Origin of the sequence: Micromonospora sp. NPDC005324, assembly GCF_040607155.1 — a bacterium.
Taxonomy (GTDB): domain Bacteria; phylum Actinomycetota; class Actinomycetes; order Mycobacteriales; family Micromonosporaceae; genus Micromonospora; species Micromonospora trifolii.
In genome coordinates, this window is the sequence record NZ_JBEXGE010000045.1 from 1 (window position 1) to 56571 (window position 56571).

The window sequence follows — 56571 nt, forward strand, 5'->3', positions numbered from 1 at the left end:
CCGACTGGATCGCCACCCGCGGCTACGCCACCAGCTGACCCGCACCCACACACGACCGAAGGGCCGGACCCCACCACGGGGCCCGGCCCTTCGTCACGTCCAGGTCAGGTGTCGGCGAGGACGGCCAGGATCTGCTCGCCGTACTTGGCGAGTTTGTTCTCGCCGACGCCGCTGGCGCCAGACAGTTCGGCAAGCGAGCCCGGCGCGTCGCTGGCGATCTGTCGCAGCGTGGCGTCGTGGAAGATGACGTACGCCGGGACGCCCTGCTCCTTGGCGGTGGTCGCGCGCCAGGCTCGCAGCCGTTCGAAGAGCGACGCGGCGGCCGGGGTCAGCTCGGCCACGACGGTGGCCGAGCCGCGCGGCTTCGATGAGCGGCTCGATGCCGGCTTCTCCGGCTCGCGGCGCATGGTGACGGTGCGGCGGCGACCGAGCACGTCGGCGCTCGCCTCGGTCAGCGCCAGCGTGCCGTAGTCGCCCTCCACGGCGAGGAGCCCTTCGGCGAGCAGTTGCCGGACCACGCCCCGCCACTCGGCCTCGCTGTGCTCGGCGCCGATGCCGAAGACGGTCAGCGAGTCGTGACCGTACTGGCTGATCTTGTCGGTCTGCTTGCCGAGCAGGATGTCGATGCAGTGCCCGGCGCCGAAGCGCTGGTTGCGTTCGCGGTCGAGGCGGAAGACCGCGGAGAGCAACTTCTGGGCGGCGACGGTGCCGTCCCAGGACTCCGGTGGGGTGAGGCAGGTGTCGCAGTTGCCGCAGGCGGCCGTCGACGTCTCGCCGAAGTATTCGAGCAGCTGCACCCGCCGGCAGCGCACCGTCTCGCAGAGGGCGAGCATCGCGTCCAGGTGCGAGGCCAGGTTGCGGCGGTGGGCGAGGTCACCGTCGGACGTCTCGATCATTTTGCGTTGCTGGACCACGTCCTGGAGCCCGTACGCCAGCCAGGCGGTGGACGGCAGGCCGTCCCGGCCGGCGCGGCCGGTCTCCTGGTAGTAGCCTTCGACGGACTTGGGCAGGTCGAGGTGGGCGACGAACCGGACGTCGGGCTTGTCGATGCCCATGCCGAAGGCGATGGTGGCCACCATGATCAGGCCGTCTTCCCGCAGGAAGCGTTGCTGGTTACGAGCGCGGGTGCCCGCGTCCAACCCCGCGTGGTAGGGCAGCGCGGCGACCCCGTTGGCGGTGAGGAACTCCGCCGTCTTGTCGACCGAGGCCCGGGACAGGCAGTAGACGATGCCGGCGTCGCCGGGGTGCTCGTCGCGCAGCAGGGTCAGCAACTGTTTGCGGGGCTCCCGCTTGGGCACGATCCGGTACTGGATGTTGGGCCGGTCGAAGCTGGCCACGAAGTGCCGGGCGTCGTCGAGGTTGAGCCGGGTCGCGATCTCGGTGCGGGTGGCGCTGGTCGCGGTGGCGGTCAGGGCGATGCGGGGCACCTGCGGCCAGCGTTCGTGCAGCATCGACAGCGCGAGATAGTCGGGGCGGAAGTCGTGCCCCCACTGGGACACGCAGTGCGCCTCGTCGATGGCGAACAGGGAGATGCGCCCCCGGTCGAGCAGGGCGAGGGTGGACCGGACGCCGAGTGCCTCCGGGGCCAGGTAGAGCAGGTCCAGCTCGCCGGCGACGAAGGCGGCCGCCACCCGCCGCCGGGCGTCCAGGGTCTGGGTCGAGTTGAGGAACCCGGCGCGTACGCCGACCGCGGTGAGGGCGTCCACCTGGTCCTGCATGAGCGCGATCAGCGGGGACACGACGACGGCGACCCCGTCGCGGACCAGGGCCGGGATCTGGTAGCACAGGGACTTGCCCCCACCGGTCGGCATCAACACCAGCGCGTCGCCGCCGGCGACCACATGGTCGATCACGTCCTGCTGGAAACCACGGAACGCGTCGTAGCCGAAGACCCGGCCCAGCACGGCCAGGGCGTCGGAGGCGGTACGCAGGTCGGTGGGAGAAGCCATCCAGGGAGTCTACGAGTCGACCCCGACACCGCCCGTCCGGCGCACCCGGGGCGGGTGGGCCGGACGGGCGACGCGGTCAGCCGGGCTGGCTGGACTGGTTGGCCAGGCCGCGCGGCGGGGCCTTCATCCCGACCACGATGTCGACGATCTCGATGTAGCGGGCCTTGTTACCCGTGCGGAAGGCGGTGGCCGCCGCGTTGATCTCCTCCAGGGTGTCGGCCTCGACCATGGTGACCTGGTCGTACGTGCCGTTCACCCCGGTGCAGACGACGTGGGTGAGCTGCTTGGCGAAGCGGCCCAGGTCGCGGGCGTGCTCGGCGGAGATCTCGTGAATGCCCTCGCGGCCGAGGGCGAAGTACTCGGGGCTGATTCGCATGAACAGGAAGCCGACGTACTTGTTCTTGTCCGCCAGGTCGTGCATCGCACCCTCCAGATGTCGGTCTGACCTGCGACGATCACGTTGAGCGTATTGACAACTACTGATCGTCATCAAGTGCGCTCGGTGTCGGGAGGGCGACCGTCGAAACGGTCCGCGGGCGCCGTCCGGCCACGGGTGCCGGGCCGCGACCCGGTGGCGGGATAGAGTCGCTGATTGACCAATCGCGGCCGAGGGCGGCCGCGGCGCCACGGCTTGGGGGTACGGGTGAGCGAGGCGCGCACAACCGGTGACCGGATCGACGGCCCGGATGCCGATGACGAGCAGGTAGCGGCCGAGTCGGAGACCACCCTCGTGGTGGTCACCGGCGTCTCCGGGGGTGGCCGCAGCACTGTGGCCCGGGCGTTGGAGAACGTCGGCTACTACGTCGTGGACAACCTGCCGCAGGCACTGATGCTGGACATGGCCGAGCTGGCGTTCAAGGCGGGCGGCGCGGCCCGGCGTACCGCAATGGTGCTGGACGTGCGGTCGCGGGCCTTCTCCACCGACCTGGCCGGGGCGATCCGGGAGCTCAAGGAGCGCGGGTTCTCGCCCCGGGTGGTCTTCGTCGACGCCGACGACGAGGTGCTGATCCGGCGGTTCGAGAGTGTTCGGCGTTCGCACCCGTTGCAGGGTGACGGGCGGCTGGCCGACGGCATCGCGGTGGAGCGCGGTCTGCTGGAGGAGGCCCGTGACCAGGCCGACGTGATCATCGACACCAGCCACCTGAACGTCAACCAGCTCCGGCGGCGCATCGAGGAGCTGTTCGGCGGCGAGGACGCCCGCCGGCTGCGGGTCACCGTGCTGTCGTTCGGCTTCAAGTACGGCCTGCCGCCGGACGCCGACTTCGTGTTGGACGCCCGCTTCCTGCCGAATCCGTACTGGGTGCCGGAGTTGCGGGAGCACACCGGGCGGGAGGAGGCGGTCAGCGCGTACGTGCTGGGCCAGGAGGGTGCGGACGCCTTCGTCGCCTCGTACGCCGACCTGGTCAACGCCACCACGACCGGCTTCGAGCGGGAGGGCAAGCGGTACCTCACTGTCGCCGTGGGTTGCACCGGCGGCAAGCACCGCAGCGTGGCCATCGCCGAGGAGTTGGCCAGCCGACTGCGTCACTCCGGGTTGGCGGCGAACGCCCAGCACCGCGACCTGGGGCGGGAATGACGGCCCGGCGGGTGGTGGCGTTCGGCGGCGGGCACGGGCTGTCCGCCTCGTTGCGGGCGCTGCGCCACTGCGCTCCCGAACTCGACCTCGACATCACAGCGGTGGTCACGGTGGGTGACGACGGTGGTTCCAGTGGTCGGCTGCGGGCCGAGCGGGGTGGCCTGCCGCCGGGAGATCTGCGCCAGGCGCTGGTGGCGTTGGCCGGGGACCACCCGGCCACCCGGCGCAGCGCCGGGCTGTTCCAGCACCGCTTCGCCGCCGTACCGGTGGGCGTACCCGGATCCGGAGCGACCGACCCGGGCCCGGCGGCGGGCGACGACCCGGACCGGGACGCCGCGGCCCGCCGTGGCACCGGAGCGGCCCCGCGCGGCACGGACACGGCCCCGCGCGGCACCGGCGCGGCGTCGGCCGGGACCGACGGTCTGGCCGGGCACGCGGTGGGCAACCTGGTGCTCTGCGGCCTCATGGAGCTGCTCGGCGACCCGGTGGCCGCGCTGGAGCACGCCGGCGCGATGCTCGGCGCTGTGGGCCGGGTGTTGCCGATGTCCCGCCAACCGGTCGGCATCGAGGCGCGGGTACGCGGTGCCGACCCGGCCGCCCCGGACGAGGTGCGCACGGTCAGTGGCCAGCACCAGGTGGCCGTCACCACCGGGCGGGTCGAGTCGCTGCGCCTCACCCCGAGCGCCCCGCCGGCCTGCGCCGAGGCCATCGAGGCGATCCGGGCGGCCGATTGGTTGATCTTCGGGCCGGGCAGCTGGTACACGAGTGTGCTTCCGCACCTGCTGGTGCCGCAGTTGGCCGACGCGATCGTGTCCACCTCGGCCCGGCGGCTGGTCACGCTGAACCTCGCCGCGGAGAAGGAGACCCTCGGGCTCTCCGTCGCCGATCATCTCGCGGCGCTGCACTGGTACCTGCCCGAGCTCAAGGTGGATCTTGTGCTTGCCGATGCCAAGGCGGTGGGTGACCCCGAACCGGTCGAACGTGCGGCAGAATCGCTGGGTGCCCGCCTGGTCCTCGCCCCCGTCGCCGTTGTCGACGGGACTCCCCGCCATGATCCGGCTGCCCTGGGCGCCGCGCTGGTGCCTGTCCTGGGTGCCGATCGTTAGACACGTACGTAATCTCCGGCGACACGCCGGAACAGGTCCGTGAGGGGACGCACAATGGCGATGACGGCCGCGGTCAAGGACGAGCTGAGTCGGGTCGACGTGCCCAAGCCCTGCTGTCGGCGGGCGGAGATGGCCGCGCTGCTGCGCTTCGCCGGCGGGCTGCACATCGTCTCCGGCCGCGTGGTGGTGGAGGCTGAACTGGACACCGGGGCGGTGGCCCGGCGGCTGCGCCGGGAGGTCGCCGAGGTCTACGGCTACCCCAGTGAGATCCACGTGCTGGCCTCCGGTGGGCTGCGCAAGGGCAGCCACTTCATCGTGCGGGTGGTCAAGGACGGCGAGGCCCTCGCGCGGCAGACCGGCCTGCTCGACGTACGGGGTCGCCCGGTGCGCGGGCTGCCCCCGCACGTGGTGGCGGCCAACGTCTGCTGCGCGGTCTCCGCGTGGCGGGGCGCGTTCATGGCCCACGGCTCGCTCACCGAGCCGGGTCGCTCCAGCGCTCTGGAGATCACCTGCCCGGGGCCGGAGTCGGCGCTGGCGCTGGTCGGCGCGGCCCGCCGCATCGGCATCACCGCGAAGAACCGCGAGGTACGCGGGGTGGACCGGGTGGTCGTCAAGGACGGCGACGCGATCGCCGCGCTGCTCACCCGGATCGGCGCGCACTCCAGCGTGCTGGCCTGGGAGGAGCGCCGGGTACGCCGCGAGGTGCGGGCCACCGCCAACCGGCTCGCCAACTTCGACGACGCCAACCTGCGCCGTTCGGCGCGGGCGGCGGTCGCCGCGGCCGCCCGGGTCACCCGTGCGCTGGAGATCCTCGCCGACGAGGCGCCCAACCACCTGACCGACGCCGGTCGACTGCGTCTGGAGCACCGGCAGGCGTCGCTGGAGGAGTTGGGAGCCCTGGCCGACCCCCCGCTGACCAAGGACGCCATCGCGGGGCGGATCCGAAGGCTCCTGGCGCTGGCCGACAAGCGGGCCCGCGACCTTGGCATCCCGGATACGGAAGCAGCCGTCACGCCCGACATGCTCGTGGTCTGATAGGACGGTGGGGCCACGCGGTGCGCCCGGGTGCACGACCCGGCGCGGCGTGGTCTCGCACGCTCGGATAGGGTCGCTGCGTACGGCAAGGGGGCCGACACCGGCACTTCTCGTCGTGCCCACCGCCTCGGGGCGGTCAGGTCCGCAGACCGCGCGGCGGGGTGGCCGAGATGAACCGTCGACGGCCGGCTCCAACGGTCGGCGCACACCATTCCCGCCGGACCGTTGTCTGAAGCCGGCGGACCAGAACGCGAGGAGATGGAACCTGTGACCACCCGGGTTGGCATCAACGGCTTTGGCCGAATCGGCCGTAACTTCTTCCGGGCAGTGCTGGCGTCTGACGCCGACATCGAGATCGTGGCGGTGAACGACCTGACCGACAACGCCACGCTCGCCCACCTGCTCAAGTACGACAGCATCCTCGGTCGCCTGCCGTACGAGGTCAAGGCCACCGCCGACGAGATCACCGTCGGTGGCAAGACCATCAAGGCGTACGCCGAGAAGGACCCGTCGAAGCTGCCGTGGGGCGAGGTCGGCGCCGACGTCGTCATCGAGTCGACCGGCTTCTTCACCGACGCCACCAAGGCGAAGGCGCACGTCGACGGCGGGGCCAAGAAGGTCATCATCTCCGCCCCGGCGAAGAACGAGGACGTCACCGTCGTCATGGGTGTCAACCACGACACCTACGACCCGGCGAAGCACACCATCATCTCCAACGCCTCGTGCACCACCAACTGCCTCGCCCCGATGGCGAAGGTCCTGCACGACACGTTCGGCATCCAGCACGGTCTGATGACGACGATCCACGCGTACACCCAGGACCAGAACCTCCAGGACGCGCCGCACTCGGACCTGCGTCGGGCCCGGGCCGCCGCGCTGAACATCGTGCCGACCTCGACCGGCGCCGCCAAGGCGATCGGCCTGGTCCTGCCGGACCTCAAGGGCAAGCTCGACGGGTACGCCCTGCGCGTGCCGATCCCGACCGGCTCGGTCACCGACCTCACCGTCAACGTGGGTCGCGAGACCACCGTGGACGAGGTCAACGCCGCGCTGAAGGCCGCCGCGGACGGCCCGCTCAAGGGCATCCTGGTCTACAACGAGGACCCGATCGTCTCCACCGATATCGTGACCGACCCGGCGTCGTGCATCTTCGACGCGCCGCTGACCAAGGTCGTCGGCAACCAGGTCAAGGTCGTCGGCTGGTACGACAACGAGTGGGGCTACTCCAACCGCCTGGTCGACCTGGTCAAGCTGGTCGGTAGCTCGCTGTGAGTATCCGGACCCTCGACGACCTGCTCGCCGAGGGGGTGTCGGGTCGGCGCGTGCTGGTGCGCGCCGACCTGAACGTCCCGCTCGACAAGCAGACCGGCGCGATCAGCGATGATGGCCGGATCCGCGCTGTGCTGCCGACTCTCGGCGCGCTGGTCGAGGCCGGCGCGAAGGTGGTCGTCTGCTCGCACCTGGGCCGCCCGAAGGGCGCTCCGGATCCGCAGTTCAGCCTGGGTCCGGTCGCCGGGCGGCTCGGTGAGCTGCTCGGCGCGCCGGTGCACTTCGCCAGCGACACTGTCGGTGACTCCGCCCGTTCCACCGTCGCGGACCTGGCCGACGGCCAGGTCGCCCTGCTGGAGAACCTGCGTTTCAACGCCGGTGAGACCAGCAAGGACGAGGCCGAGCGGGGCGCGTTCGCCGACCAGCTCGCCGCGTTCGGCGACGCGTACGTGGACGACGCGTTCGGTGCCGTGCACCGCAAGCACGCCAGTGTCTTCGACGTGCCGGCCCGGTTGCCGCACGTCGCGGGCCGGCTGGTGCTGCGTGAGGTCGAGGTGCTCTCCAAGCTCACCGGTGACCCGGAGCGCCCGTACGTGGTGGTGCTCGGTGGGTCGAAGGTGTCCGACAAGCTCGCCGTGATCGAGGCTCTGCTGCCGACTGTCGACCGGCTGCTCATCGGTGGCGGGATGTGCTTCACCTTCCTCAAGGCCCAGGGCCTGGAGGTGGGCACCTCGCTGCTGGAGAAGGACATGGTCGAGACCTGCCGCAACCTGCTGGAGCGGTCCGGTGGCAAGATCATGCTTCCGGTCGACGTGGTGGTCGCGGACGCGTTCGCTCCGGACGCGGCGCACGACACGGTGCGGGTCGACGGCATCCCGAGCCACCGGCTCGGCCTGGATGTCGGCCCGGAGACGGTGGCCGGCTTCAGTGCCACGCTGTCCCAGGCGAAGACAATCTTCTGGAACGGCCCGATGGGCGTGTTCGAGATGCCGGCCTTCGCGGCGGGCACCCGGGGGATCGCCGAGGCGATCACCAAGGCCGACGCGTTCAGCGTCGTCGGCGGCGGTGACTCCGCAGCGGCCGTCCGCGCCCTCAGGCTGGACGAGACTGATTTCAATCACATCTCCACCGGTGGCGGCGCCTCCCTGGAATACCTCGAGGGCAAGACCCTCCCCGGCATCGCGGCCCTGGAGAACTGAATGTCGAGCACCACCCGCCGGCCGCTGATGGCCGGCAACTGGAAGATGAACCTCAACCACCTCGAGGCCAACCTGCTGGTGCAGAAGCTGGCGGCGAGCCTCACCGAGAAGCAGCTCACCGCCGTCGAGACGGTAGTGCTGCCGCCCTTCACCGACCTGCGCACCGTGCAGACCGCCGTGGACGGGGACAAGCTGCTGATCGGCTACGGCGGGCAGGACCTCTCCCCGCACGCGTCCGGCGCGTACACCGGGGACATCTCCGGGCCGCTGCTGGCGAAGCTCGGCTGCACGTACGTGGTGGTCGGGCACTCCGAGCGGCGGGCCTACCACAACGAGGACGACGCGCTGGTCAACGCCAAGGTCAAGGCGGCGCTGACGCACGGCCTGACGCCGATCCTGTGCGTGGGGGAGGGGCTGGACGTCCGCGAGCAGGGCACCCACGTGGCGCACTGCTCCGACCAGCTCGACGGTGGCCTCGCCGGGCTCACCCCCGAGCAGGTGCGGCAGGTCGTGATCGCGTACGAGCCGGTCTGGGCGATCGGCACGGGCAAGACCGCGACCCCGGACGACGCCCAGGAGGTCTGCGGGGCGGTGCGTCAGCGACTGGCGGAGCGCTTCGACCAGGAGACCGCCGACCAGGTTCGTGTCCTCTACGGCGGCTCGGTCAAGGCGTCCAACATCGCCTCGATCATGGCCCAACCGGACGTGGACGGGGGCCTGGTGGGGGGCGCCAGCCTGGACGCGGAGGAATTCGCTCAGATCTGCCGGTTCCCGGAGCACCTCGCCCGCTGATCGCTCGGTATCCTTGACACCGCCCGTCCGCCGGTCGGTGCCGCCGTGCCCGATCAGACCGGGCGAGGATCGCTACGAGAGGAACTGACCCCAGCCATGCCGATCTGGTTCGCATACACGTTGATCGTGTTGCTGGTCATCACGAGCATTCTGCTCACCCTGCTGATCCTGCTGCACCGCGGCAAGGGTGGCGGTCTGTCGAGCATGTTCGGCGGTGGCGTCAGCTCCAGCCTCGCCGGCTCCTCGGTCGCGGAGAAAAACCTGGACCGCTACACCGTTCTGGTGAGCGTCGTCTGGTTTGCCGCGATCATCGGGCTCGGGCTCTGGCTGCGCCTCCAAATGAACAGCGGCGCCTGAGCAGGCTCAGTAAGTCGTACAATCTGCGCGCGGTTCGTCACTCGACGGGCCGCGCGCAGGCTTTTCTCCGCTGCACCGCGTCGCCCGCCGCTCCACCCCCGAAGACGGCGGGTCCCCTCCGACGACAGGAGCGAGCAGCCGTGCCGAATGGCAACGTTATCCGGGGAGCCCGGGTCGGGTCCGCACCCATGCGCCCGGACGAGCGGCACCAACCTGCCCCCCGACAGGACGTCAGCTACTGGTGCCGTAACGACCACCGGGTCGACATCCGGATCGCCGCGGACGTCGAACCGCCACCCCTGTGGGACTGCCCCCGCTGTGGTTTACCCGCCGGCCGGGACGCCCAGAACCCGCCAGGTCGGGTCCGCGCCGAACCGTACAAGAGCCACCTGGCGTACGTGAAGGAGCGGCGCACCGCCGAGGAGGGGGAGGCCCTGCTCGCCGAGGCGCTCGCCGCACTACGTCGTCGACGCGGCGAGTAGCGGGCTCCTCCCCGCGCTCAGCGCAGGCTGCGCAGTCGGACGGGTACGTCGGCTGCGGCAGCCCGGTCCAGCAGCCAGCGGGTGCGGTTCACCCCGTGCACGCCGGCGGCCGGCAACTGCACCGGCCCGGCACCGGCCAACGCCATACCCACCGCGCGAGCCTTGTCGGCTCCGGCGGCCACCAGCCAGACCTCCTCGGCGGTGTTGATCGCCGGCAGGGTGAGGGTGGTCCGCGTCGGCGGCGGCTTGGGGCTGCCCCGCACCGCGCTGACCGGCCGGGTCTCGTAGCCCACCGGGTGCTCGGGGAAGACCGAGGCCACGTGGCCGTCCTCGCCGACGCCCAGCATCAGCACGTCGAAGTGCGGCACTGTGGCGTGCCCGGGCCGGGCGGCGCGGGCCAGCTCGTCCGCGTACGCGGCAGCCGCCGCCTCGGGGTCGTTGCCGGCCGGGCCGTCCGACGCCGGCATCGCGTGCACCCGGGCCGGATCCAGCGGCACCACGTCCAGCAGGGCGGCGCGGGCCTGCGTCTCGTTGCGGTCCGGATCACCGGCGGGCAGGAACCGTTCGTCGCCCCACCACACGTCGACCCGGGACCAGTCCACCGCGTCGCGGGCCGGCAGCGTCGCCACCGCCCGGTACACGGCCGCGGCGACCCGACCTCCGGTGAGCACCACCGAGGCTTCGCCCCGGTCGGCCTGGGCGTCGAGCAGCTTCACCAGCAACCGGGCCGCCACGGCCTGCGCCAGCAGGTCGGCGTCGGCGTGGACGGCGACACTCGCCTCACTCATGGTTGCGCCTTCGTTTCCCGACCGCGAGGCGGTCGCTGTCGTGCCCGGGGCGGGGTGCCCGGGGTGGTGGGGCAGAAACCCCGGAGATTGCGGGGCAGGGCCGGCGCGTACCGGCCCTGCCCGACGTCGTGGCCCCGGCTGGGCTCAGCCCTCGCCGCTCGTACCGACGTGCGCGGTGACCCCGGCCTCGGCGCGCTGCGCGGTGGCCGGATCCTTCCAGACGTGGACCCGCTGCGGGGGCCGCTGCTCCAGCCCTCGCAGCCCGACCGTCGCGCCCAGCGCCTCCGCGTACACCTGATCGGCGTCCAGCCGGCGCAGCTCCTCGGCCAGTTCGTCGCCGAGCGGGCGGCGCACCAGCGGCAGGGCCCGGTCGTCCTGGCCCGTCCGCTTGAACACGGCCATGCTGTCCTCGCGGGTCAGCGTCAGCTGGTCGCCGTTGGCGCAGCTGAGCTGCACCTCCCGCATCCGGGGGAACTCGTTGCTGTCCACCCGGTGTGGGGTGATGCCGAGCCGGCTGGACAGCCAACCGGCCATCAGCGCCGCCGTCGGGTCGGTGGACGGCGCGACGATGGTCGCCTCGGTGACCTGGGCGCTGGTGGTGTCGAACGCCCCGGCGACCAGGGTGCGCCACGGGGTGATCCGGGTCCACGCCAGGTCGGTGTCGCCCGGCGCGTAGTCCCGGGCACGCTGCCGCAGCGCCTCCACCGGGTCAACGGCCTGCGCGGAGTCGGTGATCCTCCGGTCGGCCACCACCCCGAGGAAGTCGGTGGCGATCTCCGCCGGTGGCTCGCCGTGCCACCAGGTGACCACCGGCACGTCGGGAACGAGCAGCGGCATCACCACCGACTCGGCGTGCAGGGACAACCGGCCGTACATCCGGGTGACCACCGCCTCGCACGGGCCGAGCCGGCCACCGACCACGATTTCCGCGTCCAGTCGGTTGCGGTCCCGCTCGATCTCCGAGCGGACCACCACCACGAGGCGGCACGGGTGTGCGGCGGCGGCGATCGTCGCCGCGGCCTCCGCCTCCCGGACCCGCTTCTCGTCCACGACCACGATGAGGGTGAGCGCCATGCCGCTGGCCACCCCGCCGGCGCTACGCCGCTCGGCGGCGAGCGCCTTGACCACCTCGTTGCCGGTGGTGTCCCACAGCCCGATCATGCTCGTCTCCAGGCGCGGCCCTCGCGGGCCAGCATCTCGTCGGAGGCCCGGGGGCCCCACTCGCCGGCCCGGTACGGCTCCGGGGTGGTGCCCTCCCAGGCGTGCTCCAGGGGGTCGATCACCTGCCAGCTCTGCTCGACCTCGGCCGCGTCCGGGAACAGGGTGCGGTCGCCGATCAGCACGTCCAGCACCAGACGCTCGTACGCCTCGGGGCTGGACTCGGTGAACGCCTCGCCGTACTGGAAGTCCATCGCGATGTCGCGGACCTCCATGGTCGTGCCCGGCACCTTCGAGCCGAACTTGAGCACCACGCCCTCGTCCGGCTGCACCCGGATGACCAGTTGGTTGTTGCCCAGCGACTCCATGTCGGCGTCGTTGAACGGCAGGTGCGGCGCCTTCTTGAACATGATGGCGACCTCGGTGACCCGCCGGGGCAGCCGCTTGCCGGCCCGGATGTAGAACGGCACCTCCGCCCAGCGGCGGTTCTGGATGCCCAACCGCACCGCCACGTACGTCTCAGTGGTGGACTCGGCGGGGACGTCCCGCTCGTCCAGGTAACCGACAGCGCGTTCGCCGCCGACCCAGCCGGGCAGGTACTGACCACGGACGGTGTCCCGGGCGACGTCCTTGGGCAGGGTGATGGCCTTGAGCACCTTCAGCTTCTCGGCCCGGATCTCGTCGGCGTCGAAGCTGGTCGGCTCCTCCATCGCCACCAGGGCGAGAAGCTGGAGGAGGTGGTTCTGCAACACGTCGCGGGCGGTGCCGACGGTGTCGTAGAAGCCGGCACGGGTGCCGATGCCGACGTCCTCCGCCATGGTGATCTGCACCGAGTCGACGTACTTGGAGTTCCACAGCGGCTCGAACAGGTTGTTGGCGAATCGCAGGGCGAGGATGTTCTGAACCGTCTCCTTGCCCAGGTAGTGGTCGATCCGGAAGACGTCCTGCCGGGTGAACACGTCGTCGACGAGGTCGTTGAGCGCCTTCGCCGAGGGCAGGTCGTTGCCGAACGGCTTCTCCACCACGACCCGGCGCCAACCGCCGGACTTGTCGTTGTCGGCCATTCCGGTGCGGGCCAACTGCTTGAGCACGACCGGGAACGCGGCCGGCGGGATGGAGAAGTAGAACGCCGCGTTGCCGGTGATGCCGTGGGTCTGACGCAGATCGTCCAGCGTCGAGGCGAGAGTGTCGAAGGCGGCGTCGTCGTCGAACGACCCGCCGACGAACTTGATGTTGCCGGCCAGCCGCGCCCACACCTCGTCCCGCCACGGGGTGCGGGCGTGCTTGCGGGCAGCCTCGCACGCCAACGTCTCGAAGTCGCCGTCACCCCAGTCGCGGCGCGCGAAACCGAGCACCACGAAGCCCGGCGGCAGCAGCCCCCGGTTGGCCAGGTCGTAGACCGCGGGGAGCAGCTTCTTGCGGGCCAGGTCGCCGGTCACCCCGAAGATCACCAGAGCGCAGGGCTCCGGGATCCGGGGCAACCGGCGGTCCTGCGGGTCGCGCAGCGGGTTCACCGAGCCACCTTCAGTTCGCGACTGCGGGGCTCGCAACCCCGGCTCACTCCTCGCGCTCACCGAGCCACCTTCAGTTCGCGACTGCGGGGCTCGCAACCCCGGCTCACTCCTCGCGCTCACCGAGCCACCTCCTCGCTCCGCTTCAGTCACGTCGTCCATCCTCACGCCCGCAGATCACCGGCCGCGTCAAGCAGTTGGGCGACACCGGCGGCCCGGTCGGTCAGGTGCAACCGCAGCAGCGGCCGCTCCCGACCGGCGAGAGCCTGCCGGTCCCCGGCGGCCTGCGCCGCCTGCAACTCACCGAAGGTGTACGGCTTGCCCGGCACCGCAAGGTCCTCGGCGACCGCGCCGGTCACCTGGAGGTAGCTGCCCACCTGCGGGCCGCCCTTGTGGTACTGGCCCGTCGAGTGCAGGAACCGCGGACCCCAACCGAAGGTGACCGGCCGGCCGCCGGCCTGAGCCAGCAGCGACCGCAGCCGGGCCGCGTCGGCGTCGGCGAACCGGTCGAGGTACGCCATGACCGCGAGGTAACCGTCGTCGCCCAGCCCGTCGAGCAGCCAGCGCAGCACACCGGCCAGGTCCCCGGGGGCGCCCTGCGGGGCGTACACCTCGATCGCGCCCTCGGTGAACGACGGCGTCTCCGCCGGCAGGCCCGAGGCCAGGATCTTGTTGGTGTTCTCCTTGGACTCGGTCACGTTCGGCTGGTTGAACGGGTCGATGCCGAGCACCACGCCGGCCACCGCGGTGGCGTACTCCCAGGCCAGGAACTGCGCGCCGAGCGGGCCGTTGACGGCCACGTCCGGGGTGGCGCCGCCGCCCGGCACGTCACCGGGGGCCAGCGCGCCGCCGTAGCTGACCGTCAGCACGTCCGCGCCGGTGGCGCCGGGGCTCTGCGGAGACTCCACGACCACCGGCAGGATGCCCACCCCGGCCTTGCCCGTCGACTCGGCGATCAGCTGCTCGGCCCAGTCGCCGAGCCCGTCGATGCCGGTGCCGTCGGAGACCAGGGCGACCTTGTCCCGGGCCAGCGTGGCCGCGGCGCCCAGGGCGGCGCCCAGCGCGAGCGCCGGGTTGTTCTGGTCCGCGCCGAGCGACGTGGCCAGCGCGTCGGCCTGGTCGAGCAGCTCCGCGACCTCGACCCCGGCCAGCGCCGAGGGCACCAGACCGAATGCGGTGAGCGCCGAGTAGCGGCCGCCGACGTTCGGGTCGGCGAGCACTGTGAACGCGCCCATCTCGGCCGCGGTGGTCTCCAGCGGCGAACCCGGGTCGGTGACGACGACGAAGTGCCGGCCGGCCTCCGCCTCGGTCATCCCGGCGTCCAGGAACGCCTGCCAGTACGCACGCCGGTGGCTGTCGGTCTCCACCGTCGACCCGGACTTGCTGGCCACCACCACGACGGTGCGCTCCAGTCGGTCACCGAGCGCCGCCCGGACCTGGCCCGGGTCGGTGGTGTCCAGCACTGTCAACGGGCGACCCAGCGTCCGGGTGATCACCTCGGGCGCGAGCGACGAGCCGCCCATGCCGGCGAGCACCACATGATCCAGGTCGGCCAGCTCCGCGGTCAGCTCGGCCAACTGGACGAGCAGCTCACGGCTGCGCCGGTGGGTGTCCACCCAGCCCAGCCGGACCTTCGCCTCGGCCTCGGCGTCCGGACCCCACAGGCTCGCGTCCTTGCCCGCCAGCTTGCCCGGGACGCCGGCCTTGACCAGCGCGTCCCGGGTCGAGGCCGGCGCGGACTTGTCGACCGCGTCCGCGCCGTACACGGCGAGCCCGGCCGCTGCCTCCACCGGCCCCGCAAGAGGATCGGTCATGAGTTACCACCGACCTTGGCGGCCGTCTTGGCGTTGCCCTTGGCGGCCTTGTTCGGAGCACCCTTGCCCTTGGCGGCGGCGTCCAGCGACTTGCGCACCCCGTCGAGCAGCTCCTGCCAGCTGACCTCGAACTTCTCGACGCCCTCGCGCTCCAGGGTGGCGATCACGTCGTCCATGTCCACCCCGACCGACTCCAGGTCCGCGAAGACCTTCCGGGCCGCGTCGTAGGCGCCGGTGACGGTGTCACCGCGGGTCTCGCCATGATCGGCGTACGCGTCGACGACCGACTCCGGCATCGTGTTGACAGTGCCGGGGGCGATCAGCTCCTCGACGTAGATGGTGTCCCGGTAGTCCGGGTTCTTCGTCGAGGTGGACGCCCACAGCGGCCGCTGCGGGTGCGCGCCGGCCTTGGCGAGCGCCTTCCAGCGGTCCGAGGCGAACACCTTGCTGTAACGCTCGTACGCCAGCTGGGCGTTGGCGACGGCGGCCTTGCCACGGAGCGACTTGGCCTGTTCGGAGCCGATCTTCTCCAGCCTCTTGTCGACCTCGGCGTCGACCCGGGAGACGAAGAACGACGCCACCGAACCGATCTTCGACAGGTCGTGGCCGTTGGCCTTGGCCTGCTCCAGACCCGCGAGGAACGCCTCCATGACCGCCGAGTAACGATCCAGACCGAAGATCAGCGTGACGTTGACGCTGATCCCCTCGGCAAGCGTGTCGGTGATCGCCGACAGGCCCTCCTCGGTGGCCGGAATCTTGATGTAGAGGTTGGGCCGGTCGACAAGCCACCACAGCGCCTTGGCCTCGGCGACCGTCTTGTCCGCGTCGTGCGCGCTGCGCGGGTCCACCTCGATCGAGACCCGGCCGTCCACGCCGTCGCTGCCGTCGTACGACGGGCGCATCACGTCGCACGCCCATCGCACGTCGTACGTGGTGAGCATGCGCACTGCCTCTTCCACGTCCACGTCACGGATGGCGAGGTCGCGCAGCTGCCAGTTGTACTCGTCGGCGTCGCTCAGCGCCTTGGCGAAGATGGTCGGGTTGGTGGTGACACCCGCCACGTGCTTCTCGCGGCGGAGCTGGTCCAGCCCGCCGGAGCTCAGACGTACCCGGGAAAGATCGTCTAGCCAGACCGCCACGCCCGCGGCGGTCAGCTCATTCAGCTTGTCGGTCATGCCGTCCACGCTCCCTCAGTTGCCGGTCGTGAAACCGGTGATGTCGCCCACCCGGGCCAGCGAGGCGTGTGCCGCCGCCACGATCCGGTCACCGGTGAACCCGAACTGCTCGAAGAGCACGGTGTACGGGGCGCTCGCGCCGAAGTGCTCGATGCTGACGCTCTCGCCCAGGTCACCGACGATGCCGCGCCAGGACATCGCGATGCCCGCTTCCACGCTCACCCGTGCCTTTACCCCGCGGGGGAGCACCGATTCCCGGTACGCCTCATCCTGCTCGTAGAACCACTCCTGGCACGGCATCGAGACGACCCGGGTCGGGGTGCCGTCGGCCTCCAGCCGCTCCCGGGCGGTCAGGCAGAGCTGCACCTCGGAACCGGTGCCGACGATGATCACCTGAGGCTTGCCGTTGGACGCCTCGGCCAGCACGTAACCGCCCTTGGCCACACCCGCCACGTCGCCCAGGACGCTCCGGTCCAGGGTCGGGAGGGCCTGGCGGCTCAGCGCCATGGCCGTCGGCCGGTCGGTGTGCTCCAGCGCCTGCCGCCACGCCCAGGCGGTCTCGTTGGCGTCCGCCGGACGGACCACGTCCAGACCCGGGATGGCGCGCAGCGCGGTCAGGTGCTCCACCGGCTGGTGGGTCGGCCCGTCCTCGCCGAGACCGATCGAGTCGTGCGTCCAGACGTAGGTCACCGGCAGCTTCATCAGCGCGGCCAGCCGCACCGACGGACGCATGTAGTCGCTGAACACCAGGAACGTGCCGCCGTAGGGGCGGGTGCCGCCGTGCAGGGCGATGCCGTTGAGGATCGCGCCCATGGCGTGCTCACGGATGCCGAAGTGCAGCGTGCGGCCGTACTCGTGACCGGGGAAGTCCTTGGTGGCGTGCGCCGCCGGGATGAACGACGGCTCACCCTTCATCGTGGTGTTGTTGCTCTCGGCCAGGTCGGCCGAGCCGCCCCACAGCTCCGGGAGCACCGGCGCCAGGGCCTCCAGCACCTTGCCGGAGGCGGCCCGGGTGGCGACGCCCTTGGCGTCCGCCGGGAAGACCGGCAACGCGTTGGTCCAGCCATCCGGGAGTACGCGGCCGGCCAACCGCTCGTAGAGCGCGGTGCGCTCCGGGTTGGCCTTCTTCCAGGCGTCGAACGCTGTGGTCCACTCCTGCTCGGCGGCGTCGCCGCGCCCCATCACCGTGCGGGCGTGGCTGAGCACCTCCTCGTCGACCTGGAAGGTCTGCTCCGGGTCGAAGTCGAGGATCCGCTTGGTGGCCTTCACCTCGTCGGCGCCCAGCGCCGAACCGTGGATCTTGCCGGTGTTCTGCTTGTTGGGCGCGGGCCAGCCGATGATGGTGCGCAGCGCGATGAAGGAGGGGCGGGCGGTCTCCGCCTTGGCGGCCACCAGCGCCGCGTACAGCGCCTCGGCGTCCTCGTGATAGTCGCCCTGGTCAGCGTCGCCGCTGCGCCAGTCGACGGTCTGCACGTGCCAGCCGTACGCCTCGTAGCGGGCGGCGACGTCCTCGCTCTTGGCGATGCGGGTGTCGTCCTCGATGGAGATCTCGTTGTCGTCGTAGATCACCGTGAGGTTGCCCAGCTGCTGGTGCCCGGCGAGGGAGCTGACCTCGTGGCTGATGCCCTCCTCGATGTCACCGTCGGAGACGATGCACCAGATGTTGTGGTCGAAGACCGACGCGCCGGGCTCGGCCTCGGGGTCGAACAGGCCGCGCTCGCGGCGGGCCGCCATGGCCATGCCGACAGCGTTGCCCAGACCCTGCCCGAGCGGGCCGGTGGTGGTCTCCACGCCCGGCGTGTGCCCGTGCTCGGGGTGCCCCGGCGTCTGCGAGCCCCACTGCCGCAGCGACTTGAGGTCTTCCAGGCTCAGCGGGTAACCGGAGAGGAACAGCTGGATGTAGAGCGTCAGGCTGGAGTGCCCGGCGGAGAGGACGAACCGGTCACGGCCGGGCCAGTTCGGGTCGGCCGGGTTGTGCCGCATGACGCGGTTGAAGAGGAGGTACGCCGCGGGCGCGAGGCTCATCGCGGTGCCCGGGTGACCGTTGCCGGATTTCTCCACGGCGTCCATGGCCAGCACGCGGACGGTGTCGACGGCCCGGCGATCGAGGTCGGACCAGTTCAGTGCGGAGTGCTCGGGTCGTTTAACAGCCACGATGGTTGTGCTCCTCGGCAGATGGGCGGAACCCTCACCGATGACCTTATCGAGCGTCCCTAAACGTGCGCCCGGGGATCTGCGCATGGTGTGCGCTACGTGACCATCCGAATGCTCGGTTCAACCCGGTGGTGTGACGGCCCGCACCGTTGTCGGGTCGGCCGGGCAGCCAAAACGACGACGCGTAGTGTGTGGGGCGGTATGCGGACCCGAGCGGTCCCGACCAAATCCGATCTCCCCGTGCCCGATGCCGGAAGGTGGCAATCCGTGAGCATGATCACCGAGCGCCCCGCGAGCAACCCGGCCGGGCAACACCCGGCGCGGGCGGCCGAGGGCCCGGTGGCCCGGCGGGACGTACGCGCTGTCCTCTCGGCGTACGTGGCGCTCACCAAGCCGCGGATCGTCGAGTTGCTGCTGGTCACCACCATCCCGGCGATGATGCTCGCCGAGGGCGGGCTGCCGTCGCTGTGGCTGATGGCCATCGTGCTGATCGGCGGCTCGCTCGCCGCCGGCGCGGCCAGCGTTCTCAACTGCTACATCGACCGCGACATCGACCAGTTGATGCGGCGTACCAAGCGGCGGCCGCTGCCGGCGCACACGGTGACGCCGCGAAGCGCGTTGATCTTCGGTCTGGTGCTGGCGGCGGTGTCGGTGGCCCTGATGGCGGCGTTCACCAACCTGCTGGCCGCCGGGCTGACCCTCGCCGCGATCGCCTACTACGACCTCGTCTACACCCTGTGGCTCAAGCGCTCCACCCCGACGAACACCTTCTGGGGCGGCGCCTGCGGGGCGGCACCGGTGCTGATCGGGTGGGCGGCGGTGACCGGCTCGCTGGCGCCGGCCGCCTGGGGGCTCTTCGCGGTGGTCTTCTTCTGGCAGATGCCGCACTTCTACCCGCTCGCCATGAAGTACAAGGACGACTACGCCCGGGCCGGCATCCCGATGCTGCCGGTGGTGGCCTCGATCCGCCGGGTGAACGCCGAGATCCTGATCTTCGCGTGGCTCACAGTGCTCACCTCGCTGGCCGTCTGGCCGCTGGGGCTCAGCGCGATCTACGGGGTGCCGACCCTGGTGGTGGGGGCCATCTTCGTGGTCGAGGCACACCGGCTCTGCCGGCGCGCGACGCGCGGCGAGGCGGTCAAGCCGATGCGGCTGTTCCACTGGTCGACGACGTACCTGACGATCGTCTTCGTGGCCGTCGCGCTCGACGCGCTGATCTGACCCGTTCCGCACGGCCCTGCCCTGCTCTTGGCGCCCATGCGATGGCCTCGGCCCGTCGGCTGCTCCATTCGTCGGCCCTCGCGCTGTCCGTCGGTCCTCGTCTCGTGGTTCGGCCCGACGACGAACGCCGCCGATGATCTACGGACTAATCATGGACGTGGATGAGTTGTCCGGGTTTAACGTCACATCAGAGTAACTTTCGGCATGAGTCGGATCGGCTCAACCCGGGGCGGTTCGAGGGTGGTTTGCCGACGTGCTTTGAGCGTAAAAGTCGGTAAATAAACGGACGGCGAATCTGTGGTCATCCTTAAACCTGTAGGTAATTGGCATCACAAAAGGTTCATGGTTCTCGCACGACGGGGTGCAACTCTGCTTAGGCTTCGCGTCATGGCAGATGGTTCCGATACGACGCTGACGGCCGAGCAGACCGCCGGCGAGCAGACGCCCCAAGGCCTGGTCGCGGGTCTCAAGGCGTTCGCGGCCGGACACGGCGGCGCGAAGGCGGTCATCGAGTACGTCGGCAAGCGCGGCGCGCGGATCGTCCTGGTGGGTTCCGACGGTGAGTGGGGCGACCAGTTCGCCGACGACACCGTCACCGCCCGGGAGGCGTGCGCCAAGGCGGGAGTCACCGTCGAGAACGCCTGGGAGCGTGAACTGATGGACCAGATGCGTCCGAGCAACGACCTCTGGCGGTCGATGGCTCGCCGCACGATGGCCCGCTGAATAGACAGCTGAATTGACCACATATCACCAGTCGACCCGGGGGGAACCCCGGGTCGCTCTCGTCACCTGCGCCGACCTGGCCGACCTCGACCCGGACGACCGGCTGGTCCTCGCCCCGCTCGCCGCCCGTGGCGTCGCCGTCCAGACCGTCATCTGGGACGACCCTGACGTCGACTGGTCGTCCTACGACCTGGTCGTGCTCCGCTCACCCTGGGACTACGCGCTACGCCGCGACGAGTTCGTGTCCTGGGCGGCCACAGTGCCGACGCTGGTCAACCCGGCCGACGTGGTCCGCTGGAACACCGACAAGCGCTACCTCGCCGAGCTGAGCGCCGCCGGGGTGCCGACCGTGCCGACGTCGTGGATCGGGCCGGGGGAGAGCTGGCAGCTGCCCGCCGAGACCGGCGAGTACGTGCTCAAGCCCGCGGTCAGCGCCGGCAGCCAGGACACCGGCCGGTACGACCTGGCCGACCCGGAACACCGGGACCTGGCCGCCGCACACGTTCGTCGGCTCTCCGAGGCCGGCCGGGTCACCATGGTCCAGCCGTACCTGCGTGCCGTCGACACCGAGGGCGAGACCGCTCTGCTCTTCCTGGCCGGCCCGGAGGGGCTCGCGTTCAGCCACGCGATCCGCAAGGGCCCGATGCTGTCCGGGCCGGACCTTGGCCCGGACGGGCTCTACAAGGCCGAAGAGATCACCGCCCGCACCGCCCGCCCCGAACAGCTGGCGGTCGCCGAGCAGACCCTCGCGACGGTTCCCGGCGGCACCCGACAGCTGCTCTACGCCCGGGTCGACCTGATCCCCGGCCCGGACGGCGAACCGGTCCTGGTCGAGCTGGAGCTGACCGAGCCGTCGCTCTTCATCGGGTACGCGGACGGCGCCCCCGACCGCCTCGCCACCGCGATCACCACCTACCTGGCCCGCAACGCCTGACGCCCTCACCCCGCAGCGCCTGACGCCCTCCCAACGAGCGCCACCGCCAACGGCCGCCCGCGCGTTCCGCGCCAGAGGCAAGATCGCGCAACATCCTGGTGGTGGTGGCTTCCCGGCGTCTCGTGGCCACTACATCCTGGTTCAAGCGCGATCTTGGCGGACGTGGGCGCGCGAACCCGGGAAGTTGCGCAGATCTTGGCGCGGGGCGCGGGGCGGTCAGGCGGTGGCTGGTACCGGGACGGCGGCGTCGGTCGGGGTGGCCTGGGGGGCCGGCGTGACCGGGCGGCGTTCCCGGGTGGACCACTGCACCGACAGGGCGGCGAGCAGCACCAGGCAGGAGCCGAGCATGTGCGCGCCGACCAGGAGCGCCGGTACGTGGGTGAAGTACTGCACGAAGCCGATCAGGCCCTGACCCAACTCCACGGCGACCAGGATGATCGCGGCGCGAGTGGCCCGCTGCGCGCCGACGGCGCGGAACGCGAAGATCAGCGCCACCGAGAGACCGATCAGCAGGAAGACCCCGTCGGCGTGCACCTGCGAGATCGTCTCCGGGTCGAGCCCGTTGCGGGCGGCGCCGTGGTCGCCGGCGTGCGGGCCACTGCCGGTGACCCAGGTGCCGACGACCAGCACGGCGACGGTGACGCCGGTGGTGACCCGGGTCAGCGCGCGCAGCGGTGCGGGCACCGCGCCCACGGTCGGGCCGTCGGGGTCGCCGATGCGTCGCCAGAGGGCGTACGCGGCGGCGATCACCGCCATCGAGGCGAGGAAGTGCAGCCCGACCACCCACGGGTTGAGGTTGGTCAGCACGGTGATGCCACCGATCACTGCCTGGGCGGGAATGCCCAGGAAGACCGCCACGGCCAGTGCGAGGAGCCCGGGTCGGCGGGGCCGGTGCAGCAGTACGGCCAGCACGGTGGCCAGCGCGATGAGACCCACCGCGAAGGTCAGCATCCGGTTGCTGAACTCGATCACGCCGTACACGCCCATCTCGGGCGTGGTGACGTAGGAGTCGTCGGTGCACCGGGGCCAGGTGGGGCAGCCGAGGCCCGAGGCGGTCAACCGGACGGCCCCGCCGGTGACGACGATGCCCACGTTCGCGATGATCGAGGCGAGCGCGAGGCGGCGCAGCAGGATGCCGGAGACCGGACGGACGATTCGGTTCACGGCGCAAATCCTACGCACTGTAGTGATCGAGGTTCGTCCGACTCCGTCGGCTCGGTGGTTCGGATCACCGGGGCCCAGGTTTGCGACCCTCCGGGTAATTACGTAACGTTGGCGTTGTGAAAAACGCGGCGGCGCTCTCCGGGCACCAACCGACGGCCGTACCGGCCCTCGGTGCGCCTGCCTCCGCGCCTGCCGTGACCACGTCGGCCGGCCTCGACGGGCCGGCGGCTGCCGAGGTCTCCACCCGGGATCGGGTCACCCGGTTGCTGCTGGAGCAGGGTGCGACCACCGCCGCGCAGCTTGGCGCGGCGCTCGGGCTCAGCCCGGCGGCGATCCGCCGGCACCTCGACGCGATGCTCGCGGACGGTGACGTCTACGCCCGCGAGCAGACCGTGCAGGGCAGTCGCGGTCGGGGGCGCCCGGCCAAGGTGTTCCTGCTGACCGAGGCCGCCCGGGTCCGCTGTGGCACACACCACTACGACAACATGGCCACCGCCGCGTTGCGCTGGATCGCCCGCAGCGGCGGCTCGGGCGCAGTCGAGGCGTTCGCCACCGAGCAGGTCTCCGCTCTCGAATCCCGTTGTCGGACGGCCATGGAGGACGCCGGCGACGACCCTCTGGCTCGCGCCGAGGCACTCGCCGCGGCGCTCACCGCCGAGGGTTACGCTGCAAATGCGACCACGATCGCCTCCGGCGGCCAGCTCTGTCAGCACCACTGCCCGGTGGCGCACGTGGCCGCCGAGTTTCCTCAGCTGTGCGAGGCCGAGACCGCGGTTATCTCCCGTCTGGTCGGCACCCACGTGCAGCGTCTCGCCACCATCGCGCACGGCGACGGGGTGTGCACCACGCACATCCCGACTCAGCCGGGCCGCGCTCAATCAGGTAATCCCGTAACCACTGTGAGGACAGATAGATGACCGAGCAGATCGTCCAGCCCCTGACCCAGGAAGAGCAGCTCGCCGCCCTGGGCCGTTACGAGTACGGCTGGTCCGACCCGGACGCCGCCGGGGCGGTCGCCCAGCGCGGCATCAACGAGGCGGTGGTGCGGGACATCTCGGCCAAGAAGAACGAGCCGGCGTGGATGCTCGACCTGCGGCTGAAGGGCCTGCGGCTGTTCGGCCGTAAGCCGATGCCGGCCTGGGGCGCGGACCTCACCGGGATCGACTTCGACAACATCAAGTACTTCGTGCGGTCGACCGAGAAGCAGGCCACCAGCTGGGAGGACCTGCCCGAGGACATCAAGAACACCTACGACCGGCTGGGCATCCCGGAGGCGGAGAAGCAGCGGCTGGTCGCCGGCGTCGCGGCGCAGTACGAGTCGGAGGTCGTCTACCACAAGATCCGTGAGGACCTTGAGGAGCAGGGCGTCCTCTTCCTGGACACCGACACGGCGCTGCGCGAGCACGAGGACGTCTTCAAGGAGTACTTCGGCACGGTGATCCCGGTCGGCGACAACAAGTTCGCCGCGCTGAACACCTCCGTGTGGTCCGGCGGCTCGTTCATCTACGTGCCGAAGGGCGTGCGCGTGGACATCCCGCTGCAGGCCTACTTCCGGATCAACACGGAGAACATGGGCCAGTTCGAGCGGACGCTGATCATCGTCGACGAGGGCGCGTACGTGCACTACGTCGAGGGCTGCACCGCGCCGATGTACTCCTCCGACTCGCTGCACAGCGCGGTCGTGGAGATCATCGTCAAGAAGAACGCGCGCTGCCGCTACACGACCATCCAGAACTGGTCGAACAACGTCTACAACCTGGTCACCAAGCGCGCCGTCTGCCACGAGGGCGCGACCATGGAGTGGGTCGACGGCAACATCGGCTCCAAGGTGACCATGAAGTACCCGGCGGTCTACATGACCGGCGAGCACGCCAAGGGCGAGGTGCTCTCGGTGGCGATGGCCGGCGAGGGTCAGCACCAGGACGCCGGAGCCAAGATGGTGCACGCCGCGCCGCACACCTCCTCGAACATCATCTCCAAGTCGATCGCCCGTGGCGGCGGCCGCACCTCGTACCGGGGTCTGGTGCAGGTGCTGGAGGGTTCGCACCACAGCCGGAGCACTGTCAAGTGCGACGCGCTGCTGGTCGACACCATCTCCCGCTCGGACACCTACCCGTACGTCGACATCCGTGAGGACGACGTGTCGATGGGGCACGAGGCGACCGTCTCCAAGATCAGCGACGACCAGCTCTTCTACCTGATGAGCCGGGGCCTGAGCGAGGACGAGGCGATGGCCATGATCGTGCGCGGCTTCATCGAGCCGATCGCCAAGGAGCTCCCGATGGAGTACGCCCTGGAGCTCAACCGCCTGATCGAGCTTCAGATGGAGGGCGCGGTCGGCTGACGCCGCCCGCCCGCCGAGCACCTGACACCGTCGTCGTAGAACAGACCAAGGAAGAAATGACTACCCAGGCTTCCGCGCCGCCACCCAGCACCAAGTCGCAGGCGCTGCGCTCGTACGACGTCGCCGACTTCCCGGCCCTCACCGGCCTGGAGGAGGAGTGGCGTTTCACCCCGCTCAAGCGCCTCCGCGGCCTGATCACAGAGGCGTCGGCCGCGACCGGCGCGGTCCGACACGAGTACGGTGACCTGCCCGAGGGCGTCGCCATCACGCGGGTCGGCCGTGACGACGAGCGGGTCGGCAGCGTGCTGACCCCGGTCGACCGGGTCAGCGCGCTGGCCTACGGTGCCGCCGCGGACGCCCTGCTGCTGCGGGTGGCCCCCGACGTGGTGCTCGGCGAGGCGGTGCGGCTGCGGGTGGTCGGCGAGGGCGTCGAGCAGCCGGCGTTCGGTCACACCTTCGTCGAGGTGGGCCGGTTCGCCGAGGCGACGGTGGTGCTGGAGCACGTCGGGTCGGCCACCCTGGCCGACAACGTCGAGGTGGCCGTGGCCGACGGCGCGAAGCTGACGCTGGTCACGGTCGCCGACTGGGCCGACGACGCGGTCCAGGCCCAGCACCTGAAGATCAAGCTGGGCCGGGACGCCAGGGTCATCCACATCCAGGTCTCCCTGGGTGGCGATCTGGTCCGGCAGTTCACCAGCGTGGAGTACACCGGGCGCGGTGGCGAGGCCGAGCTGTACGGCGTGTACTTCGCCGACTCGGGCCAGCACCTGGAGCACCGGCAGCTTGTCGACCACAGCGTCCCGGACTGCCGCAGTTACGTCGGCTACCGGGGTGCCCTTCAGGGCGAGAGCGCGCACACCGTCTGGGTGGGCGACGTGCTCATCCGGGCCGAGGCGACCGGCACCGACACGTACGAGATCAACCGGAACCTGCTTCTCACCGACGGCGCACGGGCGGACTCCGTACCCAATCTGGAGATCGAGACCGGCGAGATCGCCGGCGCCGGCCACGCCAGCGCGACCGGCCGCTTCGATGACGAGCAGTTGTTCTACCTGATGGCCCGGGGCATCCCGGAGAGTGAGGCCCGCCGGCTGGTGGTCCGTGGTTTCTTCGCCGAGCTGATCAACAAGATCCCGGTGGAGTCGCTGCGCGAGAGCCTCGGCGACGCGATCGAGGCCCGGCTCACCAAGGCGGGCGCTTGATGATCCGCATCTGCTCCACCGAGGACGTGCCGAAGGGCACCGCGATCAGCGCGGACGTCGACGGCACGCCGATCGCCCTGGTGCACGGCGAGGACGGCGGCTTCTACGCCGCGTACGACGAGTGCTCGCACGCCTCGGTCGCGCTGTCCGAGGGTGAGGTCGATGGCTGCACGCTCGAGTGTTGGCTGCACGGCTCGCGCTTCGACCTGCGCACCGGCGAGCCGACCGGCCTGCCCGCCACCGAACCCGTCCCCGTCTACCCCGTCGAAGTCCGCGACGGCGACATCTACCTCAGCCTGACGCCGAGTAATGGAGTGACCCGATAATGAGCACCCTGGAGATCCGCGACCTGAAGGTGTCGGTCAAGCTGCCCGAGGGTGAGCTCAAGCCGATCCTGGCCGGCGTCGACCTGACCGTGAAGTCGGGCGAAACTCACGCGATCATGGGCCCGAACGGTTCCGGCAAGTCCACCCTGGCGTACTCGATCGCCGGTCACCCCAAGTATGAGATCACCGGTGGCACGGTGACCCTCGACGGCGAGGACGTGCTGGCCATGACGGTCGACGAGCGCGCCCGCGCCGGCCTCTTCCTGGCCATGCAGTACCCGGTCGAGGTGCCCGGCGTCTCGGTCGCGAACTTCCTGCGGACCGCGAAGACCGCCATCGACGGCGAGGCGCCGAAGCTCCGTACCTGGGGCGGCGAGCTGCGCGGCGCGATGGAGCGTCTCCAGATGGACCCGGCGTTCGCCCAGCGCAACGTCAACGAGGGCTTCTCCGGTGGCGAGAAGAAGCGGCACGAGATCGTCCAGCTGGAGCTGCTCAAGCCGAAGATCGCGATCCTCGACGAGACCGACTCCGGTCTCGACGTGGACGCGCTGCGCGTGGTCAGCGAGGGCGTCAACCGGGTCCGCGACAACGGTGACACCGGCGTGCTGCTGATCACCCACTACACCCGGATCCTGCGCTACATCAAGCCCGACTTCGTGCACGTCTTCGTGGCCGGCCGGATCGTCGAGCAGGGCGGCTCGGAGCTGGCCGACAAGCTCGAGGCCGAGGGCTACGAGCGGTACGCCGCCGGGGCCGGCACGGCCAAGGCCTGAGTGGGAGAGGCGCTGCCGAGATGACCAGCATCGCGATCCCTTCGGGGATGCCGCAGTACGACGACGTGCCGCGTTTCGACGTGGCCCGGGTGCGCGCCGACTTCCCGATCCTCGGTCGGGACATCAACGGGCACCCGCTGGTCTACCTCGACAGCGCCAACACCTCGCACAAACCCCGCCAGGTGCTCGACGTGCTCGACGAGCACTACGCGCGGCACAACGCCAACGTGTCGCGCTCGGTGCACACCCTGGGCACCGAGGCCACCGAGGCGTACGAGGGGGCGCGGGCGAAGATCGCCGCGTTCATTCACGCGCCGAGCACCGACGAGGTGGTGTTCACGAAGAACTCCACCGAGGCGATCAACATCGTGGCGTACGCCTTCTCGAACGCCTCGCTGCGCCCGGACGCCGACAGTCGTTTCCGGCTCGGTCCGGGCGACGAGGTGGTGATCTCCGAGATGGAGCACCACTCGAACATCGTCCCGTGGCAGTTGCTCTGTGAGCGGACCGGCGCGACCCTGCGCTGGTTCCCGGTCACCGACCAGGGGCGACTGGACGAGTCGGGCCTGGAGGATCTGGTCACCGAACGGACGAAGATCGTCTCGCTGGTGCACATGTCCAACATCCTCGGCACTGTCAACGCCACCTCCCGGATCACCGCGCGGGTCCGCGAGGTGGGCGCGCTGCTGCTGCTGGACTGCTCGCAGTCCGTGCCGCACCTGCCCATCGACGTGGTCGACCTGGACGCCGACTACATCGTCTTCACCGGCCACAAGATGTGCGGTCCGACCGGCATCGGTGTGCTCTGGGGTCGGGGTGAGCTGCTGGCGGCCATGCCGCCGGTCTTCGGCGGCGGCTCGATGATCGAGACGGTCACCATGGCCCGCTCGACGTTCGCCGCGCCACCGGCCCGCTTCGAGGCGGGCACCCCGCCGATCGCCGAGGCGGTCGCGCTCGGAGCGGCAGTCGACTACCTGACCGGTATCGGGATGCAGGCCATCCAGTGGCACGAGAAGGAGCTGACGGCGTACGCGCTGGACGCTCTTGGCTCGGTGCCGGACCTGCGGATCTTCGGTCCGACAGTGCCGGTGGGCCGGGGCGGCACCATCTCGTTCGCACTCGGTGACGTGCACCCGCACGACGTGGGTCAGGTGCTCGACTCGCTCGGCGTGCAGGTGCGGGTGGGCCACCACTGTGCCAAGCCGGTGTGCAGCCGGTTCGGCGTCCCGGCCATGACCCGGGCCTCGTTCTACCTCTACACCACCACCGAGGAGATCGACGCTCTGGTGGCCGGTCTGGAGCAGGTGCGGAAGGTGTTCGACTGATGCAACTCGACCAGCTCTACCAGGAGATCATCCTGGACCACTACAAGCGCCCTCACGGACGTGGCCTGCGCGACGCCGACGACTCGGGCGACCGGGTCGCGGAGGCGCACCACGTCAACCCCACCTGCGGTGACGAGGTCACCGTCCGGGTGGCCACCGACGGCACGGTGCTGCACGACATCTCGTACGACGGGATGGGCTGCTCGATCAGCCAGGCCTCGGCGAGCGTCCTGCACGAGTTGCTGCGTGGTCGCGGCGCCGGGGAAGCATTCGAGGTGCACGAGGCGTTCGTGGAGTTGATGTCCGGACGTGGCCAGGTCACGCCGAACGAGGACGTGCTCGGTGACGGGGTTGCCTTCGCGGGTGTGGCCCGTTACCCCGCCCGGGTCAAGTGCGCGCTGCTGCCGTGGATGGCGTTCAAGGACGCCGCGGCACGCGCCGGTGTGGGCTCGAGCCCGGAGGTGACGGCATGAGCGAGCGTCAGCGAGCGAATGACACAGTGGTGCCGTGTGGCACCACGAAGCGATGCGGAGGGACGGCATGAGCGAGAACACCGCTACTGAGGCGACGCCGGAGGCCGGTGACACCACGGTGGTGCCGCAGACCGACGCCGCGACGACCGATGGCACCGGTGACGCCGCCGCTCCTGCGGGCGGCGTCAGCAAGGCCATGATCGCCGACATCGAGGAGGCGATGAAGGACGTCGTCGACCCGGAGCTCGGCATCAACGTGGTCGACCTCGGCCTCGTGTACGGCGTCCACGTCGACGACGAGAACGTCGCCACCCTGGACATGACGCTCACCTCGGCGGCCTGCCCGCTGACCGACGTCATCGAGGACCAGACCCGGCAGGCGCTGACCACCGGCCCCGGCGGCGGCCTGGTCAACGACATCCGAATCAACTGGGTGTGGCTCCCGCCGTGGGGCCCCGACAAGATCACTGACGAGGGTCGGGACCAGCTCCGCTCCCTCGGTTTCAACGTCTGACCCGATCCCACGTCGTCGAGCGCGGTACCCGTCCGGGTGCCGCGCTCGACGCGTCTCCCAGGCCTGCGGGAAAGAGTATTGGAACGGATCGTTCCGGTCTGCTAGGCTGAGGTCTTCAAACGGAGCGGAATATTCCGCTTCGGTCGGCGGGTGAGGTAGCTCGCTGGAACCCGGCAGAGAGGGCAGGACGATGAGCGAGATCGCAACGGGGCAGTGGCGGACCGTGCTCGAAGAGGCGCACGCCGCGCTTCTGGCAACTGTCGAGGGGGTTCCGACCGACGCCTGGGAGCGACCCACCCCGTGCGAGCTGTGGGACGTCACCCAGGTGCTTCAGCACGCGACCGGCGACCAACTGGCCTTCGCGGCGGCGATCGACGGCGGGCCGGGGCCGGCGGAGGACCCGTTCGCGCCCTCCGGTCGGATCGACGGTGACAAGATCGCCCGCCTGCGCGCCGCCCTCGACGCGTCCGCCCGGGCCTGGAACGGTGTCGCCGACGACGACCCGGGGGTGCCCACGCCGCTACCCCAGGGCAAGCTGCCGGCCGAGGTCGGTGCCGTAGCGTGCGCTCTGGACGCGGCAGTGCACGCCTGGGACATCGCGGTGGCCACCGACCAGCCCTCCCCGCTCAGCGCCGACCTGGCCCGCCCCCTGCTGGTGGTGGCCCGGCAGATCGTCGAGCCGCTGCGGGCCTACGGCGCGTACGCCCCGGCCATCGACCCCGCCGCGGAGGCCGACGAGGTCGCCGCCCTTCTCGCCTACCTCGGTCGCGACCCGCAGTGGCCCGGAGTTCAGCTCTGATCGGTCGGCACGCCCCGAACAATCCAAGATCGTGCTCGATCATTGATGTCAACACCGTTGCGTTAGGCGGAGTGGCTGTTCGTCAACCCCGCCCCGCCTCGTCGATCATGAAGTTGTGGTGGGCAACAAAGCGGCCCGCACAGCACCAAATCAGGCACCACAACCCCATGATCGACGAAGCCGGGCTGTCCTGATGCCGCGATCTTGCACTTACTGTCCCGACGTAAGGGGCATTGCATTACTTTTCGGCGACCGAAAAGTGCAAGATCGGCGCGGGTGGGGCGCTCCTGGAGTCCGAACCTGGGTTTCGGAGTGCACGATCGCCCCTTGACCCAAGCAACCGATCGCCTTACGCAACGATGTTGTCATTGATGTAGTGGCCTCGGTGCGTCGCCGAGGCCACTACATCCTGGTTCGAGCGCGGGGCGCGGGGCGCGGGGAAATTCGGTGGCGGGGGCGCGGGTTCGGCGCGGAGGATGCGCGTGTGATTGAGGCGTACCCGAAGCAGGTTCCTGTCCGTGCGGCCACTGCCGTGCGTCGACAGCGCACCGTGCCCCGGTCCGCCTCGATCCCGCGCCCGCCGTCGTGAGCGGCGCGTTCCTGGCCGGTCTCGTGGCCGGCTACGGCGTCGCCATTCCGGTCGGCGCGATAGCGATTCTCATTCTGGGGCTCAGCGCCCGTACCTCGTTTCGGGTCGGTGCGGCCGCAGCGCTCGCTGTGGCGACGGCCGACGGGCTCTACGCGGTGGTGGCCGTGCTCGGCGGTGCCGGCCTGGCCGGGATCATCGCGCCGGTCGCCGGGCCACTGCGGGTGGTCGCCGCGGTGGTCCTGCTGGGTCTCGCCGGGCACGGCCTGTGGCGGACGTGGTCCGCACACCGCTCGCAGCGGCCGCCGACGGCACGCGACGGTGGGGGCATGAGCACTCCGGGGCGGGCCTACGCGGCGCTGCTCGGGTTGACACTGCTGAACCCGATGACGGTGCTCTACTTCACCGCGTTGGTGCTCGGCCGTCGGGACACTGCCGACTCGGGCATGGTCCCGGCGGCGCTCTTCGTGGCCGGGGTTCTCCTGGCGTCGGCGAGCTGGCAACTGGTCATCGCAGGCGGTGGCACCGTGGTTGGCCGGGCGGTGACCGGGCCGCGGGGGCGGCTGGTCACCGGCCTCGTCTCCAGCGCGCTCATCGCCGCGCTGGCGGTGGTCGCGCTACTGCCAGGCTGAACGGTCACGGCAACCATCCGGCGGCCCAGTCAGCCGGCCGAGGTCCGACCGCGCCGGGCCGGCGGTGTCGCCTGGTGTCCCTGCGGGGCCCACGGGTCGCCCGGGGGCCCGGGTGGGTTCGCTGTGCCGTACGGTCGGGCGATGACCAGTCGACCCGCAGCCGGCGGAGGCCGATGGGTCGAGGTCGACCCGGCCCGCGTCGGCCGCTGGGTCGAGGGCTTCGCCGACCGGCACGGCCCGCCCAGCGCCAGCGCCCAGGAGTACGGTTTGCTGCTCGCCGCCGCGGACGGGGCAACCGCCGAGCTGTACTCCCCGCCGGGTGCGCCGGCCGGCGGGGATGTGGCCGGGTTCGTGGCGTCTGCCGTCCTGCCCCGCCGCATCGGCCTGCTGCTGGCCCGCAAGGGCGCGGTGGCGCTCGGGGTGGCCGAGGGCGCCGACCTCGTCGTCTCCAAGGTGGACACCCGGTACGTGCAGGGGCGCACCGCTGCGGGGGGATGGTCGCAGCACCGGTTCGCCCGCCGACGCGACAACCAGGCGAAGGCTGCGCTGGGTGACGCGGCGGACCTGGCCGTACGGCTGCTGTTGCCGGAGGCGTCGAAGCTGGCGGCCCTCGTCTGCGGCGGTGACCGGCGGGCGGTGGACGGGGTGCTGGCCGACCGGCGGTTGACCCCGCTCGTGCCGCTGCGGGCGGAGCGGCTGCTCGACGTGCCGGAGCCCCGGCACGCGGTGCTGGTCGCGGCGGTGGGTGCGGCCCGGGCGGTACGGATCCTGGTGCGTGACCCCGACTGACCTCGGCCTGCGCCGGGGGTGTGGGAGGGGAGACGATCGCCACCCAGAACGGGGTTCGCGGCATGCTGCCCGGCCAGCGGCCGGAGGATGAGCGCGTGGAGTTTCTGGTTGACATGGTGACGACGGTGCCGCAGGGAACGTCTGAGGACGGCGTCGGCGACATGCGTGCGCGAGAGGCGGCGCGTTCGGCCGAGCTGACGGCCCAGGGCAGTCTCCTGCGGCTGTGGCGGCCGCCGCTGGCGCCGGGGGAGTGGCGTACGTGGGGGCTCTTCCAGGCCGACGACGCCGATCAGTTGGAAGCCGTGCTCGCGTCGATGCCGCTGCGTGCCTGGCGGCGCGAGACCGTGACGCCGTTGACGCCGCACCCGAACGACCCGGGTCAGCCGCCTCGCTGAGCCTGCGAGGGCACGCCGGCTCGACAGGCACGCCATGGAACACGTCAGTCAGCAGGGAGATCATCATGTCCGAGGCGCAGATTCTGCGTACCGTCCTCGACCGGTGGAAATCGGCTGTCGACGCCCACGAGCCCGATCGGGTCGCGGCGTGCTTCACCGACGACGCGATCTTTCAGGGGTTGCAGCCGTACACGGTCGGTCCTGCCGGCGTCGCCGCGTACTACGCCGGACAGCCGCTCGGCCTGACCGCCGCGTACGACATCCGGGAGATCCGCCGTCTCGCCGACGACGTGGTCCTCGGCTACCTGGAGGTGGAGTTCGGCTTCACCGACCGGCCGGCCCTGATCGTCAACCTCGGCGTGCTCCTGCGGCGGGTCGACGACGACTGGCTCATCGGCCACTACCAGGTCTCGCGGCTCAGCTGACCCGGGAGCTCCGGCAGGAATGACGATCGTGGCAGGCCCGCCGAGGGGGCCTGCCACGATCTCGGCGCGAGGTCAGAGCTGGTCGGTGCCGAAGGTGTCGCAGGTCTTCGGGTCGCCGCGGTCGTAGCCCTGGGTGAACCAGCGCTTGCGCTGCTCGGACGTGCCGTGGGTGAACTGGTCGGGGTTGACGCGCCCGCCGGAGCGCTCCTGGATGCTGTCGTCGCCGATCGCCTCGGCGGCCTGCACGGCCTCGCTGATGTCGGTCTGGGTGATGGACGTGAACAGTGGTTCCTGGCCGGTCTTGTCCTTGCTCTCGGTGGCGTGCTTGGCCCAGGCGCCGGCGTAGCAGTCGGCCTGCAACTCCAGCCGTACGGAGGCGGAGCGGGGGCCGCTCTGGTCGCCCTGGCCGGCCTTGGCGTTGGTGCCGAGCAGGTTCTGGATGTGGTGTCCGTACTCGTGGGCGAGCACGTACGGCTGGGCGAACTCGCCCTTGGCGCCGAACCGGGAGGCCAGCTCGTCGTAGAAGCTCAGGTCGATGTACACCTGCTTGTCGGCGGGGCAGTAGAACGGGCCGACGCCCGAGTCGGCCTGCCCGCAGCCGGTGCTCACGGCGGCCTGGAAGAAGTTGGTGTCGGTCGCCTCGTACTTTCCGTTGCCCAGCTCCGGGTACGCCTTCTGCCAGTACGCCTGGATGCTGTTGACGTAGAGCAGGTTGCGGCAGCGTGCATCGTCGAGACGGTCGGGGTTCGCGGTGGAGCACGCCTGCTCCAGATCGCTGCCCCCGGCCTGGCCGCCCTCGTCGCCATTGGTCATGGCGTTGAGACCGAACCCGCCGCCGAGCAGCGCGACGAGCACGGCCACCACGATGCCGATGATGCCGCCCCGGCCGCCACCGCCGGGGATGGGAATGCCCATGCCGCCGCCCGACCCGCCACTACCCCGTCCCAGGTCGTTGGCCTGGGAGGTGTCGAGCTCGGCCCGCTCGTTGAGTTCCATGGTGACCCCGATCGCCGTATGCCGGTGAGTGTCTTTTGTGTGTCGTTTCGTTCATCGAGTGCCGGACGGGGTCCGGACAGGCGTTCCGGTACCCGATGATCTTGGTTGGTAATCCGGGCGGGCCGTCCGGGAGCGCCCGGTACACTTGTCGGGTGCTGCGCTGCGAAGGCTGAACCGCCCCGCGCCGTCGGGCCTCTTGAGCCCGCCGGCCGTTTCGCGTGCCCCGAGTCAGCCTTCCAAACCCCGAGAGCGAGCCCGCAAACATGATCACTGTCACCGGCCTGGAACTGCGTGCCGGTTCCCGGATCCTGCTGTCCGACACCACCCTGCGCGTGCAGCCCGGTGACCGGATCGGCCTGGTCGGTCGCAACGGCGCCGGCAAGACCACCACGCTGAAGGTGCTCGCCGGCGAGGGGCAGCCGTACGGCGGGCAGATCGACCAGCGCAGTGCCATCGGCTACCTGCCGCAGGACCCGCGCACGGGTGACCTGGAGGTCACCGGCCGCGACCGGGTGCTCTCCGCGCGCGGGCTGGACGTGCTGATGTCCCAGATGCAGGAGGTCGAGGCCCGCCTCGCCGAGGACGCCAGCGACAAGCTGGTCCGTCGCTACGGCGCGCTGGAGGACCAGTTCGCCGCCCTCGGCGGGTACGCGGCCGAGGCTGAGGCCGCGCGGATCTGCGCCAACCTCGGCCTACCGGACCGGGCGCTCGCGCAGACCATCGGCACCCTCTCCGGTGGTCAGCGTCGGCGCATCGAGCTGGCCCGGATCCTGTTCCGCGACGCGGGTGAGAACGGCGGCGGCATCCTGCTGCTCGACGAGCCCACCAACCACCTCGACGCCGACTCGATCACCTGGTTGCGGGGCTTCCTCGCCAACCACAAGGGCGGCCTGATCGTGATCTCCCACGACGGCGCGCTGCTGGAGTCGGTGGTCAACAAGGTCTGGTTCCTCGACGCCACCCGGTCGGTCATCGACGTGTACAACCTGGGTTGGAAGGCGTACCTGGAGGCGCGCGAGACCGACGAGCGACGCCGCCGCCGGGAGCGGGCCAACGCGGAGAAGAAGGCCGGCGCGCTGATGGCGCAGGCCGACAAGATGCGGGCCAAGGCCACCAAGACCGTGGCCGCGCAGAACATGGCCCGTCGTGCCGAGAAGCTGATCTCCGGCCTGGAGGAGGTGCGGGTCTCCGACCGGGTGGCCAAGGTGCGCTTCCCCAACCCCGCGCCGTGCGGCAAGACCCCGCTCACGGCGACCGGCCTCTCCAAGTCGTACGGCTCGCTGGAGATCTTCACCGACGTCAACGTCGCGGTGGACCGGGGCTCACGGGTGGCCATCCTCGGGCTCAACGGCGCCGGCAAGACGACACTGCTGCGGATGCTCGGCGGGCTGCTCAACCCGGACACCGGCGAGGTGCACGCGGGGCACGGCCTGCGCCTGGGCTACTACGCCCAGGAACACGAGACGCTGGACGTGGAGCGGACGGTGCTGGAGAACATGCGCGCCGCCGCCGTCGAGCAGTCCGACACCGACCTGCGCAAGATCCTTGGCGCGTTCCTCTTCTCCGGTGATGACGTGAACAAGCCGGCCGGGGTGCTCTCCGGCGGCGAGAAGACCCGACTGGCCCTGTCCACTCTGGTCTGTTCCGGCGCCAACGTGCTGTTGCTCGACGAGCCGACGAACAACCTCGACCCGGTCAGCCGGGAGCAGGTGCTCGACGCCATCGCCAACTACCCGGGCGCGATCGTGCTGGTCACCCACGACCCGGGCGCGGTGCTGGCGCTCAAGCCGGACCGGGCCATCCTGCTGCCCGACGGCGACGAGGACGCCTGGAGCGACGACCTGCTCGAACTGGTCGAGCTGGCCTGACCGAGGAGACTCGGTTGGCTCTCAGCCGAGCAGGTCGACCAGTCTGCCGAGCACACCGGAGCTCACCAGGATCACCAGCCCGATGGCGATGAAGATCGTCGGCACCAGCCAGGCGCCGGCGCGCTCGACCAGCCGGACCACCCTCCGGTGCCCGCCCAGCCAGGCCCCGGCCACGCACCAGAGCGCGATCAGCACCACGAAGACCAGCAGGAACACCGCGCTGTCGGCCACGCCGAGGGCGCGGAAGACGGGAACGTAGACAGCGACGTTGTCGGCGCCGTTCGCGATCGTCACCCCGGCCACGCCGAGCGCCCCGGTGACGATCGCCGGCGCCTCGTCGTCGCCCGAACTCCGCAGCGCGCGTACGCCGAGCGCGATCGGCAGCAGGCCGAGCAGCCCCGTCCACGGGTCGGGCACCACCACGAGTCCACCCGCGATCACCGCGCTGGCAGACGCGAGCGCGCCGATGCCGAGGTATTGTCCGGCGACAATCTTCCAGGTGCGGGGTTGGCCGGTGGTGCGGGCCGCGACGAAGAACAGCGTCAGGATGACGATGTCGTCGATGTCGGTGGCGGCGAAGACCACGGCCGCCGCACCGGCGGTGCTCAACAGGTCGATCACGACCGAAGGCTACGGGCCGTCGGCAGCCAGCTGTCAGCTGTGGTACGCCCGGACGCCGCGGCGGGCCGGATCGCCAGGATCACTCTATCGGGAAGCTGACATTGCATAGCGTGTCGGTTGGCGAAGAGTTGATATCTGGCGCATGATCGTTCGAGGCGGTCTAATAGGTGGGACCGTATCCGAACCGCACAGTCTGGGACGTGAGGACACAGCATGGCAGCCACTGGCACAGCCACCAGCACTGAGAAGGGTCGCCGGATCGTCGGAGCCGAGCGTCAGACGCTCGCCAAGGACCTGGTAAAGCGGTACACCTCGGGGGAGAGCATCCGCGCGTTGGCGGCCTCGACCGGCCGTTCCTACGGGTTCATCCACCGAGTGCTCACCGAGTCCGGCGTGCAGCTGCGTCAGCGCGGTGGCGCCCGACGCCGCAAGAAGGCGTGACCCGCCCCTCAGCGTCGTCCACCAGCGCCGCGCCCCGGGACGTCCGGTGACCACCGAGGCGACCGGGGTTCGGCTGACTTGCGACGGGCCGGTCGCCACGGTGACGTTGTGCCGGCCCGACGTGCTCAATGCCCAGACGCCCGCGATGTGGCAGGCGATGAGCGACTTCTCCCGCAACCTGCCCGGCGACGTGCGGGTGGTGGTGGTCCGCGGCGAGGGTCGCGCGTTCTCGGCCGGCCTCGATCTCGCGGTGGCGGGTGCCTCCGGCCCGGGGTCCTTCGCTGAGCTGGCCACGCTGCCCGAGCAGGAGTGCGCCGAGCGCATCGCGGAGTTCCAGGCGGGTTTCACCTGGCTGCACCGGCCGGATGTCGTGTCCGTCGCGGCCGTGCAGGGCCACGCGATCGGTGCCGGCTTCCAGCTCGCGCTCGCCTGTGACCTGCGGGTGCTGTCCGCGGACGCGAAGCTGTCGATGGCCGAGGTGACCCTCGGTCTGGTGCCCGATCTGGCCGGCACGAAACGCCTCGTCGAGTTGGTCGGATATTCGCGGGCGTTGGAGATCTGTGCCACCGGCCGCCGGTTGGACGCCGCCGAGGCGGACCGGATCGGGCTGGCCACCCTTGTCGTACCCCCGGCCGAGCTGGACGACGCGGTGCGGGACCTGACCGCCGGCCTGCTCTCCGGGGCCCGCGACGCGGTGGTGGAGATCAAGGCTTTGCTGGCCGGCGCCGGCGGGCGGTCGCACGCCGACCAGCAGCGCGCCGAGCGGGAGGCACAGACCCGTCGGCTGCGTGACCTCGCCGGCAGGGGAGAATAGGTAAGGACCGCGCGGGAAGATCCGGGTTACGACCGAGGTTGTCACACTCGTCGGGAGAATTGACCTGACGGTGCGGTCTGCCCGGCAACCCGGAGGTGAGCGATGTCCAACCCGATGTCCGGCGGTGGCATGGCCGGGTGGAGCATGCTCCGGTCGATGCGCAACCGCGACGAGGTCTCCACCCACCGGCTCAAGCGCGGGGTGGCCCGCCGCATCGTCGCTTTCGCCCACCCCTACCGGCGCGACATCATCGTCTTCCTGGCCACCGTGGTGCTGGCCGCCATCATCGGCGTGGCCACTCCGGTGCTCGCCGGTGACGTGATCAACGCGATCAACCGGGGCGGCACCGAGGCCGGCCGGCTCGTGGTGCGGCTGGCCCTGTTCATCGCCGCGTTGGCGGTCGCCGACGCGCTGCTGTCGCTGGCTCAACGGTGGTATTCCGCCCGCATCGGCGAGGGCATCATCTTCACCCTGCGCACCCGGGTCTACGACCACGTGCAGCGGATGCCGTTGCAGTTCTTCACCCGTACCCAGACCGGCGCCCTGGTCAGCAGGCTCAACAACGACGTGCTCGGCGCCCAGCGGGCGTTCACCTCCACCCTGTCCGGTGTGGTCAGCAACGTCATCCAGCTGGTGCTCACCGCGGCGGTGATGTTCACCCTCTCCTGGCAGATCACCGCGCTCTCACTGGTGCTGCTGCCGATCTTCATCATTCCGGCGCGTCGGGTCGGCCGGCGGCTGGCCGACATCACCCGCGAGGCGTACAACCTCGACGCCAAGATGAACGCGACGATGACCGAGCGGTTCGGGGTGGCCGGCGCGCTGCTGGTGAAGCTCTTCGGCCAGCCCGAGATCGAGGCCCGTCGGTTCGGCGACCGGGCCGAGCGGGTCCGCGACATCGGCATCCAGTCCGCTATGTACTCCCGCACGTTCTTCGTGGCGATGCTGCTGGTCGCCTCACTGGCACAGGCGCTGACCTACGGTCTCGGCGGCTGGCTCGCGGTGACCGGTGGCGTCAGCGCCGGCACCGTGGTGACGCTCGCGCTGCTGCTCACCCGCCTGTACGGGCCGCTCACGGCGCTCTCCAACGTCCGGGTGGACGTGATGAGCGCGCTGGTCTCCTTCGACCGGGTCTTCGAGGTGCTCGACCTCAAGCCGGGCATCGTGGAGAAGCCCGACGCGGTGCCGGTGCCAGTGGGCGCCGGTCGGGTCGACTTCCGCGACGTGCGTTTCCGCTACCCGAGCGCCGCCGAGATCTCCCTCGCCTCCCTGGAGGAGGTCGCCACGCTCGACCGGACCGTCAACGAGCCGGTGCTCAAGGGGGTCTCGTTCAGCGTCGAGCCGGGGCAGATGGTCGCGCTGGTCGGCCCGTCCGGGGCTGGCAAGTCGACACTGTCGATGCTCATCTCCCGGATCTACGACGTCAGCGACGGGCAGGTGCTCGTCGGCGGGGTGGACGTGCGCGACGCCACGCTCGCCTCCCTGCGTGACGAGATCGGTGTGGTCACCCAGGATTCGCACCTGTTCCACGAGACGATCGCCGAGAATCTTCGCTACGCCAAGCCGGACGCCACCGACGACCAGATCTGGGCCGCGCTGGCCGGGGCGCAGGTGGCCGATCTGGTCCGGGCGCTGCCCGACGGTCTGGACACCACCGTGGGGGAGCGCGGCTACCGGTTCTCCGGCGGTGAGAAGCAGCGCATCGCGATCGCGCGGCTGCTGCTCAAGGCCCCGTCGATCGTGATCCTCGACGAGGCGACCGCACACCTGGATTCGGAGAGCGAGGCGGCGGTGCAGCGGGCGCTGTCGGTGGCGCTGGCCGGGCGTACCGCGCTGGTGATCGCGCACCGGCTCTCCACAGTGCGCGACGCCGACCAGATCCTGGTCCTGGACGGTGGACGGATCGTCGAGCGGGGGCGGCACGAGGAGTTGGTAGCGGTCGGCGGGCTCTACGCCGAGCTGTACCGGACCCAGTTCGCGGTCGCCGACTCGCCCACCCCGTTCGTCGACGCGACCGGTCCCGAGCCGGTGGTCATGCCGCTGGGCACCTACCGCGCCGACGAGGTGCTGCCGCCCGCCGCCGCCAACTGACGTCGCGCCGCGTTGATCAACTCGGGTTTCTGGAAGTCGGGGTGTCCCGGCCGCATCGACCGCCCGACTTCCTTGAAACCGAGTCGATTATCGGTCGGGTAGTCCGATCGGCCGACGGTCCGGTAGCTCGGTCGCCGCCCGCAACTCGGCGAAGGCCAGGCCCAGTGTGACCGGGGTGAAGTGCGCGTTCAGGCCGCTCGGGTTGGGCAGCACCCACAGCCGGGCGCCGGCCAGCGACTCCGGCTGCGGCCCGAAGGTGGCTTTCGGCCGCTGAAAACCGATCCGGTACGCGGTCACCCCCACCACGGCCACCCAGCGCGGCCGGTACCGGGCCACCTTGTCGGTCAGGATCGCCGCGCCGTCGAGGAGTTCCTCGGTGCTCAGCTCGTCTGCGCGGGCGCTGGCCCGGGCGGCCATGTTGGTGATGCCGAGCCCGAGCGCGGCCAGCTCGTCCTGTTCGCTGGGGTGCAGCAGCCGAGGGGTGAACCCGCCCCGGTGCAGCGCGGGCCAGAACCGGTTGCCCGGCCGGGCGAAGTGCCACCCGGTCGCGGCCGACCACATGCCTGGGTTGATGCCGACGAAGAGCACCGCCAGCCCTGGCGCGAGCACGTCGGGAATGGTCCGGTCCGCAGCCGCCGCCAGCTCCGCCCGGGTGGGCCGGGTCGTCCCGGCCGTCAGTCCCGTCTGGGTGGGCCGGGTCGTCCCGGCCGTCAGTCCCGTCTGGGTGGGCCGGGTCGTCCCGGCCGTCAGTCCCGTCCGGGTTGGTCGGGTCGTCCCGCGCGTCGCGGTCTGGTGACGATCGGCCCGGTCCCCGGGTTCTGACCGTTCGGTGTGCCGCGTGTTGATCGACTCGAGTTCCTGGAAGTCGGGGTGTCCCGAACGCCTCGACCGCCCGACTTCCTTGAAGCCGAGTGGATCAACGGCCGGCTCACCGGGTCGGGCCGGCTCGGGCGTCGCCGCGCGGGCAGGTCGGGCCCGCTCGGGCGTCACAGCCCGCGCAGCGCGCCGCCGTCGACCGGCACTGTGATCCCGGTGAGGTAGCTCGCGGCGGGGGAGAGCACGAACGCGGCCACCCGGCCGAACTCGGCCGGGTCGCCGAGGCGGCGCAGCGGGATGCTGGCCTCCGCGTCGGCGCGGGCGCGATCCGGGTCGCCGGTCGCGGCGAAGAGCTCCCGGTTGCGGTCGGTCATGATCCGGCCGGGCAGCAGCCCGACCACCCGGACCCCACGCGGGCCGTAGTCGTCGGCGATGTCCTTGGCCGCGCCGACCAGGCCGGGCCGTAGACCGTTGGAGATGCCGAGGCCGGGCACCGGGCCACGAGCCGAGGTGGAGAGCACCAGGCCGATCGCGCCGCCCTCGGGCAGTGCGGCGGCGATGGTGCGGACCGCGCGGATGGTGCCCAGGAAGACGGTCTCGAAGGAGAGCCGCCACTGCTCGTCGGTGATCGCCGCGGCGTTGCCGGCCGGTGGACCACCGACCGAGATCAGCGCGCCGTCGAGCCGCCCGAAGTGCTCCTGGGCGGCGGCGACGAGCTGCCCCGGGGTCTCCGGGTCGGTCAGGTCAGCGGTCAGCCCGACGGCGTGCTCCGGGCCACCCAGCTGCTGCGCGGCGGCGGCCACCGCGTCCGGGTCCCGGGCCGAGAGCACCACCCGCGCGCCGTCGGCGACAAGGCTCTGCGCGGTCGCGTAACCCAGACCGCGGGAGGCACCGGTGAGGACGTACACGCGGTCGGTCAGTCCGAGATCCATAACTACGATCCTGCCGCATCCGCTACGGCGTCGCCAGCAAGGGCGGACACCCGTGGGGCGGGGCGTAGCAGGCGTACCCGGCCGGCGATCTGCACCGCGACGGCGCCGCCGGCGCGGCCGACCGCCGGCGCCCGGCGCGGACGCGGAGCTTGGAGCCCGTCGTAGCGCAGGCGCGCCTCCCGGACGGCCAGCTCCTCGGCGGCGGCCGGGGGGAGCGCGTGCTGGGTGTGCAGGGCCCGGGCCAGGTCCCAACCGTCGCGCAGCGATCCCGCGGTGGGTCGCCGGGCGGCCCACTCGGCGAAGGTGGTCGACCACCTGCCGCCGAGGCCGGCGGCGAGCAGTGGCCAGTGCCGGGCCACCTCGCCGGCCCGCTTACGCAGCAGGGCCGCGCGGGTGGCGGCCAGCGGTCCCGGCGCGAACCCCGGCGGGGGTGGCCCTCCGGCGACCAGCGCCGCAACCAGTTCGGCCTGCCGTTCGGCGAGCCCGGCGCGGGGCGTGGGCGCCGAGTCGCCGTCGGCGGCGCCAGTCATGTCACGGCCGGAAAGCCCGCGGCGGCGGCCAGGGCGTCCAGTTCGGCGCGGATTTCGGCGGCCGGCGGGTAGTGGCCGTCGCGCTCCAGCAGCAGCGCCGGCGGTCGCCGTCGGGCGCAGAGCGCGCCGACCAGCTCCAACACCGCTGTCGGCACCGGGTCGGTGTGGGTGTCGTGGTAGAAACCGCCGTGCTCCGCGCCGCCGGCCACGTGGGCGTACGCGACCCGCTCCAGCGGCAGGCGGTCCAGCAACGCCAGCGGGTCGGCGCCCCGGTTACGGGCGTTGGCGTGCACGTTGGCAACGTCCAGCAGCAGCAGTGCCCCGGTCCGGTCGAGGATCTCGGTGAGGAAGTCCGCCTCGTCCAGCTCGTCGTCGGGCCAGTCGACAAGCGCGGCGATCGGCTCCAGCGCGATCGGCACCGGAAGCTCGGCCTGTGCCCGTGCCACGTTGGCGCAGACCGCGTCGACGGCTTCCCGGCTGCGCGGCAGCGGCAGCAGGTGGCCGGCCTCCAGGCCGCCGGCCCGGACGAACGCGATGTGCTCGCTGACCAGTGGGGCGTCCAGGCGTTGCGCCACCGCGGCCAGGTGCGCCACCCGGGCCGGGTCGACCGGCTCGGCGCCGCCGAGGGAGAGGCGCACCCCGTGCGGTACGACGGTCACCGCGCGTTCCCGCAGCTGGGTCAGGCCGGGTGGGAGCGGCCCGGAGGCGGGCACCCCCTCGGCCACCACCTCCACGAAGCGCAGGCCGGGCAGCTCGGCCACGAAGCCGGCGATCTCCGGACGCCAGCCGATGCCGACCCCGGACGGGCCGGTCATCCGCCGCACCCGCCGCCGCCCCCGCACCCGCCGCCTCCACTGCCGCCGTCCCCACCGGAGCTGTCGCCTCCGCCACCGGACGATCCGTCGGAGCCGCCCGTCCAACCCCCGCTGCTGGAGATGGCCTGACGCTGGATCTCGGCCTGCTCGGCGAAGCCCGGGTCGAGGGCCCAGAGCGAGGCGGTGCCGTACAGGGCCACGCCCATCGCCGCGCCGGCCGCTCCGTAGGTGGCGTAGGCGGGCGCGGAGGCCGGCGCGAGGTGGGTGTGTTCGCCGCGGACGGAACGCAGGGCGGCGCGACCGGCCCGGGTGCGGACGGGTGCCCGGCGCAGCAGCAGGGCCGCGCACAGGAGGGCCGCCAGGGTGAGCAGCAAATAACCCACCGGGCGCCCGCTGAACAGGCCGGAGAACAGCCGGAGCACGCCGAGGCCCAGCAGGGCCCACAGGAACTGGCTCCAGAGGCGGGCGCGGGCGCGCTGCGTGTCGTTCGTCAGCAGCCCGCGCTGCTCCAGACCGTTGCGGATCTGGTCCAGCGCGGTGCGTACGCGCTGGTCCTGCGGCAGGTCCCGGACCCGGGAGTGCTGGTGGGCGGCCCAGTGGATGGCGTGATCCAGTGGGGTGAGCCCGGTCGGCGCGGCGCCGACGGTGGTCAGCCGACGGTCCGGTCGTACGCCGACCGCGCCGCTGCCGCGCAGCCCGCCCAGCGCCGCGTGCACAGCGAGCTGGGGGCCACCGTTGAGGTACGCGACCTGCTGTGCTCCGAGAGGGTCGACTGTGGTGTGCGCCGGGGCGGTCAGCAGGCGGATCCGGTGGTACGCCGCGATCGCCACCACCACGATGGCCGCCGCGATGTAGTACCGGAGGAAGGTCGGGCCGGAGATGCCCCAGGTGTCGCCGGACGCGGCGTGGACGATCATCGACTGCTCCTGTCACCGGAGGGATCGGCGGCCCCATTGTGGAGCAGCCTCGCCACGGTCGACCGACGGGTGTCCGCGCGGTCAGTGGCGGCGGACCGCCTCCTCGACCAGGTCGAGCACCGGGCCCAGGTCACCGGCCGGTCGGCCCATGGCCAGGTGCAGCACCAGGCCGTCGTAGGCCAGCTCCAGGAACTGGGCCAGCACGTCGATCGGTACGTCCTCGCGCAGCACTCCGGCGTCGCGCTGGCGGGCCAGCCGGTCCCGGGTCGCCTCCGCGATGGCGGCGGACCGCTCGGCCCAGCGCCGGGCGAACGCCGGGTCGGTGCGCAGCCGCCGGGAGACCTCCAGTTGGCTGCCCAGCCAGCCGGTGGTGTCGGGGGAGACGGCGCGGGCGAGCAGATCGCGCATCACCTGCACTAGGCCGTTGCGGGCCACCGTCTCGACCATTGCCGCGGCGTCGTCCTCGGCGACGGCCAGGAAGAGCGAGTCCTTGTCGCGGAAGTGGTGGAAGATCGCGCCACGGGACAGGCCGGTGGCCTCCTCGAGGCGGCGTACGGTCGCCCCCTCGTAGCCGAGCCGGGCGAAACACGCCCGGGCCGCGGCGAGGATCTCCTGCCGGCGAGCGTCGAGCTGGTCCTGGCTTACTCTGGGCACACGTCGATCGTTGCAGGTCACCCCGGGGCATGCAAACCGTACGTACGGCTTGGGACGTCGCCGACTACCATCGCCCGGTGACCCAGCCCCGCACCCTGTCCAGCTCCCCGCTGACAGTGGCCACCGTCCAGGCCACCCCCACGCCGGGCGACGTCGCCGGCAACGCGGTCATGGCCGCCGACCTGGTTCGCCGAGCCGGCGAGCGGGGCGCCCGGGTGGCCGTCCTGCCGGAGCTGTTTCTCTGCGCGTACCACCCGCCGGTTCTCGCCGCCGATCCGGCCGGCACGGACGTCGCTGCCGATCCCGCCGGGATGGTCGCGGATCCCCGGCTCGACCCGCTGCGCGTCGCGGCGCGCGAGGCCGGCGTCACCGCGCTGGTCGGCGCCGCCGTCCGGCACCCCGACGGCCGGCGGACCATCGCGGCGCTGGTGGTCGACCGGACCGGCGAGGTGCGGGCCGGGTACGACAAGCAGCAGTTGTGGGGCGACGAACGCAAGCTGTTCACCTCCGGCGAGCGCGGTGCCACGCTGCTCGTCGACGACTGGCGGCTCGGGCTGGGCATCTGCTACGACGGCTGTTTCCCCGAGCACGGCCGGGCCGCCGCCCTCGACGGCGCACACGCCTACCTGTGCCCCAGCGGATACCTGGCCGGCTCCGAGCACCGCCGGGATCTCTACTACGCCGCCCGTGCCCTGGACAACACGATGTTCGTGGTCTTCGCCAACGCGGTCGGAGGCGTCGACCCGTGGCGGTTCAACGGCGGCGCGGCCATCTACGACCCCGAGGGGCGGGTGCTGGCTCGCGGGGCGGACGACGGCACGGCGGTGCTCGTGGCGACGCTGGATCCCGCCGTGCTCGCGGCCACCCGGGCGGCCCACTCGATGCTCGTCGATCGGCTGTCGGACCAGGGCGGCCCGCGGCTGTCGATGCCTGGCTGAGCCCTTCGTCAGCTCGATACCCGCTGCATCTGTTGGCGGACACGTCGGTCCCGTAGGGTGCCCGAGTGCCACTGCTCCTGCTGGACCTGGACAACACCCTGCTGGATCGGGCCGGGCCGTTCCGCCGCTGGGGTGAGCGCTTCCTGGACAGCATCGGCGCGCCCCACACCGACATCGACTGGCTGATCTCGATCGACGCCGACGGTCTGACCGACCGCTGGGACCTCGCCGACGCCATCCGGGACCGCTACGAGCTGCGCATTCCCTCGATCGATCTGGTCGAGGAGCTGCACGACGGGGTGGTGGCGCAGACCCGGCTCGACCCGCTGACCGCCTGCGCGCTGCGGATCGCCGACGACGCCGGCTGGGTGCCGGTGGTGGTCTGCAACGGCACCGTACGCGTCGAGGACGCCAAGATCCGCCAGACCGGGCTGGACCAGTACGTGGCGGACTGGGTCATCTCCGAGGAGGCCGGCGTCAGCAAGCCCAACCCGAGAATCTTCGCGCTCGCCGCCCAGCGGGTCCGGATGCCGCTGCGGGGGGCGTGGGTGATCGGTGACAGCCCGGAGGCGGACATCGGCGGTGCCGCCGCCGTCGGGCTGCCCAGCGTCTGGCTGCACCGGGGGCGCACCTGGACGGACGGCCGGTTCGCGCCGAGCCGCACCGTGGACGGGTTGATCGCCGCGGTCGCCACAGTCCTGGCCCGCTGAGGGTCTCCGCGCCGCCAGCCGTGCGTCGGAGCGGCCGTTCGGGTGGTGGCCCGGTAATTCGGTTGACCGGCGGACGTGGTGGTACGAGCATTGTCCGCGCATGGTGCATCCCGGGCGTGTGCCCGGTCGAGGAGAGGGGGTCGGTCATGGCCGTCTTTGCAGGTCGCTTCCAGCTGCCTATCTCAGCCTCGACCAAAGGAACCTCACCACAGTGCGCGATCATGACCTTCCGGCGCTCGAGCGCCGAAGCCGCGGCAAGAGCCGCTTCGACGACGACGAACCGCAGTTTCTGAAGCGCGGGCGGCCCACCGAGCCGCTCGCAGACCCCGACAGCGAGCCCGACCCGGACACCGGCGAGCGCTGGTCGTCCTGGGACGACGCCGTGCACGGGCCACAGCCGCACCCCACCTGGCTGGTCACCGAGTTGGCCGCCAAGGACACCGAACTGGGTGTGCTGAAGACCGGCAAGGAGGCGGACGTCCACCTGGTCCGTCGGGCCGTGCCGGACACCGATCGGTCCTGCCTGCTCGCGGTGAAACGCTACCGCGATCCTGAGCACCGGTTGTTCCACCGCGATGCCGGTTACCTGGAGGGCCGTCGGGTGCGCCGGTCCCGGGAGAACCGGGCGATGGCCGGCCGGACGGCGTTCGGCCGGCAGATGATCGCCGGGCAGTGGGCGGCGGCCGAGTTCGCCGCCCTCAGCCGGCTCTGGGAGATTGGCGCCGGGCACGACCGGATCGCCGTGCCGTACCCGGTGCAGGTGCGGGGCACCGAGCTGATGCTGGAGTTCGTCGGTGACGCCGAGTCGGGGGAGGCGGCACCCCGACTGGCCCAGCTGCGGCCCGGCCCGACCGAGCTGCGTGACCTGTGGGCCCAACTGGTGGAGGCGCTGCGGGTGCTGGCTCGGGCCGGTTACGCGCACGGCGACCTGTCGCCGTACAACCTGCTCGTGCACCAGGGTCGGCTGGTCGTGATCGACCTGCCGCAGGTGGTCGACGTGGTGGCGAACCCGCAGGGGCCGGAGTTCCTGGCCCGCGATGTGCGGGTGGTCGGCGCCTGGTTCGCGGCCCGGGGTCTCCCTGCCGAGCAGGTCGACCCCGGCCTGTTGACCCGGGAGCTGCTGCACGAGGCGGGCCTGCGCTGATCGGAGCGGGTCGGGCGATCACTGCCCGACCCGCCACGTCGGCTATTGCAGGTAGCGCTCCACCTCGGGCTTGGGGCGTTCGCCCTGGGCGTCCGGGTCGCCGTGGGTCTCCCGGGCGGCCCGTCGACGGCGCAGCAGGTCCCAGCACTGGTCGAGTGACTCCTCCAGGGCACGCAGTCGCTCGCTGGCCTCGCCCTCGGTGCCCGACTCGTGGGCCTGGGCGTCGCCACGCAGCTTGTGTTCCTCGTCGACCAGCTCGGAGATCCGGTTCAGGATGGTCTTGTCGTCCATGTCACAGAGCCTGGCACAGGGTGCCGGGCATCGCCCGGATTCGGGGGTACCGGTGCGTCCCGGGTCCCCGACCCGCACCGGCCGGCCCGACACACCGTCCGGTGCCGATGCCGCAGCTGGCCGCCGCGCTGGTTGGTCGGCCCACCCGGCGAGGCGCTGCGCCTGAATATCCATTCAGGAACTTAGCGAGGTGAGAATATCGACAGGTGTGCGCGCGCTTAGATGGAAATTGCGCCGTCCGCAAGTCTGGAGGTGCCCCTCGTTTGATGAGATGCTTCCGTCGGCCCAAAAGGTGAAAGTTTCATCAACCTGCCCGACCGAAGTGGACCGCTGCGGTCGCCGGGACGACGAGGAGACGTGGTTCGATGTCGCAGGTGTCCGAGGCGCGCCCCGCCACCGTCAGCATCGAGCCCCGGACGATCCCGTTACGACGCGCTCTACCGGCACTGGTCCGCGACCCGCTGGGCGCGCTCGTCGACTTCGCGCAGGACGCTGACGGCGACGTCGTCCGGCTCAACCTCGGCTCGTTCCGTCCCTATCTGGTCAGCCATCCTGAGCACCTGCAACGCGTCCTGCGGGACAACGTTGCCAACTACACCCGGGACGGCGACGGGTTGCTCTGGCGACCCGTGCGTCGAATTGTCGGTGACGCCATCCTGGTCGCCGAGGGTGAGATCTGGGAGTCCAGCCGAGGCGCGCTGCAACCGTTGTTCACCGCCAAGCGGGCCGAGACGCTCGTCGACAGGATGGCCGAGGCGATCAACGAGGCGGTCGACGAGTGGCGCGAACCGGCCCTCGCCGGTCGCCCGATCGACGGCGGCGCCGAGCTGACCCGGATCGTCCTGCGCACCACCATGCGGGTGCTCTTCGCCGACCGGATCTCGCTCCCCGACGCCCTGCGGATCAGCGCCGCACTGAACACCCTCACCACCGCGATGCTCCCCCGACTGCTGATGCCCGCCGTGCCGTACGCGGTGCCGATGCCCGGCGACCGGCGCTTCCGCGACGCGGTGCGCACCATCGACGCGGTGGTGCTGCCGATCATCAGGGAGGCCCGGGCCCATCCCACCGACGGTGACGACATCATCTCCACGCTCTGCCGGCCGCGCGCCGACGGCAGCGAACCCGACGAGTACGCGATCCGCGGCGACGTGGTCGCGATGTTCTCCACCGCCACCGAGACCACCATCGCCCTGCTCTCCTGGCTCTGGCCGGTCCTGGAGTCCCGGCCCGACGTGGCCGAGCGGATGACCGACGAGATCGAGCGAGTGGTCGGCGCCGAACGGGTCGGCCGCGAGCACCTGCCCCAGCTGCGCTACGGCCGGATGGTGCTCGACGAGATGCTGCGGCTCTACCCGGCCGGCTGGATGATCCCGCGCACAGCGGTCGCCGACGACGTGCTGGGCGGAGTGCGGATCAAGGCCGGCGGCACCGTGCTGGTCAGCCCGTACGTCACCCAGCGGATGTCGACGTTCTGGACCGACCCGGCACTCTTCGACCCGGAGCGGTTCGCGCCGGAGCTGCCTCGGCGGCGCTACCGCTACTCCTACTTCCCGTTCGGCGGAGGCCCGCACCAGTGCCTCGGGCAGTACCTGTTCCTGCTGGAGGCCCAGCTCATCGTCAGCACCGTGCTGAGCCGCTACCGCTTCCGGCTGCGCGAACCGGTCGACCTCACCCCTCGGATGGGCGCCTCGCTGCAACCCAAGCAGCGGGCCGAGGCCATCCTCACCCCGGTCGAGCGCCCGGCCGCATCGTGACGGAGACCCCGCGACCGGCGCGGGCCGGTCAGGACGCGGTCGCCGAGCAGGGCCGGGTCTGCGCACTCGCCGTGCGGGGCGTACGCGACCTGCAGACCGTGACCGCCGCTCATCCCGAGCTGTTCGACGCCGCGCCGTTCGACCCGGCGCTGCTCAGTTCGGTGGCCACCGTGGTCGCCTTCATCGCGCCCTGGCACACCGCCGCCGAACTGCGGATCACCACGCGTACCGTGCTCTGGGTCTTCGCGGCCGACTGGCAGGTCGACTACCTCGCCCGGTCCGTGGACGACGTCCGGGAGGTGGTGACCGACTGCCTGGCGGTGGCCGACGGAGCCGCGCCGCCGCCCGGTCGGCACCTGGCCCGGCTGCTGGCCGACCTGCGCGACGAGCTGGCCGCCGTGCCGGCGTTCGCCCGGCTGCGCCCGATCTGGCGCGACGAGGTGGCCCGGATGCTCGCCGCCATGGCCCGGGAGTGGGACTGGAAGAACCTGCCGACCGACCCGACCACCGGGCGACGCCTGCCGGACCTGGACCGCTACCTGGAGAACGCCGACAACTCTGGCAGCTCCTTCGTCAACGTCACCCACTGGATCGCCACCGGCGACAACCGGACACTCGCCCAGTTGACCGACCTGCTGGACGCCGGACGTGGCGTGCAGCGGGTGCTGCGGTTGGTCAACGACCTCGCCACGCAGGGACGCGACGCCGAGTGGGGTGACCTGAACGCCCTGTCGCTCGTCGACGACCCGGCGCAGGTGCACGACCGGCTGGCGGAGCTGACCGCCCGGTGCCGGGGGGACCTGGCCGCCCTCGCCGAGCGGTGCCCCCGCCAGGCGGACTACCTCAACCGGCAGATCTCCTTCACCGGGGGCTTCTACGAGCTGTCGGACTTCTGGGGAGTGCGCGATGAGTGACTGCGCCACCCAGGTGGTCGCCGACGCGGCAACCGCCGCCGACCCGGTCGCCGACGCCGCCCGTGACTTGATCGCCGGCCTTGGCCTGCGGCCGTGGGGTCAGGTCGCCGCGTCCGTGTACGAGACGGGGCGGCTGGTCGCCGTCGCCCCGTGGCTGACCGGGCACCACCAGCGGATCGCGTTCCTGTTGCGCAGTCAGCGCCCGGACGGGGCGTGGGGCCCACCCGAGGGGTACGCCCTGGTGCCGACGCTGAGCGCCACCGACGCGCTGCTCGCTGCACTGGCCGACGGCAGTGCCGGGACGGAGCTGCTCGCCCCGGTGGCCCGTGGGCTCGGCGCGCTCGTCGGCACGCTGCTTCCCACCGAGGCGTGGACTCTGCCGGACACCCCCGCGTTGGACCTCATCGTTCCGGCGCTGGTCGACACGATCAACGATCGGCTCGCCGGGCTGGAGCGCGTCACCGCCGACCGACTGGTCCGCGCGCCACTGCCGCTGCCCGCCGGGCTCAACCGGAACCGGCTGCGCGCGGTGCGGTCCGCGGTGGCCGCCGGTGCGACGCTGCCACCGAAGCTGGCCCACTTCTACGAGATCCTGAACGCGGTACCCACCGACGCCGGCCCCGCGCTCACCGCGGTCGGCGCCTCACCCGCCGCGACCGCGGCCTGGCTGACCGTCGCCGGTCCGGCCGCCGGCCCCGCCGCGCACGCCTTCCTGCGGGCGTTGATCCGGGACGGAGGTGGCCCGGTGCCCTGCCCGGCACCGATCACCGTCTTCGAGCGGGCCTGGGTGCTGAGCGGCCTGTCCCGCGCCGGGTTCACGATCGACCCGCCGGCCTCCGTCCTGGCGAGCCTGACCGCTGCCACCGCAGGCCAGGGCATCGCCACCGGCGACGGCCTCCCGACCGACGCCGACACCACGGCGGTGTCCCTCAACGCGCTGGGCCGGCTCGGCCGTCCGGCGGACCCGGCCAGCCTGTGGGCGTACGAGACGGCGGAGGGTTTCTGCACCTGGCCGGGGGAGGACGGCTTCTCGGTCACCACGAACGCCCACGTGCTGGACGCCTTCGGTCAGCACCTGAACCGGCACCCGGGCGCGGACGCGCGCTGTCACCGGGCGGTCGACCGGTTGAACCTTGTGCTGACCAGGCACCAGCGCGCGGACGGCGCCTGGCAGGACCGGTGGCACGCCTCGCCGTACTACGCCACCGCCTGCTGCGTGCTGGCACTGGCCGAGTTCGGGCGGGGTGCGGCAGCCGCCGAGGCGGTGGATCGGGCGGCTGGCTGGGTGTTGAGCAGCCAGCGCGCGGACGGCTCGTGGGGGCGGTGGGACGGCACCGCCGAGGAGACCGCGTACGCCCTCCAGGTGCTGCTGACGGTGCCGACGACGGTGCCGCGGGTCGACGAGGCCGTGGCGCGCGGGCACGCCTACCTGCATGAATCCGCCGACCGGGAGCACCCTCCACTGTGGTACGGCAAGGAGCTGTACTGTCCGACAGTCATCGTTCGCGCCACGGTGCTCGCCGCTTGTCGACTGGCCAGCATTCGTGCCTCCGGCGTGGACCGATCGGTGGTGGATTGCGGTTACCAGTCTACAAAAACCGCAACTTGAGGGGTTGTGTGGACACTGCTAGCGTACGCAGAGCCTCAGCCCCGGATGCCCCGCTGTGGTGGGACGTCGCCCCCTCTGATCATTCGTTGATGAGCTGAGTCAACGCCCGGCCTGGGACGGTTCAATGCGTTCTCGCGGTACGAGTATCCGCACCAAGGTTGTCGCCCTGCTGCTCTCCCTGGTCGCGCTCTGGATGTTCGCGGCATGGGTGACCCTGCGTGACGGCTTCAACCTGCTCGGTGTCCAGCTGATCACCACCAAGGTCTACGAGCCGAGCGAACCGCTGCTGCAGGAACTCCAGGTGGAGCGGCGGTTGACCCAGGCGTACCTGAGCAACCCCGAGGCCGCGCAGCGAACGGCGCTCGAGGCCGAGCAGCGCAAGACCTCGGAGCTGGCCGCCGCCTTCGCCGACTCGGTGCGCAACTGGCAGGTCGACGTTGCCGGTAGCTCCGCCCTGGACAACCAGCTCCGTATGACCATCGCCCAGGTCAACACGTTGAAGCAGACCCGCGCCGAGGTGCTGGAACGCAAGATCGACCGAGTCGCCGCCGCCGAGGCGTACACCGACGCGATCGAGTCGATCTTCCAGGTCTACGACGTGACAGGCAGCTTGGACGACAAGCAGATCGCCGGCGAGGCGGCGGCCCTGATCCAGCTCAACCGGATGAAGGAGCTGATCTCGCAGGAGGACGCGCTGCTCAGTGGCCTCTTCGGCAACGGTCGGATGAGCGGCGCCGAGTATGCCCGCTTTGTCGCTCTGGTCGGCTCGGAGCGGTTCGTCGGTGAAGAGACCCGGGTTCGGCTCGCCGACGCCGACCAGCGCAGTTACCAGCAGCTCGTCGAGAGCGAGGCGTTCACCCGACTGCGCGTCGTACAGGACAGCATCATCCGCGAGGGCCGGCCGTCGACCCAGCTACCGGTCGGCGCCGAGCAGTGGCGCGGCACCGTGGAACCCGCGCTGGCCGAGGTGAACGACGTCGTGCTCTCCGGTGGTGAGGGCATCGTGGACCGGGCCACCGGCGTCGCCGTGATGGTCGTCGTCCGGTTGGTGCTCGCCACCGGTCTGGGCCTGCTCGCCGTCATCGCCTCCGTCGTCGTCTCCATCACCACCGCACGGAACCTGCTGCGCCAGCTGGAGCGGCTGCGGCAGGCCGCCTGGCAGCTCGCCGACGAGCGGCTGCCCCGGGTGGTGGAGCGGCTCGGGCGCGGCGAGGAGGTCGACGTGGCCACCGAGGCGCCCCCACTGGAGTTCGGCACCGACGAGATCGGTCAGGTCGGCCAGGCGTTCAACGCGGTTCAGGAGACCGCGCTGCGCACCGCCGTCGAGCAGGCCGACCTGCGTCGCAACGTACGCGAGGTCTTCCTGAGCCTGGCCCGACGCACGCAGGCTCTCGTCCACCGCCAGCTCACGCTGCTCGACGCGATGGAGCGTCGCGAGCACGACGCGGAGGAGCTGGAGGACCTGTTCCGGGTCGACCACCTGGCCACCCGGATGCGGCGCAACGCGGAAAACCTGATCGTGCTCTCCGGCTCCACCCCCGGTCGGGCCTGGCGGCGCAACGTCCCGATGGTCGACGTGGTGCGCGGCGCCGTGGCCGAGGTGGAGGACTACACCCGGGTCAACGTGCTGCCGCTCGGGCCGGTCTCGCTCGCCGGCCGCGCGGTCGGCGACGTCATCCACCTGCTCGCCGAGCTGATCGAGAACGGCCTGTCGTTCTCCCCACCACACACGACCGTGGAGATCCGCGGCCAGCTGGTCTCCAACGGGTTCGCCATCGAGATCGAGGACCGGGGCCTCGGCATGAGCGAGGAGGACCTGGCCGCGGCGAACCACCGCATCGTCGACCAGTCCGAGCTGAACCTCGCCAACGCCGCCCGCTTGGGGCTCTACGTGGTGAGCCGGCTGACCGAACGGCACGGCGTGCGGGTACGGCTCAAGGAGTCCGCGTACGGCGGCACCACCGCCGTCGTGCTGATCCCGCTGGAGCTGGTCACCGAGGCTGTCGCCTCCCCGGAGGACTCCGGCGCGTTCCGGGCCGGCTCGGCCATCCCGCTGCCGTCGGCGCCCGCCACGGACAGCGGCCGCCCGGCGTCCCTCGCGCAGGTGGCGCTCGCCGCACCGACGACCACCGCGCCGGAGGTGGCGGTGACCTCGGCGGTGCCGATGCCGGCCGACACCACAGCACCGACGACGGACGAGGAGGCCGCGGCGGCCACCGTTCTCCCCACCCGACAGCGGACCACCCCGGCAACCGGCACCCCCGACCTGCCCACCCGCGCCCGGCGCGGCCCGGCCCAGCCAGCCCTGGAAGCCCCGACCGTGCCCACCGGCGTGCCCGCCGTCGACCGCACCCGCCCGGAAACCCTCGACGGAGAGCTGGCCCCGGCCGGCGACGGTGGCCCGCTGCCCGCCCGCGCCGAGGCGGAACGGACCGATGCCGGCCTGCCCGTCCGGGTCCGACAGGCGAACATCGTTCCCGAGTTGCGAGACGACCCGGCGGTGTCCGAGACCGATGAAGAGGATGTGGTGCGCCCACCGGAGCAGGTTCGCCGGATGATGAGCTCCTACCAGACCGGCACCCGGCGTGGGCGGACCGACGCGGCTCGGCTGCTCGGCGGCGCCTCCGGCACCCCGGCGGCGACGCCGTCCGAGCCGACCGACGAGGATCCACAAGCGACCTGACCGAGCACCGAGGACGCGGGTTTCCGCGCGGTGTGACGGGCAAGCCCCAGACGAACACGGCGCACAGCCGGGCGAGAAGAGGACGACGAAGTGACCCAGAAGACGGCTTCGAGCGCCGACCTGACGTGGTTGCTGGATGACCTGGTGGGCCGGGTGAAGCAGGCCGAGCACGCTGTCGCGCTCTCCACCGACGGCCTCTTGATGGCCTCCTCCCAGGGGTTGAACCGGGACGACGGCGAGCACCTCGCAGCGATGGCGGCCGGCATCCAGAGCCTCGCCCGAGGCGCCGGCAAGCGTTTCGGTGGCGGGCAGGTGCAGCAGACCATCATCGAGATGCAGTCGTCGTTCCTGTTCGTCACCGCGGCCGGCCGCAACGCCTGCCTGGCGGTACTGGCCAGCGAGGACGCCGACGTCGGCCTGATCGCCTACGAGATGGCGATGCTGGTCACCCGCGTCGGCAAGTACGTCGCATCGCCGTCGCGCGGCACTGATCAGCAGGTCGGCGAGAGGTAGCGGCGATGACGGTCCAGGGGGAGTCGGCAGACCATCAGTGGGTGGATGACCACGCGGGTCCGGTGGTGCGTCCGTACGCGGTGACGCGTGGTCGGGCCCGCCCGGTCACCGGCACTTTCGACCTGATCTCCCTGGTCACGGCGACCCAAGCCGAGGTCACGCCCGAGGTCGGTCTCGGTCCTGAGCATTTGGCGATCGTCGGGCTGTGTCAACGCATACAGTCCGTCGCCGAGATCGCCGCCCATCTCGACCTGCCGGTGGGCACCATCCGGGTGCTTCTCGGTGATCTGGCGGCCCGCAGCCTGGTGCAGGTCCGCGAGCCGCAGACCACGGCCGGTCTTCCCGACAACAGCATCTTCGAGGCGGTAATCAATGGACTACGGGCACTCTGACCGGCCGGCGGGAGCGACGCCACTGCCCACCGCGATCAAGATCCTGGTCGCGGGCGGCTTCGGCGTGGGCAAGACGACAATGGTTGGCGCGGTCAGCGAAACCCGGCCGTTGCGCACCGAGGAGGTGCTGACGGAGTCGGGGGTCGGCATCGACGACCTGTCCGGGGTGGAGGGCAAGACCACCACCACAGTGGCCATGGACTTCGGCCGGATCACCATCAGCGACGACCTGGTGCTGTACCTGTTCGGCACGCCGGGGCAGGACCGGTTCTGGTTCGTCTGGGACGAGTTGGCGTTGGGGGCGATCGGCGCTGTGGTGCTGGCCGACACCCGCCGGCTCGCCGACTGCTTCCCCTCGATCGACTACTTCGAGGGTCGGGGGACGCCCTTCGTGGTGGCGGTGAACTGCTTCCAGGACGCCCGGAAGTACCGGCTCGACGAGGTGCAGGCCGCGCTGAACCTGGACCCGGGTGTGCCGGTGCTGCTCTGCGACGCCCGGCAGCGCGAGTCCAGCAAGGAGGTGCTCGTCACGCTGATGGAGCACGCCATGAAGACCCGCGAGGCCCGCCGCCGCGCTGCCAGCGGAGACTGACCGAAGTTTTTCGGGGGAGGGTGTCCGGAACGCTGCCGGCCGATCGTCATGCTGGCGACACCCCGAGAAACCAGGGAGCGACCAGATGAAGTACATGATGTTCGTTTGCAGCGACACCGAGCCGGACACCGACCCCACCGAGCTGCCCGACATCCACAAGTGGGTGGCGGAGAACGACTCCCGTGGCCGCCGCCTGACCGGCAACGTGTTCGCGTCGACCAGCGCGGCCACCACCGTCCGTGTTCGTGACGGTGAGCTTCTCGTCTCCGAGGGGCCGTTCGCGGAGACCGCCGAGGTGATCGTGGGCTTCGACCTGCTCGACTGCGCCGACCTGGACGAGGCGATCGAGGTGGCCCGCACCCACCCGATGGCCCGCGAAGGGCGACTGGAACTGCGTCCGTTCGCGGACCTGTCCGACTGACCGAGTTGTCCACCTCGCAGAGCCGGCCGGTGCGTACCCAGGTGCCGGCCGGCGCGGTGGCGGCGGAGGCCGTCGCGGCTGCCAGCGTCGAGGCGTACCCCCGGATCGTCGCGACACTGATC

58 protein-coding genes (1 of these 58 only partly in view) are annotated in these 56571 nt (G+C 71.2%); 40 read left to right on the forward strand and 18 right to left on the reverse strand.

Features of this window, described 5'->3' with window-relative positions; translation table 11 throughout:
* Positions 1-104 precede the first annotated feature (104 nt).
* On the reverse strand, positions 105-1949 hold the full coding sequence (recQ, locus tag ABZS40_RS31570) for a DNA helicase RecQ (protein WP_354947629.1): 1845 nt from the start codon (positions 1947-1949) through the stop codon (positions 105-107).
* A gap of 76 nt (positions 1950-2025) precedes the next feature.
* Positions 2026-2370, reverse strand: coding sequence for a hypothetical protein (locus ABZS40_RS31575; protein WP_354947631.1), 345 nt, complete (start codon positions 2368-2370; stop codon positions 2026-2028).
* Between the two features lie 252 nt (positions 2371-2622).
* Between ABZS40_RS31575 and rapZ the strand changes: the two genes are divergently transcribed.
* From rapZ to ABZS40_RS31615, 8 genes are all read left to right on the forward strand, one after another.
* A complete protein-coding gene (gene rapZ / locus ABZS40_RS31580) occupies positions 2623-3525 on the forward strand; it encodes an RNase adapter RapZ (protein ID WP_354947724.1) in 903 nt (300 codons plus the stop codon).
* Positions 3522-4631, forward strand: a complete 1110-nt coding sequence (locus ABZS40_RS31585) for a 2-phospho-L-lactate transferase CofD family protein (RefSeq protein ID WP_354947633.1) — start codon at positions 3522-3524, stop codon at positions 4629-4631. Before rapZ ends, ABZS40_RS31585 begins: the two co-directional genes overlap by 4 nt.
* 54 nt (positions 4632-4685) lie before the next feature.
* Entirely contained in the window at positions 4686-5666 is a 981-nt protein-coding gene (gene whiA / locus ABZS40_RS31590) for a DNA-binding protein WhiA (protein WP_210785006.1), read from the forward strand.
* A 267-nt stretch (positions 5667-5933) separates the two neighbouring features.
* Complete coding sequence (gene gap, locus ABZS40_RS31595) at positions 5934-6938, forward strand: type I glyceraldehyde-3-phosphate dehydrogenase (protein ID WP_354947635.1); 1005 nt, start codon at positions 5934-5936, stop codon at positions 6936-6938.
* Complete coding sequence (locus ABZS40_RS31600) at positions 6935-8134, forward strand: phosphoglycerate kinase (RefSeq protein ID WP_354947637.1); 1200 nt, start codon at positions 6935-6937, stop codon at positions 8132-8134. Before gap ends, ABZS40_RS31600 begins: the two co-directional genes overlap by 4 nt.
* Positions 8135-8926 carry a triose-phosphate isomerase gene (gene tpiA / locus ABZS40_RS31605; RefSeq protein WP_238681776.1) on the forward strand — a complete coding sequence of 264 codons (792 nt, stop codon included), beginning with the start codon at positions 8135-8137 and terminating at the stop codon, positions 8924-8926.
* Positions 8927-9022: 96 nt separating this feature from the next.
* Positions 9023-9283: a preprotein translocase subunit SecG gene (gene secG / locus ABZS40_RS31610; protein WP_121653040.1), complete on the forward strand. Its 261-nt coding sequence runs from the start codon at positions 9023-9025 to the stop codon at positions 9281-9283.
* Positions 9284-9423: 140 nt separating this feature from the next.
* Positions 9424-9765, forward strand: a complete 342-nt coding sequence (locus tag ABZS40_RS31615) for an RNA polymerase-binding protein RbpA (RefSeq protein WP_091403668.1) — start codon at positions 9424-9426, stop codon at positions 9763-9765.
* 17 nt (positions 9766-9782) lie between these two features.
* Here ABZS40_RS31615 and pgl read toward each other — a convergent pair whose 3' ends face one another.
* The 6 genes from pgl to tkt all read right to left on the reverse strand — a co-directional run bounded on the left by pgl (position 9783) and on the right by tkt (position 18365).
* The gene (gene pgl, locus ABZS40_RS31620) at positions 9783-10553 is read right to left on the reverse strand and encodes a 6-phosphogluconolactonase (protein WP_354947639.1); all 771 of its coding nucleotides are present in this window, start codon (positions 10551-10553) and stop codon (positions 9783-9785) included.
* A gap of 144 nt (positions 10554-10697) precedes the next feature.
* Positions 10698-11714, reverse strand: coding sequence for a glucose-6-phosphate dehydrogenase assembly protein OpcA (locus tag ABZS40_RS31625; RefSeq protein ID WP_354947641.1), 1017 nt, complete (start codon positions 11712-11714; stop codon positions 10698-10700).
* Positions 11711-13225 carry a glucose-6-phosphate dehydrogenase gene (zwf, locus tag ABZS40_RS31630; RefSeq protein WP_354947643.1) on the reverse strand — a complete coding sequence of 505 codons (1515 nt, stop codon included), beginning with the start codon at positions 13223-13225 and terminating at the stop codon, positions 11711-11713. The genes ABZS40_RS31625 and zwf overlap by 4 nt, the downstream gene beginning before the upstream one ends.
* A gap of 161 nt (positions 13226-13386) precedes the next feature.
* A complete protein-coding gene (locus ABZS40_RS31635) occupies positions 13387-15036 on the reverse strand; it encodes a glucose-6-phosphate isomerase (RefSeq protein WP_354947645.1) in 1650 nt (549 codons plus the stop codon).
* Positions 15033-16211: a transaldolase gene (gene tal / locus ABZS40_RS31640; protein ID WP_354947647.1), complete on the reverse strand. Its 1179-nt coding sequence runs from the start codon at positions 16209-16211 to the stop codon at positions 15033-15035. The genes ABZS40_RS31635 and tal overlap by 4 nt, the downstream gene beginning before the upstream one ends.
* 15 nt (positions 16212-16226) lie before the next feature.
* Positions 16227-18365, reverse strand: a complete 2139-nt coding sequence (tkt, locus tag ABZS40_RS31645) for a transketolase (protein WP_354947649.1) — start codon at positions 18363-18365, stop codon at positions 16227-16229.
* A gap of 267 nt (positions 18366-18632) precedes the next feature.
* On the opposite strand from tkt, the gene ABZS40_RS31650 reads away from it, so the two are divergent.
* The 3 genes from ABZS40_RS31650 to ABZS40_RS31660 all read left to right on the forward strand — a co-directional run bounded on the left by ABZS40_RS31650 (position 18633) and on the right by ABZS40_RS31660 (position 21243).
* Entirely contained in the window at positions 18633-19586 is a 954-nt protein-coding gene (locus ABZS40_RS31650; protein WP_354947651.1) for a heme o synthase, read from the forward strand.
* Positions 19587-19973: 387 nt separating this feature from the next.
* Complete coding sequence (locus ABZS40_RS31655) at positions 19974-20309, forward strand: hypothetical protein (protein WP_088949242.1); 336 nt, start codon at positions 19974-19976, stop codon at positions 20307-20309.
* A gap of 13 nt (positions 20310-20322) precedes the next feature.
* Positions 20323-21243, forward strand: coding sequence for a hypothetical protein (locus tag ABZS40_RS31660; RefSeq protein WP_354947653.1), 921 nt, complete (start codon positions 20323-20325; stop codon positions 21241-21243).
* A gap of 216 nt (positions 21244-21459) precedes the next feature.
* On the opposite strand, the gene ABZS40_RS31665 is transcribed toward ABZS40_RS31660, so the two are convergent.
* Positions 21460-22407, reverse strand: a complete 948-nt coding sequence (locus tag ABZS40_RS31665; protein ID WP_354947655.1) for a COX15/CtaA family protein — start codon at positions 22405-22407, stop codon at positions 21460-21462.
* Between the two features lie 194 nt (positions 22408-22601).
* Here ABZS40_RS31665 and ABZS40_RS31670 point away from each other — a divergent pair, with 194 nt between their 5' ends.
* The 13 genes from ABZS40_RS31670 (at position 22602) to ABZS40_RS31730 (ending at position 32990) form a co-directional block, all read left to right on the forward strand.
* Positions 22602-23324, forward strand: coding sequence for an ArsR family transcriptional regulator (locus ABZS40_RS31670; RefSeq protein WP_354947726.1), 723 nt, complete (start codon positions 22602-22604; stop codon positions 23322-23324).
* A complete protein-coding gene (sufB, locus tag ABZS40_RS31675) occupies positions 23321-24751 on the forward strand; it encodes a Fe-S cluster assembly protein SufB (RefSeq protein WP_354947657.1) in 1431 nt (476 codons plus the stop codon). Before ABZS40_RS31670 ends, sufB begins: the two co-directional genes overlap by 4 nt.
* Positions 24752-24807: 56 nt before the next feature.
* Complete coding sequence (gene sufD, locus ABZS40_RS31680; protein WP_354947659.1) at positions 24808-25953, forward strand: Fe-S cluster assembly protein SufD; 1146 nt, start codon at positions 24808-24810, stop codon at positions 25951-25953.
* Positions 25953-26279: a non-heme iron oxygenase ferredoxin subunit gene (locus ABZS40_RS31685; protein WP_091403693.1), complete on the forward strand. Its 327-nt coding sequence runs from the start codon at positions 25953-25955 to the stop codon at positions 26277-26279. The genes sufD and ABZS40_RS31685 overlap by 1 nt, the downstream gene beginning before the upstream one ends.
* Positions 26279-27052: a Fe-S cluster assembly ATPase SufC gene (gene sufC / locus ABZS40_RS31690; RefSeq protein ID WP_354947661.1), complete on the forward strand. Its 774-nt coding sequence runs from the start codon at positions 26279-26281 to the stop codon at positions 27050-27052. The genes ABZS40_RS31685 and sufC overlap by 1 nt, the downstream gene beginning before the upstream one ends.
* A gap of 20 nt (positions 27053-27072) precedes the next feature.
* On the forward strand, positions 27073-28377 hold the full coding sequence (locus ABZS40_RS31695; RefSeq protein WP_354947663.1) for a cysteine desulfurase: 1305 nt from the start codon (positions 27073-27075) through the stop codon (positions 28375-28377).
* Positions 28377-28850, forward strand: a complete 474-nt coding sequence (gene sufU, locus ABZS40_RS31700; RefSeq protein ID WP_354947665.1) for a Fe-S cluster assembly sulfur transfer protein SufU — start codon at positions 28377-28379, stop codon at positions 28848-28850. The genes ABZS40_RS31695 and sufU overlap by 1 nt, the downstream gene beginning before the upstream one ends.
* A 67-nt stretch (positions 28851-28917) precedes the next feature.
* Entirely contained in the window at positions 28918-29364 is a 447-nt protein-coding gene (locus ABZS40_RS31705; RefSeq protein ID WP_124821554.1) for a metal-sulfur cluster assembly factor, read from the forward strand.
* Between the two features lie 190 nt (positions 29365-29554).
* Positions 29555-30163, forward strand: coding sequence for a TIGR03086 family metal-binding protein (locus tag ABZS40_RS31710; RefSeq protein WP_354947667.1), 609 nt, complete (start codon positions 29555-29557; stop codon positions 30161-30163).
* A gap of 585 nt (positions 30164-30748) precedes the next feature.
* The gene (locus ABZS40_RS31715) at positions 30749-31381 is read left to right on the forward strand and encodes a LysE family transporter (protein WP_354947669.1); all 633 of its coding nucleotides are present in this window, start codon (positions 30749-30751) and stop codon (positions 31379-31381) included.
* A gap of 141 nt (positions 31382-31522) precedes the next feature.
* Complete coding sequence (locus tag ABZS40_RS31720) at positions 31523-32170, forward strand: acVLRF1 family peptidyl-tRNA hydrolase (protein WP_354947671.1); 648 nt, start codon at positions 31523-31525, stop codon at positions 32168-32170.
* A gap of 95 nt (positions 32171-32265) precedes the next feature.
* On the forward strand, positions 32266-32565 hold the full coding sequence (locus tag ABZS40_RS31725) for a muconolactone Delta-isomerase family protein (RefSeq protein ID WP_354947673.1): 300 nt from the start codon (positions 32266-32268) through the stop codon (positions 32563-32565).
* A gap of 65 nt (positions 32566-32630) precedes the next feature.
* Complete coding sequence (locus ABZS40_RS31730) at positions 32631-32990, forward strand: hypothetical protein (RefSeq protein WP_354947675.1); 360 nt, start codon at positions 32631-32633, stop codon at positions 32988-32990.
* Between the two features lie 72 nt (positions 32991-33062).
* Here ABZS40_RS31730 and ABZS40_RS31735 read toward each other — a convergent pair whose 3' ends face one another.
* Positions 33063-33986 (reverse strand): neutral zinc metallopeptidase, encoded by a 924-nt coding sequence (locus ABZS40_RS31735; RefSeq protein WP_354947677.1) that lies wholly within the window; start codon positions 33984-33986, stop codon positions 33063-33065.
* Between the two features lie 263 nt (positions 33987-34249).
* Between ABZS40_RS31735 and ABZS40_RS31740 the strand changes: the two genes are divergently transcribed.
* The gene (locus ABZS40_RS31740; protein WP_354947679.1) at positions 34250-35854 is read left to right on the forward strand and encodes an ABC-F family ATP-binding cassette domain-containing protein; all 1605 of its coding nucleotides are present in this window, start codon (positions 34250-34252) and stop codon (positions 35852-35854) included.
* Between the two features lie 21 nt (positions 35855-35875).
* Here ABZS40_RS31740 and ABZS40_RS31745 read toward each other — a convergent pair whose 3' ends face one another.
* On the reverse strand, positions 35876-36475 hold the full coding sequence (locus ABZS40_RS31745) for a cadmium resistance transporter (RefSeq protein WP_354947681.1): 600 nt from the start codon (positions 36473-36475) through the stop codon (positions 35876-35878).
* A 213-nt stretch (positions 36476-36688) separates the two neighbouring features.
* Here ABZS40_RS31745 and ABZS40_RS31750 point away from each other — a divergent pair, with 213 nt between their 5' ends.
* From ABZS40_RS31750 to ABZS40_RS31760, 3 genes are all read left to right on the forward strand, one after another.
* Complete coding sequence (locus ABZS40_RS31750) at positions 36689-36916, forward strand: helix-turn-helix domain-containing protein (protein ID WP_007462679.1); 228 nt, start codon at positions 36689-36691, stop codon at positions 36914-36916.
* Between the two features lie 46 nt (positions 36917-36962).
* Positions 36963-37730: an enoyl-CoA hydratase/isomerase family protein gene (locus ABZS40_RS31755; RefSeq protein ID WP_354947683.1), complete on the forward strand. Its 768-nt coding sequence runs from the start codon at positions 36963-36965 to the stop codon at positions 37728-37730.
* Positions 37731-37844: 114 nt separating this feature from the next.
* Positions 37845-39821, forward strand: coding sequence for an ABC transporter ATP-binding protein (locus tag ABZS40_RS31760; protein ID WP_354947728.1), 1977 nt, complete (start codon positions 37845-37847; stop codon positions 39819-39821).
* 87 nt (positions 39822-39908) lie between these two features.
* Here ABZS40_RS31760 and mug read toward each other — a convergent pair whose 3' ends face one another.
* The 6 genes from mug to ABZS40_RS31790 form a co-directional block, all read right to left on the reverse strand.
* Complete coding sequence (mug, locus tag ABZS40_RS31765; protein WP_354947730.1) at positions 39909-40535, reverse strand: G/U mismatch-specific DNA glycosylase; 627 nt, start codon at positions 40533-40535, stop codon at positions 39909-39911.
* A gap of 272 nt (positions 40536-40807) precedes the next feature.
* Positions 40808-41569, reverse strand: a complete 762-nt coding sequence (locus ABZS40_RS31770) for an SDR family oxidoreductase (protein ID WP_354947685.1) — start codon at positions 41567-41569, stop codon at positions 40808-40810.
* Between the two features lie 2 nt (positions 41570-41571).
* Complete coding sequence (locus ABZS40_RS31775) at positions 41572-42099, reverse strand: hypothetical protein (protein ID WP_354947687.1); 528 nt, start codon at positions 42097-42099, stop codon at positions 41572-41574.
* Positions 42096-42914 (reverse strand): DUF692 domain-containing protein, encoded by an 819-nt coding sequence (locus ABZS40_RS31780; protein WP_354947689.1) that lies wholly within the window; start codon positions 42912-42914, stop codon positions 42096-42098. The genes ABZS40_RS31775 and ABZS40_RS31780 overlap by 4 nt, the downstream gene beginning before the upstream one ends.
* Positions 42911-43831, reverse strand: a complete 921-nt coding sequence (locus tag ABZS40_RS31785) for a TIGR04222 domain-containing membrane protein (protein ID WP_354947691.1) — start codon at positions 43829-43831, stop codon at positions 42911-42913. Before ABZS40_RS31785 ends, ABZS40_RS31780 begins: the two co-directional genes overlap by 4 nt.
* 81 nt (positions 43832-43912) lie before the next feature.
* Entirely contained in the window at positions 43913-44485 is a 573-nt protein-coding gene (locus ABZS40_RS31790; RefSeq protein ID WP_091403732.1) for a TetR/AcrR family transcriptional regulator, read from the reverse strand.
* 77 nt (positions 44486-44562) lie between these two features.
* On the opposite strand from ABZS40_RS31790, the gene ABZS40_RS31795 reads away from it, so the two are divergent.
* The 3 genes from ABZS40_RS31795 to ABZS40_RS31805 all read left to right on the forward strand — a co-directional run bounded on the left by ABZS40_RS31795 (position 44563) and on the right by ABZS40_RS31805 (position 47277).
* Positions 44563-45423: a carbon-nitrogen hydrolase family protein gene (locus ABZS40_RS31795; protein ID WP_354947693.1), complete on the forward strand. Its 861-nt coding sequence runs from the start codon at positions 44563-44565 to the stop codon at positions 45421-45423.
* Positions 45424-45488: 65 nt separating this feature from the next.
* Positions 45489-46133 (forward strand): HAD-IA family hydrolase, encoded by a 645-nt coding sequence (locus ABZS40_RS31800; protein ID WP_354947695.1) that lies wholly within the window; start codon positions 45489-45491, stop codon positions 46131-46133.
* Between the two features lie 211 nt (positions 46134-46344).
* The gene (locus ABZS40_RS31805; protein WP_354947697.1) at positions 46345-47277 is read left to right on the forward strand and encodes an RIO1 family regulatory kinase/ATPase; all 933 of its coding nucleotides are present in this window, start codon (positions 46345-46347) and stop codon (positions 47275-47277) included.
* 42 nt (positions 47278-47319) lie between these two features.
* Here the strand turns inward: ABZS40_RS31805 and ABZS40_RS31810 are convergent, their stop codons facing one another.
* On the reverse strand, positions 47320-47568 hold the full coding sequence (locus tag ABZS40_RS31810; RefSeq protein ID WP_354947699.1) for a DUF2630 family protein: 249 nt from the start codon (positions 47566-47568) through the stop codon (positions 47320-47322).
* Between the two features lie 419 nt (positions 47569-47987).
* On the opposite strand from ABZS40_RS31810, the gene ABZS40_RS31815 reads away from it, so the two are divergent.
* The 9 genes from ABZS40_RS31815 to ABZS40_RS31855 all read left to right on the forward strand — a co-directional run.
* Positions 47988-49325, forward strand: coding sequence for a cytochrome P450 (locus ABZS40_RS31815; protein ID WP_354947731.1), 1338 nt, complete (start codon positions 47988-47990; stop codon positions 49323-49325).
* Positions 49322-50239, forward strand: a complete 918-nt coding sequence (locus tag ABZS40_RS31820; RefSeq protein WP_354947701.1) for a terpene synthase family protein — start codon at positions 49322-49324, stop codon at positions 50237-50239. The genes ABZS40_RS31815 and ABZS40_RS31820 overlap by 4 nt, the downstream gene beginning before the upstream one ends.
* Positions 50232-51848 (forward strand): prenyltransferase/squalene oxidase repeat-containing protein, encoded by a 1617-nt coding sequence (locus ABZS40_RS31825; RefSeq protein WP_354947703.1) that lies wholly within the window; start codon positions 50232-50234, stop codon positions 51846-51848. Before ABZS40_RS31820 ends, ABZS40_RS31825 begins: the two co-directional genes overlap by 8 nt.
* 124 nt (positions 51849-51972) lie before the next feature.
* Positions 51973-54531, forward strand: coding sequence for a nitrate- and nitrite sensing domain-containing protein (locus ABZS40_RS31830; RefSeq protein WP_354947705.1), 2559 nt, complete (start codon positions 51973-51975; stop codon positions 54529-54531).
* 90 nt (positions 54532-54621) lie between these two features.
* The gene (locus tag ABZS40_RS31835; protein ID WP_238681720.1) at positions 54622-55044 is read left to right on the forward strand and encodes a roadblock/LC7 domain-containing protein; all 423 of its coding nucleotides are present in this window, start codon (positions 54622-54624) and stop codon (positions 55042-55044) included.
* 5 nt (positions 55045-55049) lie between these two features.
* Positions 55050-55436, forward strand: coding sequence for a DUF742 domain-containing protein (locus ABZS40_RS31840; RefSeq protein ID WP_238681702.1), 387 nt, complete (start codon positions 55050-55052; stop codon positions 55434-55436).
* A complete protein-coding gene (locus ABZS40_RS31845; protein WP_196924375.1) occupies positions 55417-56028 on the forward strand; it encodes an ATP/GTP-binding protein in 612 nt (203 codons plus the stop codon). Before ABZS40_RS31840 ends, ABZS40_RS31845 begins: the two co-directional genes overlap by 20 nt.
* Positions 56029-56113: 85 nt before the next feature.
* Positions 56114-56449 carry a YciI family protein gene (locus ABZS40_RS31850; protein ID WP_238681700.1) on the forward strand — a complete coding sequence of 112 codons (336 nt, stop codon included), beginning with the start codon at positions 56114-56116 and terminating at the stop codon, positions 56447-56449.
* Positions 56450-56454: 5 nt separating this feature from the next.
* Positions 56455-56571 carry the 5' end (the start) of a sigma-70 family RNA polymerase sigma factor gene (locus ABZS40_RS31855; RefSeq protein ID WP_354947708.1) on the forward strand. Its footprint extends 1146 nt past the window's final position, so the window shows 117 of its 1263 coding nt (coding positions 1-117); it begins with the start codon at positions 56455-56457; its stop codon lies off the right edge, out of view.

Coding starts and splice junctions, on each gene's coding strand:
- recQ (WP_354947629.1), bottom strand. CDS start 1,949: ATGGCTTCTCCCACCGACCTGCGTACCGCCTCCGACGCCCTGGCCGTG.
- ABZS40_RS31575 (WP_354947631.1), bottom strand. CDS start 2,370: ATGCACGACCTGGCGGACAAGAACAAGTACGTCGGCTTCCTGTTCATG.
- ABZS40_RS31585 (WP_354947633.1), top strand. CDS start 3,522: ATGACGGCCCGGCGGGTGGTGGCGTTCGGCGGCGGGCACGGGCTGTCC.
- whiA (WP_210785006.1), top strand. CDS start 4,686: ATGGCGATGACGGCCGCGGTCAAGGACGAGCTGAGTCGGGTCGACGTG.
- tpiA (WP_238681776.1), top strand. CDS start 8,135: ATGTCGAGCACCACCCGCCGGCCGCTGATGGCCGGCAACTGGAAGATG.
- secG (WP_121653040.1), top strand. CDS start 9,023: ATGCCGATCTGGTTCGCATACACGTTGATCGTGTTGCTGGTCATCACG.
- pgl (WP_354947639.1), bottom strand. CDS start 10,553: ATGAGTGAGGCGAGTGTCGCCGTCCACGCCGACGCCGACCTGCTGGCG.
- ABZS40_RS31625 (WP_354947641.1), bottom strand. CDS start 11,714: ATGATCGGGCTGTGGGACACCACCGGCAACGAGGTGGTCAAGGCGCTC.
- ABZS40_RS31635 (WP_354947645.1), bottom strand. CDS start 15,036: ATGACCGATCCTCTTGCGGGGCCGGTGGAGGCAGCGGCCGGGCTCGCC.
- tal (WP_354947647.1), bottom strand. CDS start 16,211: ATGACCGACAAGCTGAATGAGCTGACCGCCGCGGGCGTGGCGGTCTGG.
- ABZS40_RS31655 (WP_088949242.1), top strand. CDS start 19,974: ATGGCAGATGGTTCCGATACGACGCTGACGGCCGAGCAGACCGCCGGC.
- sufB (WP_354947657.1), top strand. CDS start 23,321: ATGACCGAGCAGATCGTCCAGCCCCTGACCCAGGAAGAGCAGCTCGCC.
- sufD (WP_354947659.1), top strand. CDS start 24,808: ATGACTACCCAGGCTTCCGCGCCGCCACCCAGCACCAAGTCGCAGGCG.
- ABZS40_RS31685 (WP_091403693.1), top strand. CDS start 25,953: ATGATCCGCATCTGCTCCACCGAGGACGTGCCGAAGGGCACCGCGATC.
- sufC (WP_354947661.1), top strand. CDS start 26,279: ATGAGCACCCTGGAGATCCGCGACCTGAAGGTGTCGGTCAAGCTGCCC.
- ABZS40_RS31695 (WP_354947663.1), top strand. CDS start 27,073: ATGACCAGCATCGCGATCCCTTCGGGGATGCCGCAGTACGACGACGTG.
- sufU (WP_354947665.1), top strand. CDS start 28,377: ATGCAACTCGACCAGCTCTACCAGGAGATCATCCTGGACCACTACAAG.
- ABZS40_RS31705 (WP_124821554.1), top strand. CDS start 28,918: ATGAGCGAGAACACCGCTACTGAGGCGACGCCGGAGGCCGGTGACACC.
- ABZS40_RS31710 (WP_354947667.1), top strand. CDS start 29,555: ATGAGCGAGATCGCAACGGGGCAGTGGCGGACCGTGCTCGAAGAGGCG.
- ABZS40_RS31720 (WP_354947671.1), top strand. CDS start 31,523: ATGACCAGTCGACCCGCAGCCGGCGGAGGCCGATGGGTCGAGGTCGAC.
- ABZS40_RS31730 (WP_354947675.1), top strand. CDS start 32,631: ATGTCCGAGGCGCAGATTCTGCGTACCGTCCTCGACCGGTGGAAATCG.
- ABZS40_RS31735 (WP_354947677.1), bottom strand. CDS start 33,986: ATGGAACTCAACGAGCGGGCCGAGCTCGACACCTCCCAGGCCAACGAC.
- ABZS40_RS31740 (WP_354947679.1), top strand. CDS start 34,250: ATGATCACTGTCACCGGCCTGGAACTGCGTGCCGGTTCCCGGATCCTG.
- ABZS40_RS31750 (WP_007462679.1), top strand. CDS start 36,689: ATGGCAGCCACTGGCACAGCCACCAGCACTGAGAAGGGTCGCCGGATC.
- ABZS40_RS31760 (WP_354947728.1), top strand. CDS start 37,845: ATGTCCGGCGGTGGCATGGCCGGGTGGAGCATGCTCCGGTCGATGCGC.
- ABZS40_RS31770 (WP_354947685.1), bottom strand. CDS start 41,569: ATGGATCTCGGACTGACCGACCGCGTGTACGTCCTCACCGGTGCCTCC.
- ABZS40_RS31775 (WP_354947687.1), bottom strand. CDS start 42,099: ATGACTGGCGCCGCCGACGGCGACTCGGCGCCCACGCCCCGCGCCGGG.
- ABZS40_RS31780 (WP_354947689.1), bottom strand. CDS start 42,914: ATGACCGGCCCGTCCGGGGTCGGCATCGGCTGGCGTCCGGAGATCGCC.
- ABZS40_RS31785 (WP_354947691.1), bottom strand. CDS start 43,831: ATGATCGTCCACGCCGCGTCCGGCGACACCTGGGGCATCTCCGGCCCG.
- ABZS40_RS31810 (WP_354947699.1), bottom strand. CDS start 47,568: ATGGACGACAAGACCATCCTGAACCGGATCTCCGAGCTGGTCGACGAG.
- ABZS40_RS31825 (WP_354947703.1), top strand. CDS start 50,232: ATGAGTGACTGCGCCACCCAGGTGGTCGCCGACGCGGCAACCGCCGCC.
- ABZS40_RS31830 (WP_354947705.1), top strand. CDS start 51,973: ATGCGTTCTCGCGGTACGAGTATCCGCACCAAGGTTGTCGCCCTGCTG.
- ABZS40_RS31840 (WP_238681702.1), top strand. CDS start 55,050: ATGACGGTCCAGGGGGAGTCGGCAGACCATCAGTGGGTGGATGACCAC.
- ABZS40_RS31845 (WP_196924375.1), top strand. CDS start 55,417: ATGGACTACGGGCACTCTGACCGGCCGGCGGGAGCGACGCCACTGCCC.
- ABZS40_RS31850 (WP_238681700.1), top strand. CDS start 56,114: ATGAAGTACATGATGTTCGTTTGCAGCGACACCGAGCCGGACACCGAC.